Annotated in this window: 58 protein-coding genes, 1 pseudogene and 2 riboswitches (2 of these 61 only partly in view); of the genes and pseudogenes, 28 read left to right on the forward strand and 31 right to left on the reverse strand. The window is 73.0% G+C overall.

Annotation, left to right across the window (positions count from 1 at the left end; translation table 11 throughout):
- The 3 genes in view from cbiE to ACIHFD_RS09960 are tightly spaced (each overlapping or abutting the next) and all read left to right on the forward strand, a layout consistent with a single transcriptional unit that may run on beyond the window.
- Positions 1-1013: the 3' portion of a precorrin-6y C5,15-methyltransferase (decarboxylating) subunit CbiE gene (gene cbiE, locus ACIHFD_RS09950; RefSeq protein WP_397366430.1), read on the forward strand. It extends 202 nt beyond the left edge of the window; only the last 1013 of its 1215 coding nucleotides appear in the window; the start codon falls outside the window, past its left edge; the stop codon is at positions 1011-1013.
- Complete coding sequence (gene cobM / locus ACIHFD_RS09955) at positions 1010-1765, forward strand: precorrin-4 C(11)-methyltransferase (protein WP_364262136.1); 756 nt, start codon at positions 1010-1012, stop codon at positions 1763-1765. The genes cbiE and cobM overlap by 4 nt, the downstream gene beginning before the upstream one ends.
- Positions 1750-2550: a cobalt-precorrin-6A reductase gene (locus ACIHFD_RS09960; protein ID WP_397366431.1), complete on the forward strand. Its 801-nt coding sequence runs from the start codon at positions 1750-1752 to the stop codon at positions 2548-2550. The genes cobM and ACIHFD_RS09960 overlap by 16 nt, the downstream gene beginning before the upstream one ends.
- Here the strand turns inward: ACIHFD_RS09960 and cobJ are convergent.
- From cobJ to ACIHFD_RS09975, 3 genes are read right to left on the reverse strand one after another with little or no spacing between them, the layout of a single operon-like run.
- On the reverse strand, positions 2541-4019 hold the full coding sequence (gene cobJ, locus ACIHFD_RS09965; RefSeq protein ID WP_397366433.1) for a precorrin-3B C(17)-methyltransferase: 1479 nt from the start codon (positions 4017-4019) through the stop codon (positions 2541-2543). The genes ACIHFD_RS09960 and cobJ overlap by 10 nt on opposite strands.
- Positions 4020-4024: 5 nt before the next feature.
- Positions 4025-4645: a precorrin-8X methylmutase gene (locus tag ACIHFD_RS09970; RefSeq protein ID WP_192784805.1), complete on the reverse strand. Its 621-nt coding sequence runs from the start codon at positions 4643-4645 to the stop codon at positions 4025-4027.
- Positions 4642-5871, reverse strand: a complete 1230-nt coding sequence (locus ACIHFD_RS09975; protein ID WP_397366434.1) for a precorrin-3B synthase — start codon at positions 5869-5871, stop codon at positions 4642-4644. Before ACIHFD_RS09975 ends, ACIHFD_RS09970 begins: the two co-directional genes overlap by 4 nt.
- Positions 5872-5941: 70 nt before the next feature.
- A riboswitch (cobalamin riboswitch) is annotated at positions 5942-6067 on the forward strand.
- Between the two features lie 53 nt (positions 6068-6120).
- On the opposite strand from ACIHFD_RS09975, the gene cobN reads away from it, so the two are divergent.
- Positions 6121-9720: a cobaltochelatase subunit CobN gene (gene cobN / locus ACIHFD_RS09980; RefSeq protein ID WP_397366435.1), complete on the forward strand. Its 3600-nt coding sequence runs from the start codon at positions 6121-6123 to the stop codon at positions 9718-9720.
- Here the strand turns inward: cobN and ACIHFD_RS09985 are convergent.
- The 6 genes from ACIHFD_RS09985 to ACIHFD_RS10010 are packed head-to-tail and all read right to left on the reverse strand — an operon-like array spanning position 9675 to position 15258.
- The gene (locus ACIHFD_RS09985; protein WP_397366436.1) at positions 9675-11003 is read right to left on the reverse strand and encodes a cobyrinate a,c-diamide synthase; all 1329 of its coding nucleotides are present in this window, start codon (positions 11001-11003) and stop codon (positions 9675-9677) included. The two genes, cobN and ACIHFD_RS09985, sit on opposite strands and share 46 nt — an antisense overlap.
- Positions 10997-11599: a cob(I)yrinic acid a,c-diamide adenosyltransferase gene (gene cobO / locus ACIHFD_RS09990; protein ID WP_350727425.1), complete on the reverse strand. Its 603-nt coding sequence runs from the start codon at positions 11597-11599 to the stop codon at positions 10997-10999. The genes ACIHFD_RS09985 and cobO overlap by 7 nt, the downstream gene beginning before the upstream one ends.
- A gap of 2 nt (positions 11600-11601) precedes the next feature.
- Positions 11602-13680 carry a magnesium chelatase subunit D family protein gene (locus ACIHFD_RS09995; RefSeq protein WP_397366437.1) on the reverse strand — a complete coding sequence of 693 codons (2079 nt, stop codon included), beginning with the start codon at positions 13678-13680 and terminating at the stop codon, positions 11602-11604.
- Positions 13677-14384: a histidine phosphatase family protein gene (locus tag ACIHFD_RS10000; RefSeq protein ID WP_397366438.1), complete on the reverse strand. Its 708-nt coding sequence runs from the start codon at positions 14382-14384 to the stop codon at positions 13677-13679. The genes ACIHFD_RS09995 and ACIHFD_RS10000 overlap by 4 nt, the downstream gene beginning before the upstream one ends.
- Positions 14330-15061, reverse strand: a complete 732-nt coding sequence (locus ACIHFD_RS10005) for a CbtA family protein (protein WP_397366439.1) — start codon at positions 15059-15061, stop codon at positions 14330-14332. Before ACIHFD_RS10005 ends, ACIHFD_RS10000 begins: the two co-directional genes overlap by 55 nt.
- Positions 15062-15069: 8 nt before the next feature.
- Positions 15070-15258, reverse strand: coding sequence for a CbtB-domain containing protein (locus tag ACIHFD_RS10010; protein ID WP_192784851.1), 189 nt, complete (start codon positions 15256-15258; stop codon positions 15070-15072).
- Between the two features lie 34 nt (positions 15259-15292).
- Positions 15293-15422, reverse strand: a riboswitch (cobalamin riboswitch).
- Positions 15423-15464: 42 nt separating this feature from the next.
- On the opposite strand from ACIHFD_RS10010, the gene ACIHFD_RS10015 reads away from it, so the two are divergent.
- From ACIHFD_RS10015 to ACIHFD_RS10040, 6 genes are all read left to right on the forward strand, one after another.
- The gene (locus ACIHFD_RS10015) at positions 15465-16559 is read left to right on the forward strand and encodes a sensor histidine kinase (protein WP_397366440.1); all 1095 of its coding nucleotides are present in this window, start codon (positions 15465-15467) and stop codon (positions 16557-16559) included.
- Positions 16556-17215, forward strand: a complete 660-nt coding sequence (locus ACIHFD_RS10020) for a response regulator (protein ID WP_397366441.1) — start codon at positions 16556-16558, stop codon at positions 17213-17215. The genes ACIHFD_RS10015 and ACIHFD_RS10020 overlap by 4 nt, the downstream gene beginning before the upstream one ends.
- Before the next feature lie 76 nt (positions 17216-17291).
- Positions 17292-18005 carry an ABC transporter ATP-binding protein gene (locus ACIHFD_RS10025; protein ID WP_397366442.1) on the forward strand — a complete coding sequence of 238 codons (714 nt, stop codon included), beginning with the start codon at positions 17292-17294 and terminating at the stop codon, positions 18003-18005.
- On the forward strand, positions 18002-18790 hold the full coding sequence (locus ACIHFD_RS10030; protein ID WP_397366443.1) for an ABC transporter permease: 789 nt from the start codon (positions 18002-18004) through the stop codon (positions 18788-18790). The genes ACIHFD_RS10025 and ACIHFD_RS10030 overlap by 4 nt, the downstream gene beginning before the upstream one ends.
- On the forward strand, positions 18787-19491 hold the full coding sequence (locus ACIHFD_RS10035) for a hypothetical protein (RefSeq protein ID WP_397366444.1): 705 nt from the start codon (positions 18787-18789) through the stop codon (positions 19489-19491). The genes ACIHFD_RS10030 and ACIHFD_RS10035 overlap by 4 nt, the downstream gene beginning before the upstream one ends.
- Positions 19492-19537: 46 nt before the next feature.
- A complete protein-coding gene (locus tag ACIHFD_RS10040; RefSeq protein ID WP_397366445.1) occupies positions 19538-20272 on the forward strand; it encodes a dienelactone hydrolase family protein in 735 nt (244 codons plus the stop codon).
- Positions 20273-20314: 42 nt separating this feature from the next.
- Here the strand turns inward: ACIHFD_RS10040 and ACIHFD_RS10045 are convergent, their stop codons facing one another.
- Positions 20315-21508, reverse strand: a complete 1194-nt coding sequence (locus tag ACIHFD_RS10045) for a cytochrome P450 (RefSeq protein ID WP_397366446.1) — start codon at positions 21506-21508, stop codon at positions 20315-20317.
- 121 nt (positions 21509-21629) lie between these two features.
- Positions 21630-22112, reverse strand: a complete 483-nt coding sequence (locus ACIHFD_RS10050; protein ID WP_350727413.1) for a MarR family transcriptional regulator — start codon at positions 22110-22112, stop codon at positions 21630-21632.
- A gap of 140 nt (positions 22113-22252) precedes the next feature.
- Here ACIHFD_RS10050 and ACIHFD_RS10055 point away from each other — a divergent pair, with 140 nt between their 5' ends.
- Entirely contained in the window at positions 22253-23416 is a 1164-nt protein-coding gene (locus ACIHFD_RS10055; protein ID WP_397366447.1) for a cytochrome P450, read from the forward strand.
- Positions 23417-23425: 9 nt separating this feature from the next.
- Here the strand turns inward: ACIHFD_RS10055 and ACIHFD_RS10060 are convergent, their stop codons facing one another.
- A complete protein-coding gene (locus ACIHFD_RS10060; RefSeq protein WP_397366448.1) occupies positions 23426-24073 on the reverse strand; it encodes an NAD(P)-dependent oxidoreductase in 648 nt (215 codons plus the stop codon).
- A 1-nt stretch (position 24074) separates the two neighbouring features.
- Positions 24075-24992, reverse strand: coding sequence for an EamA family transporter (locus ACIHFD_RS10065; protein ID WP_397366449.1), 918 nt, complete (start codon positions 24990-24992; stop codon positions 24075-24077).
- 77 nt (positions 24993-25069) lie between these two features.
- Here ACIHFD_RS10065 and ACIHFD_RS10070 point away from each other — a divergent pair, with 77 nt between their 5' ends.
- Entirely contained in the window at positions 25070-25573 is a 504-nt protein-coding gene (locus ACIHFD_RS10070) for a MarR family winged helix-turn-helix transcriptional regulator (protein WP_185075997.1), read from the forward strand.
- Positions 25574-25679: 106 nt separating this feature from the next.
- The gene (locus ACIHFD_RS10075; protein WP_397366450.1) at positions 25680-26216 is read left to right on the forward strand and encodes a GNAT family N-acetyltransferase; all 537 of its coding nucleotides are present in this window, start codon (positions 25680-25682) and stop codon (positions 26214-26216) included.
- A 140-nt stretch (positions 26217-26356) separates the two neighbouring features.
- Here the strand turns inward: ACIHFD_RS10075 and ACIHFD_RS10080 are convergent, their stop codons facing one another.
- Positions 26357-27445: a hypothetical protein gene (locus ACIHFD_RS10080; protein WP_397366451.1), complete on the reverse strand. Its 1089-nt coding sequence runs from the start codon at positions 27443-27445 to the stop codon at positions 26357-26359.
- Positions 27446-27474: 29 nt separating this feature from the next.
- Positions 27475-28971 (reverse strand): cytochrome P450, encoded by a 1497-nt coding sequence (locus ACIHFD_RS10085; RefSeq protein ID WP_397366452.1) that lies wholly within the window; start codon positions 28969-28971, stop codon positions 27475-27477.
- Positions 28972-29405: 434 nt separating this feature from the next.
- Here ACIHFD_RS10085 and ACIHFD_RS10090 point away from each other — a divergent pair, with 434 nt between their 5' ends.
- Positions 29406-29543: a hypothetical protein gene (locus ACIHFD_RS10090; protein WP_397366453.1), complete on the forward strand. Its 138-nt coding sequence runs from the start codon at positions 29406-29408 to the stop codon at positions 29541-29543.
- A gap of 94 nt (positions 29544-29637) precedes the next feature.
- The gene (locus ACIHFD_RS10095) at positions 29638-30216 is read left to right on the forward strand and encodes a dihydrofolate reductase family protein (protein WP_397366454.1); all 579 of its coding nucleotides are present in this window, start codon (positions 29638-29640) and stop codon (positions 30214-30216) included.
- Positions 30217-30396: 180 nt separating this feature from the next.
- Here ACIHFD_RS10095 and ACIHFD_RS10100 read toward each other — a convergent pair whose 3' ends face one another.
- The 6 genes and pseudogenes from ACIHFD_RS10100 to ACIHFD_RS10125 form a co-directional block, all read right to left on the reverse strand.
- Positions 30397-31113 carry an isochorismatase family protein gene (locus ACIHFD_RS10100; RefSeq protein ID WP_397366455.1) on the reverse strand — a complete coding sequence of 239 codons (717 nt, stop codon included), beginning with the start codon at positions 31111-31113 and terminating at the stop codon, positions 30397-30399.
- Positions 31114-31146: 33 nt separating this feature from the next.
- Positions 31147-31269: pseudogene (locus tag ACIHFD_RS10105) on the reverse strand (hypothetical protein); the annotation flags it as partial.
- Positions 31270-31319: 50 nt separating this feature from the next.
- Positions 31320-32291, reverse strand: a complete 972-nt coding sequence (locus ACIHFD_RS10110; RefSeq protein ID WP_397366456.1) for a pentapeptide repeat-containing protein — start codon at positions 32289-32291, stop codon at positions 31320-31322.
- A gap of 45 nt (positions 32292-32336) precedes the next feature.
- On the reverse strand, positions 32337-33089 hold the full coding sequence (locus ACIHFD_RS10115) for a GNAT family N-acetyltransferase (protein WP_397366457.1): 753 nt from the start codon (positions 33087-33089) through the stop codon (positions 32337-32339).
- Between the two features lies 1 nt (position 33090).
- Complete coding sequence (gene uppS, locus ACIHFD_RS10120; RefSeq protein ID WP_350727398.1) at positions 33091-33867, reverse strand: polyprenyl diphosphate synthase; 777 nt, start codon at positions 33865-33867, stop codon at positions 33091-33093.
- Between the two features lie 40 nt (positions 33868-33907).
- Entirely contained in the window at positions 33908-34906 is a 999-nt protein-coding gene (locus ACIHFD_RS10125; protein WP_397366458.1) for a small ribosomal subunit Rsm22 family protein, read from the reverse strand.
- A 189-nt stretch (positions 34907-35095) separates the two neighbouring features.
- On the opposite strand from ACIHFD_RS10125, the gene ACIHFD_RS10130 reads away from it, so the two are divergent.
- On the forward strand, positions 35096-35959 hold the full coding sequence (locus ACIHFD_RS10130) for an alpha/beta fold hydrolase (RefSeq protein ID WP_397366460.1): 864 nt from the start codon (positions 35096-35098) through the stop codon (positions 35957-35959).
- 363 nt (positions 35960-36322) lie between these two features.
- Here ACIHFD_RS10130 and ACIHFD_RS10135 read toward each other — a convergent pair whose 3' ends face one another.
- Positions 36323-36787, reverse strand: a complete 465-nt coding sequence (locus ACIHFD_RS10135) for a MarR family transcriptional regulator (RefSeq protein WP_350727395.1) — start codon at positions 36785-36787, stop codon at positions 36323-36325.
- Between the two features lie 114 nt (positions 36788-36901).
- On the opposite strand from ACIHFD_RS10135, the gene ACIHFD_RS10140 reads away from it, so the two are divergent.
- On the forward strand, positions 36902-38395 hold the full coding sequence (locus tag ACIHFD_RS10140) for an LLM class flavin-dependent oxidoreductase (protein WP_397366461.1): 1494 nt from the start codon (positions 36902-36904) through the stop codon (positions 38393-38395).
- On the opposite strand, the gene ACIHFD_RS10145 is transcribed toward ACIHFD_RS10140, so the two are convergent.
- Positions 38392-39582: an MFS transporter gene (locus ACIHFD_RS10145; protein ID WP_397366462.1), complete on the reverse strand. Its 1191-nt coding sequence runs from the start codon at positions 39580-39582 to the stop codon at positions 38392-38394. The genes ACIHFD_RS10140 and ACIHFD_RS10145 overlap by 4 nt on opposite strands.
- Positions 39583-39637: 55 nt before the next feature.
- Between ACIHFD_RS10145 and ACIHFD_RS10150 the strand changes: the two genes are divergently transcribed.
- The 3 genes from ACIHFD_RS10150 (at position 39638) to ACIHFD_RS10160 (ending at position 41545) form a co-directional block, all read left to right on the forward strand.
- Positions 39638-40003 carry a MerR family transcriptional regulator gene (locus tag ACIHFD_RS10150; RefSeq protein WP_350727392.1) on the forward strand — a complete coding sequence of 122 codons (366 nt, stop codon included), beginning with the start codon at positions 39638-39640 and terminating at the stop codon, positions 40001-40003.
- Between the two features lie 153 nt (positions 40004-40156).
- Positions 40157-40486 carry a hypothetical protein gene (locus ACIHFD_RS10155; RefSeq protein ID WP_397366464.1) on the forward strand — a complete coding sequence of 110 codons (330 nt, stop codon included), beginning with the start codon at positions 40157-40159 and terminating at the stop codon, positions 40484-40486.
- A 225-nt stretch (positions 40487-40711) separates the two neighbouring features.
- On the forward strand, positions 40712-41545 hold the full coding sequence (locus tag ACIHFD_RS10160) for an aminoglycoside phosphotransferase family protein (RefSeq protein WP_397366465.1): 834 nt from the start codon (positions 40712-40714) through the stop codon (positions 41543-41545).
- Between the two features lie 200 nt (positions 41546-41745).
- Here the strand turns inward: ACIHFD_RS10160 and ACIHFD_RS10165 are convergent, their stop codons facing one another.
- The 4 genes from ACIHFD_RS10165 to ACIHFD_RS10180 are packed head-to-tail and all read right to left on the reverse strand — an operon-like array spanning position 41746 to position 45723.
- The gene (locus ACIHFD_RS10165) at positions 41746-42666 is read right to left on the reverse strand and encodes a hypothetical protein (RefSeq protein ID WP_397366466.1); all 921 of its coding nucleotides are present in this window, start codon (positions 42664-42666) and stop codon (positions 41746-41748) included.
- On the reverse strand, positions 42663-43739 hold the full coding sequence (locus ACIHFD_RS10170; RefSeq protein WP_355200344.1) for a hypothetical protein: 1077 nt from the start codon (positions 43737-43739) through the stop codon (positions 42663-42665). The genes ACIHFD_RS10165 and ACIHFD_RS10170 overlap by 4 nt, the downstream gene beginning before the upstream one ends.
- Positions 43736-44182, reverse strand: a complete 447-nt coding sequence (locus ACIHFD_RS10175; protein WP_397366467.1) for a DUF4188 domain-containing protein — start codon at positions 44180-44182, stop codon at positions 43736-43738. The genes ACIHFD_RS10170 and ACIHFD_RS10175 overlap by 4 nt, the downstream gene beginning before the upstream one ends.
- Positions 44179-45723: a phenylacetate--CoA ligase family protein gene (locus ACIHFD_RS10180; RefSeq protein ID WP_397366468.1), complete on the reverse strand. Its 1545-nt coding sequence runs from the start codon at positions 45721-45723 to the stop codon at positions 44179-44181. The genes ACIHFD_RS10175 and ACIHFD_RS10180 overlap by 4 nt, the downstream gene beginning before the upstream one ends.
- Positions 45724-45828: 105 nt before the next feature.
- Between ACIHFD_RS10180 and ACIHFD_RS10185 the strand changes: the two genes are divergently transcribed.
- From ACIHFD_RS10185 to ACIHFD_RS10195, 3 genes are read left to right on the forward strand one after another with little or no spacing between them, the layout of a single operon-like run.
- On the forward strand, positions 45829-46221 hold the full coding sequence (locus ACIHFD_RS10185) for a helix-turn-helix domain-containing protein (protein ID WP_397366469.1): 393 nt from the start codon (positions 45829-45831) through the stop codon (positions 46219-46221).
- A 5-nt stretch (positions 46222-46226) separates the two neighbouring features.
- The gene (locus tag ACIHFD_RS10190; protein ID WP_397366470.1) at positions 46227-47087 is read left to right on the forward strand and encodes an alpha/beta fold hydrolase; all 861 of its coding nucleotides are present in this window, start codon (positions 46227-46229) and stop codon (positions 47085-47087) included.
- Positions 47080-47448 (forward strand): DUF4180 domain-containing protein, encoded by a 369-nt coding sequence (locus tag ACIHFD_RS10195; RefSeq protein ID WP_397366472.1) that lies wholly within the window; start codon positions 47080-47082, stop codon positions 47446-47448. The genes ACIHFD_RS10190 and ACIHFD_RS10195 overlap by 8 nt, the downstream gene beginning before the upstream one ends.
- Positions 47449-47470: 22 nt before the next feature.
- Here the strand turns inward: ACIHFD_RS10195 and ACIHFD_RS10200 are convergent, their stop codons facing one another.
- Positions 47471-48289 carry an LLM class flavin-dependent oxidoreductase gene (locus ACIHFD_RS10200; RefSeq protein WP_397366474.1) on the reverse strand — a complete coding sequence of 273 codons (819 nt, stop codon included), beginning with the start codon at positions 48287-48289 and terminating at the stop codon, positions 47471-47473.
- A 41-nt stretch (positions 48290-48330) separates the two neighbouring features.
- Entirely contained in the window at positions 48331-49149 is an 819-nt protein-coding gene (locus ACIHFD_RS10205) for a nucleotidyltransferase domain-containing protein (protein WP_397366475.1), read from the reverse strand.
- Between the two features lie 57 nt (positions 49150-49206).
- Here ACIHFD_RS10205 and ACIHFD_RS10210 point away from each other — a divergent pair, with 57 nt between their 5' ends.
- Together ACIHFD_RS10210 and ACIHFD_RS10215 are read left to right on the forward strand one after the other, a co-directional pair.
- Positions 49207-49689: a metallophosphoesterase family protein gene (locus ACIHFD_RS10210; protein WP_397366476.1), complete on the forward strand. Its 483-nt coding sequence runs from the start codon at positions 49207-49209 to the stop codon at positions 49687-49689.
- Between the two features lie 236 nt (positions 49690-49925).
- Positions 49926-51215: an FAD-binding oxidoreductase gene (locus ACIHFD_RS10215; protein WP_397366478.1), complete on the forward strand. Its 1290-nt coding sequence runs from the start codon at positions 49926-49928 to the stop codon at positions 51213-51215.
- Positions 51216-51225: 10 nt separating this feature from the next.
- On the opposite strand, the gene ACIHFD_RS10220 is transcribed toward ACIHFD_RS10215, so the two are convergent.
- The gene (locus ACIHFD_RS10220; protein ID WP_397366479.1) at positions 51226-51825 is read right to left on the reverse strand and encodes a TetR/AcrR family transcriptional regulator; all 600 of its coding nucleotides are present in this window, start codon (positions 51823-51825) and stop codon (positions 51226-51228) included.
- 95 nt (positions 51826-51920) lie between these two features.
- On the opposite strand from ACIHFD_RS10220, the gene ACIHFD_RS10225 reads away from it, so the two are divergent.
- The gene (locus tag ACIHFD_RS10225; RefSeq protein WP_397366480.1) at positions 51921-52886 is read left to right on the forward strand and encodes an NADP-dependent oxidoreductase; all 966 of its coding nucleotides are present in this window, start codon (positions 51921-51923) and stop codon (positions 52884-52886) included.
- Between the two features lie 77 nt (positions 52887-52963).
- On the forward strand, positions 52964-53572 hold the full coding sequence (gene lexA, locus ACIHFD_RS10230) for a transcriptional repressor LexA (RefSeq protein ID WP_397366647.1): 609 nt from the start codon (positions 52964-52966) through the stop codon (positions 53570-53572).
- A gap of 9 nt (positions 53573-53581) precedes the next feature.
- Here lexA and ACIHFD_RS10235 read toward each other — a convergent pair whose 3' ends face one another.
- Positions 53582-54466 (reverse strand): NAD(P)H-binding protein, encoded by an 885-nt coding sequence (locus ACIHFD_RS10235; protein ID WP_397366481.1) that lies wholly within the window; start codon positions 54464-54466, stop codon positions 53582-53584.
- A 106-nt stretch (positions 54467-54572) separates the two neighbouring features.
- On the opposite strand from ACIHFD_RS10235, the gene ACIHFD_RS10240 reads away from it, so the two are divergent.
- Positions 54573-54944 carry the 5' portion of a LysR family transcriptional regulator gene (locus ACIHFD_RS10240; protein WP_397366483.1) on the forward strand. The gene runs 555 nt beyond the window's last position, so only the first 372 of its 927 coding nucleotides appear in the window; its start codon is at positions 54573-54575; the stop codon falls past the right edge of the window.

Raw genomic sequence — 54944 nt, forward strand, 5'->3', positions numbered from 1 at the left:
AGGTGTGCGTGCTGGCCAGCGGCGATCCCCTGTTCTACGGCATCGGCGCCACGCTGGTGCGCTTGCTGGGCTCGGCGAGCATCCGCGTGGTGCCGCACGTCTCGTCGCTGTCGCTGGCGTGCGCCCGGCTCGGCTGGCCGGTGGAGCAGGTGGACGTGGTCAGCCTCGTGGGCCGCCCCCCTGCCGCGCTGAACGCCGCGATCCTGCCCGGGCGGCAGCTCCTCGTGCTCGGCGCCGGCCGCGACTCCCCGTCCCTGGTGGCCGGGCTCGCGACCGGGCTCGGGTACGGCCCCAGCCCCATGACCGTCCTGTCGGACCTGGGCGCGGGCTCGGAGAGCGTACTGACGGGGACGGCGGAGACCTGGGAATCACGGGAAGCCGCCCCCTCCGCGCTGAACGTGATCGCCCTCGAGTGCGTCCCCGCCCCCGGCGCCGAACCCCTCCCCCGCGTGCCCGGCCTGCCCGATGCCGCGTTCGAGCACGACGGGCAGCTCACCAAGCGGGAGGTCCGCGCCGTCAGCCTGTCGCGGCTCGCCCCGCTGCCCGGGGAGACGCTGTGGGACGTGGGCGCGGGCGCGGGCAGCATCGCCGTCGAGTGGATGCGCAGCCATCCGGCGTGCGCGGCCGTGGCGATCGAGAGCAGGGCCGACCGCGCCGCCGCCATCGCGCGCAACGCCGACCGGCTCGGCGTGCCGGCGCTGCGGATCGTCGAAGGCCGGGCGCCGGCCGTGCTGAAGGGCCTGCCGGCGCCGGACGCGGTGTTCGTCGGCGGCGGCCTGACCGTGCCCGGGCTGCTGGAGACCTGCTGGGCGGCGCTGCGGCCCGGCGGCAGGCTGGTGGCGAACGCCGTCACCCTGGAGTCCGAGTCCGTCATGGCCCAGTGGTACGCCCGGCTCGGCGGCGATCTGGTCCGCCTGGCCGTACAGCGGGCCTCACCCGTCGGCTCCTTCACGGGCTGGCGGGCCGCGATGCCGGTGACCGTGTGGTCGGTCACCAGGAAGGACGTGCCGTGACCGTGTACTTCATCGGGGCGGGCCCCGGCGCCGCCGATCTGATCACGCTGCGCGGCCTGCGGCGGCTGCAGTCGTCGCCGGTCTGCCTGTACGCGGGTTCGCTCGTGCCCCGCGAGCTCCTGGACGCCTGCCTCGTGGGAACCAGGCTCGTCGACACCGCGAACCTCACCCTCGACGAGATCGTGGTGGAGCTGCTGGCCGCCCACCGCGCGGGTCTGGACGTGGCGCGGCTGCACTCCGGCGACCCGTCGGTGTTCAGCGCGGTGGCCGAGCAGATGCGCAGGCTGGACGAGCTCGGCGTGCCGTACGAGGTGGTCCCGGGGGTGCCGGCGTTCGCGGCGGCGGCGGCTGCGCTGGGCAGGGAGCTGACCGTGCCCGGCGTCGGGCAGACCGTCATCCTGACCCGCACCTCGGCGCGGGCCACGCCGATGCCCGAAGGGGAGGACCTGAAGACCCTGGGCGCGAGCGGCGCCACGATCGTGCTGCACCTGGCCGTGCAGCGGATCGAGGCGGTGGTGGAGGAGCTGCTGCCCTCGTACGGGCCGGACTGCCCGGTGGCGGTGGTGGCCCGGGCCAGCAGGCCCGACGAGGTGATCCTGCGCGGCACGCTGGCGGACATCGCCGGGCAGGTCCAGGCGGCCGGGATCCGGCGTACGGCGGTGATCGTCGTCGGCCGGGTGCTGTCGGCCACGCAGTTCCCCGACAGCCACCTCTACAGCGCGGAGCGGGAACGGCCGTGCGACGGGTCCTGATCCTGGGCGGCACGGCCGAGGCCCGGGCGCTGGCCGCCGAGCTGTCCGGCGAGTTGTCCGGCGGGCTGTCCGCCGAGTTGTCCGCCGAGTTGTCCGACTGCGGCGTTCACGTGGTGTCGTCGCTGGCCGGGCGGGTGAGCAACCCGCGCTTGCCGGTCGGGGAGGTGCGCGAGGGCGGGTTCGGCGGGCCGGACGGGCTGGCCGCCTGGCTGGCGGCCGAGCGGATCGACGCCCTGGTGGACGCCACGCACCCGTTCGCCGCGCGGATGACGGCCTCGGCGGCCGAGGCGTCGGCGCGGACGGGCGTGCCGCTGCTCGTCCTGCGCCGCCCGGGCTGGCGGGAGGGACCGGGCGACACCTGGCAGCGCGTGCCCTCCCTGCACGCGGCCGCCGCACGACTGTCCGAGGCCGCCGCACGGCCGGGCGGTGGTCCGGTGCGGGTGTTCCTGACCACCGGCCGCCGGAGCCTGCCGGTCTTCACCGGTCTGGCCGGGGTGTGGCTGCTGGCCAGGTCCGTCGATCCGCCCGAACCGCCGATCCCGGACCACGTGCACGTCCTGCTGGACCGCGGGCCGTACACGGTCGAGGGTGAACGCGCCCTCATCCGCGAGCACCGGCTGGACGTGCTGGTCACCAAGGACAGCGGCGGGCCGATGACCACCGCCAAGCTCGTCGCGGCCCGCGAGCTCGGACTGCCGGTGATCATGGTGGACCGGCCGCCACTGCCCGCCGGCGTCCGGCTGGTGGAGACCGCCGCGGAGGCGGCCGCCTGGGCTCAGGGATAGCGGCGCGGCGTGTAGACGACGCCGCGCTCGGTGACCCGGGTCGTCGAGGAGCCGACGATCAGCAGGCAGCGCATGTCCACCTGCGCGGGGTCGAGCGCGCCGAGCGTGGTGACGGTGACGCTCTCCCGCTCGCCGCCGACATTACGCCCGATCACCACCGGGGTGGCGGCGTCGCGGTGCTCCAGCAGCAGGTCACGGGCGGCGGAGACCTGCCACGTACGGCTGCGCGAGGCCGGGTTGTAGATCGCCAGCACCAGGTCCGCCTTCGCGGCGGCGCTCAGCCGGCCGGCCACCACCTCCCACGGCTTGAGCAGGTCCGACAGCGACAGCACGCAGTAGTCGTGGCCCAGCGGCGCGCCGACCCGGCTGGCCACGGCCTGGGCCGCGGTCAGCCCGGGGACGATCCGCACCGGCACGTCCGGGAAGCCGGCCGCGGCCTCCAGCACGGCGCTGGCCATCGCGAACACGCCCGGGTCGCCGGAGGACACCACGGCCACCCGCGCGCCGTCGCGGGCCAGCTCCAGCGCGTGCCGGGCGCGCTCGGCCTCGACCCGGTTGTCGGTGCGGTGGCGGCGCTGGCGCGGGTTCGGGGCGACGCGGTCCACGTACGGGCCGTACCCGACGAGGTCCGTCGCCGCCGCCAGAGCTTCCTGGGCCTCGGGCGTGAGCCACGGCCGCCCGGCGGGCCCGAGGCCCACCACGACCACCTCACCCCGGGTCTCGGTCGGGGGCGGTTCGGGGACGAAGGTCCGCTCGGCGGGGCTGGCGAGCAGGGCCAGCGAGAAGTACGGCACCCCGTCGGCGTCCACGTCCTTGAGCGGCGCGACCCGTTCGGCTCCCATGGTGGCGCGCTCGACGTACCAGGCGTCGTCCAGCCGCCCGGCCTCGGCCAGCGCGTCGCGGACCTTCTCGAACGTCCGGCCCAGCTTGAGCACCGCCGCCGAGTCGGTGCCGCGGAGCCTGTCCGCCAGCACCTCGGCGGGCAGCGTGCCGGGCAGCACGGTCAGCACCTCGTCCCGCTCCACCAGCGGCCGGCCCAGCACGGCCGAGGCGGCGCTGACGGAGGTGACGCCGGGCACCACCTCGGTCGGATAGCGGTGGGCGAGCCGCTTGTGCATGTGCATGTACGAGCCGTAGAACAGCGGGTCGCCCTCGGACAGCACGACCACGGTCCGGCCCGCGTCCAGGTGGGCGGCCAGCCGCTCGGCGCAGTCGGCGTAGAAGTCGTCGAGCGCGCCCTGGTAGCCGCCGGGGTGGTCGGTGGTCTCCGTGGTCAGCGGGTAGAGCAGCAGCTCCTCGATCTGGCCTTCCTTCATGTACGGCAGCGCGATCGAGCGGGCGATGCTGCGGCCGTGCCTGGCGGCGTGGTAGGCGATCACGTCGGCCTCGCCGATCAGCCGGGCCGTCTTGACCGTGACCAGCTCGGGATCCCCAGGACCGAGCCCGACCCCGTACAGCCGTCCCGTCATCGCCATCACTCCGTCTCGTTCGCGATGGCGTTGACCGCCGCCGCCGTCATCGCACTGCCGCCGCGGCGGCCGTGCACCACCAGATATTCCAGGTCGCTGTCCGCCAGCGCCCGCTTGGACTCGGCCGCGCCGATGAACCCCACCGGGATGCCGAGCACGGCGGCGGGCCTGCCCGCGCCCTCGGCGACCAGTTCGAGCAGCCGGAACAGCGCGGTCGGCGCGTTGCCGATGGCCACCACCGCGCCGTCGAGGCGGTCGCGCCACAGCTCCAGCGCGGCGGCGCTGCGCGTGGTGCCGAGCCGTTCGGCCAGCTCCGGGACGCCGGGGTCGCCCAGCGTGCACACCACGGCGTTGTCCGCGGGCAGCCGGCGCCTGGTCACGCCGGACGCGACCATCTGCGCGTCGCACAGCACGGGCGCGCCCCTTCGCAGCGCCGCGCGCGCCCGGACGACCACGGCAGGTGACCAGTCCAGGTCGGTCACGAGGTCGGTCATGCCGCAGGCGTGGATCATCCGCACCGCCACCTGCGCGACCTCGGGCGGCATCCCGGTGAGGTCGGTCTCGGCACGGATGGTCGCGAACGAGCGCCGGTAGATCTCGGCCCCGTCTCGGAGGTAGTCGCTCACTGATGCCTTTCCTGGTATCCGTCGCCGGTGGCGACCATCTGGACGACCCGGCCGCGCGGCAGCCCGCAGCGCCGCTCGCAACCGGCCCAATGCACGGGCATCGCCGGAGGGCCGTCCAGGGTCGCCACCCAGCGCCGCGCGTCCTCCTGGACGTCGGCCAGGGACTTGGCGCAGCCCGGACGGCCGGTGCAGGCGCTCACCCCGGCCCACGGCGACGCCGGGTCCGTCACCAGCCCGGCCGCCTCCAGCATTCGCGCCGCCCGGCCGGCGGCGGCGGGCGGGAGGTCGAGGAGTACGACGGTCCGCCACGGCGTCAGCCGGACCGGCACGCCGGTGGCGTCTCCCGGGTCGGACGCACCGGTGGCGTCTCCCGGACCAGGCGCGCCGGTGGTGCCGGCCGGGCCGTTCGCCTCGGCCGCTGCGGCGATGGCGCTTGCCTGAGCGGCGGACAGCCGTCCGAGCGGCACCACGACCTCCAGCGCCACCCGCCCGTCCCGCTGCTCGACCCGCCCGGCACGCGGCGCCGACACCGCCGGCACATCCCGGACGACCGGAGCGGTGGTGGTGCGGAGGCGGGTGGCGATGCGGGCGGGGCCGTTGTCCAGCTCCGCGATCCGCCACGCGCCCCGATCCCCTTCCGGCCGTTCGTCGAGGAACGCCTCGGCGACGGCGATCATGAGTTCGGCGGCCACGTCCGCCCCCACGGCGAGCCCGGCGTCCACGCCCGCCAGCAGCAGCCGCCCGTCGAAGAACGTGACGTCGGCCTCCAGCGCGAGCATGTCACCGCTGCCCTCGTCCACCGCGAACAGGAACCGCCCCGGCAGCCCGGCCAGCCGGGGCCGCGAGCACAGCGCCCGGTCCAGCGCCGCCACCAGGGGCTGCGGGTCCAGCAGGCCGGGGCCGGTGCGACCGCCGAGCGGCGAGGCCACGATGTTGCGTACGCGCTCGTGCGCCTGCGACGGCAGCAGTCCGGCGGCGGCGATCCGCTCGGCGAAGGCGGCGGGTGAGCGCAGGCCGCGCACCTGGACGTTCGCCCGGGAGGTCAGCTCGATCACGTCCGAGCCGAGGTCGGCCGCGCAGGCGGCCAGCTCGCGCAGCCGGGCGGGTGAGATCGCGCCGCCGGGCAGGCGGACGCGGGCCAGCGGGCCGTCGGCCGCCTCGTGCACCTGTAGCGCCCCCGGACAGGCGTCGGGGCGCATACGTCCGGAAAAGTCGGCTATGGACACGATCAGGATGGTAACGCCACTTCTGGCGGGGGCCGCTCTTGTCGTAGGCTCCCTGTAGGCGATGGCTAGGGAGGAAGCCGGTGCGAATCCGGCGCGGTCCCGCCACTGTGACCGGGGAGCGAACCCCACCGCAGGCCACTGCCCGGCGACGGGTGGGAAGGCCGGGGTGAGCGCTGATCCGGGAGCCAGGAGACTCCGGCCGCCGCGACACCCGCGACCGGGGCGAGGACCCCGAGGGAGGATTGCGCCGTGCCTGGCGACAGCCGTACCGTCCTGCTGCTCTCGACCTCCGACACCGACCTGCTCAGCGCTCGCGCGAGCGGTGCCGCCTACCGGTTGGGCAACCCGGCCCGGCTGGCGGCCGAGGAACTGCCCGCCCTGCTGGAAGGCGTCGACGTAGTCGTGGTACGCCTGCTCGGCGGGCGGCGCGCCTGGGAGGAGGGCCTGGACGCACTGCTGGCCGGCCCTCTGCCGGTGGTGGTGCTGGGCGGCGAGCAGGCGCCGGACGCCGAGCTGATGGAGCTGTCCACGGTCAGCGGCGGCGTCTGCGCCGAGGCCCACGCGTACCTGGCCCACGGCGGGCCGCCGAACCTGGCCGAGCTGCACGCGTTCCTGTCGGACACGGTGCTGCTGACCGGGCACGGGTTCGCGCCGCCGGAGGCCACACCCTCCTGGGGGCTGCTGGAACGCGACGCGCGGCCAGGGCAGGGGCCGGTGATCGGGGTGCTCTACTACCGGGCGCATCACCTGGCGGGCAACACCGCGTTCGTGGAGACGCTCTGCGCGGCCGTCGAGGAGGCGGGCGGGCAGGCGCTGCCGGTGTTCTGCTCCTCGCTGCGCACCGCCGAACCCGAGCTGCACGACACGCTGCGCGCCGCCGACGCGCTGGTGGTGACCGTGCTGGCGGCGGGCGGGTCGCGCCCCGCGACAGCGGGCGCGGGCGGCGACGACGAGGCGTGGGACGTGGGCGCGCTGGCCGCCCTCGACGTGCCGATCCTGCAGGGGCTCTGCCTGACCACCGGCAGGCAGGCGTGGGAGGAGAACGACGACGGGCTGTCGCCGCTGGACGCCGCCTCGCAGGTGGCTATCCCGGAGTTCGACGGGCGGATCATCACGGTGCCGTTCTCGTTCAAGGAGATCGACCCCGAAGGGCTGACCGTCTACGTCGCCGACCCCGAGCGGGCCGCCCGGGTGGCGGGCATCGCGGTACGGCACGGGCTGCTCCGGCACACCCCGCCCGCCGAGCGCCGCCTGGTCGTGATGTTGTCGGCGTACCCGACCAAGCACTCCCGGGTGGGCAACGCGGTCGGCCTGGACACCCCGGCCAGCACGGTCAGGCTGCTGGCCAGGCTCGCCGAGGCCGGCTACGACCTCGGCGAGGGCTTCCCGGGCGTGACCGAGCAGGACGGCGACGCGCTCATCCACGCGCTGATCGCCGCCGGCGGCCAGGACCAGGACTGGCTGACCGAGGAGCACCTGGCGGGCAATCCGGTACGCATCTCCGCCGCGTCCTACGAGCGCTGGTACCGCACCCTGCCCGAGGAGCTGCGGACGGAGATGGAGCGGCGCTGGGGGCCGCCGCCGGGCGAGCTGTTCGTGCACGAGGGTGACCACGGAAAAGACATCGTCCTCGCGGCGCTGCGGGCGGGGAACCTGGTGGTGATGGTGCAGCCGCCGCGCGGCTTCGGCGAGAACCCGATCGCCATCTACCACGACCCCGACCTGCCGCCCAGCCACCACTACCTGGCCGCCTACCGCTGGCTGTCAGCCGAGTTCGGCGCGCACGCGATGGTGCACGTGGGCAAGCACGGCAACCTGGAGTGGCTGCCCGGCAAGTCGGCCGGCATGTCCGCCGCGTGCGGCACCGACGCGGCCATCGGCGACCTGCCGCTGGTCTACCCGTTCCTGGTGAACGACCCCGGAGAGGGCACGCAGGCCAAGCGGCGGGCGCACGCCGTGCTGGTGGACCACCTGGTGCCGCCGATGGCGCGGGCGGAGACGTACGGCGACATCGCCCGGCTGGAGCAGCTCCTGGACGAACACGCCACGATCGCGGCCATGGACCCGGCCAAGCTGCCCGCCATCCGGGCGCAGATCTGGACGCTCATCCAGGCCGCCCGGCTCGACCACGACCTGGGGCTGGCGGACCGGCCGCACGACAGCGAGTTCGACGACTTCATCCTGCACGTGGACGGCTGGCTGTGCGAGGTCAAGGACGCGCAGATCCGCGACGGCCTGCACGTGCTCGGGCAGGCGCCGGCCGGGCAGGTGCGCGTGGACCTGGTCCTGGCGATGCTGCGCGCCCGGCAGATGTGGTCGGGCCGCGAGACGCTGCCCGGCCTGCGCGAGGCGCTGGGCCTGGCCGAGGACGGCACGGCGGGGCTCGGCAGCGTGGACCGGGCCGAGGCGGCCGCCCGGGCGCTGGTGGAGGCCATGGAGGAACGCGGCTGGGCGACGGAGGCTGCGGCGGAGGTCACGCGCGAGCTGCCCGGCGAGCGGCGCGACCTGGTGACGCGGGTCCTCGAGTTCGCCGCCACCGAGGTGGTGCCGCGCCTGGCCCGCACCACCGACGAGCTCGACCACGTCCTGCACGCTCTGGACGGCGGCTACGTTCCCGCCGGGCCGAGCGGCTCCCCGCTGCGCGGCCTGGTCAACGTGCTGCCGACCGGCCGCAACTTCTACTCCGTCGATCCCCGCGCGGTCCCGAGCCGGCTCGCCTGGGAGACCGGCCAGGCCATGGCCGAGTCGCTGCTGGAGCGCTACCGGTCGGACACCGGCGAGTGGCCGCGTTCGGTGGGGCTGTCGGTCTGGGGCACCAGCGCCATGCGCACGGCGGGCGACGACGTGGCCGAGGTGCTGGCCCTGCTCGGCATCCGCCCCGAATGGGACGAGGCCTCACGCCGGGTCACGTCCCTGGAGCCGATCCCGCTCGCCGAGCTGGGCCGTCCCAGGATCGACGTGACGGTGCGGATCAGCGGTTTCTTCCGTGACGCGTTCCCGCACGTGGTGGCCATGCTCGACGACGCCGTACGGCTGGCCGCCGGGCTGGACGAGCCGTACGAGGACAACTACGTGCGCGCCCACGTCGCCGAGACCGGGGGCGACGAGCGCCGGGCGACCATGCGTGTCTTCGGGTCGGCGCCGGGCGCGTACGGGGCCGGGCTGCTGCCCCTGATCGACAGCCGCAACTGGCGCGACGACGCCGACCTGGCCGAGGTGTACGCGGTGTGGGGCGGCTTCGCCTACGGCCGCGACCTCGACGGCGTGGCGGCCCGCCCGCAAATGGAGGACGCCTACCGCAGGATCGCGGTGGCCGCCAAGAACGTCGACACCCGCGAGCACGACATCGCCGACTCCGACGACTACTTCCAGTACCACGGCGGGATGGTCGCCACCGTCCGCGCGCTGACCGGCAGGGCCCCGGCCGCGTACGTCGGCGACAGCACCCGCCCCGACGCCGTCCGCACCCGCACCCTGTCGGAGGAGACCTCGCGTATCTTCCGGGCCAGGGTCGTCAACCCGCGCTGGCTGGCCGCGATGCGCCGCCACGGCTACAAGGGGGCCTTCGAGCTGGCGGCCACGGTCGACTACCTGTTCGGCTACGACGCCACGACCGGGGTGGTCGCCGACTGGATGTACGACAAGCTCACCGAGACGTACGTGCTCGACCCGGAGAACCAGGCGTTCATGGCGCAGTCCAACCCCTGGGCCCTGCACGGCATCGCCGAACGCCTGCTGGAGGCCGCCGAGCGGGGCATGTGGCAGCACCCCGACCCGGAGGTCCTGCGCGGCCTGCAGGAGGTCTACCTCAAGACCGAGGGCGACCTGGAGGACGACACCAGCCGCTGAGCCGTCATCGGTTGCCCGGCCCAGTGCAGGTGCAGGTAGGACGCGGTCACCTGGGCGTCGCCGAATCCGTCGGCGCCGCTCTCAAAGCGGAACAGCGGCTCGCCTGCGTACTCGACAGCGGTGCGGTGGAATTCGTGCCCGCGGAAGCGCTCGCCCGGCTCCGTCAGCGGGGAACGCCTGAGCGCGACCGCGTCCCGGTAGCCGAGCGTCAGCCTCGGCGTCATCCGTGCCCGGCCCGGCACCCGCCCGCACATCCGCTGCCCGTCCAGCTCCTCGCACAGGTAGAGCAGCCCGGCGCACTCGGCGGCGATCGGGCCGCGGAAGGCCGCCACCTGCGCGCGCAGCGGCTCGTTGGCGGCCAGCTCGGCGGCGTACACCTCGGGGAAGCCGCCGCCGATGACGAGCGCCGCGGTCCCGTCCGGCAGCCGCTCGTCACGCAGCGGGTCGAACACCGCGACGTCCGCCCCGGCCGCCCGCAGCAGCTCGACGTGCTCGGCGTAGCCGAACGTGAACGCAGCCCCGCCCGCCACCGCCACCACCGGCCGGTCCGTCCGCTCCCCCCGCGCGGGCTCCCAGGGGACGGCGTCCAGCGGCGGGGCCGACGCCGCCAGCCGGAGCAGCGCGTCGAGGTCGCACGAGCGGGTCACCAGCGCGGCCAGCCGGTCCACCGCGGCCAGCGCCTCGGCCTCCCGTTCGGCGGCGGGAACCAGCCCCAGATGCCGCGACGGCGTGGAGACGGCGTCGTCGCGGCGGATCGCACCCAGCACCGGCATCCCCGCCGCGGCCAGCGCGGAGCGGCACAGCTCCTCGTGCCGGTCCGAGCCCACCCGGTTCAGCACCACCCCGCCCACCCGCACCCGGGGGTCGAACGTGGCGAACCCGTGCACCACCGCCGCCACCGACCTGCTCTGCCGCGCCGCGTCCACCACCAGCACCACGGGAGCGTCCAGCAGCCGGGCCACGTGGGCGGTCGAGGCGAAGTCGGTGTCCCCCTTCCCGTCGAACAGCCCCATCACGCCCTCGACCACCGCCACGTCGCATCCCGCCGCCCCGTGCCGGAACAGCGGCCGTACGCGCTCCTCACCCACCAGCCACGGATCCAGGTTGCGGCCGGGACACCCGGTGGCCAGCGCGTGATAGCCCGGGTCGATGTAGTCGGGACCCACCTTGTGCGGCGAGACGCGCAGCCCGCGCGCCCGCAGCGCCGCCATCAGCCCCGTGGCCACCGTCGTCTTGCCGCTGCCCGACGACGGCGCGGCGATGACGAGCCGGGGAACTACCACTCGATGCCCTTCTGCCCCTTCTGCCCGGCATCCATGGGGTGGCGAACCTTGCCCATCTCCGTCACCAGATCCGCCACCTCGATCAGCCGCTCGGGCGCGTCCCTGCCGGTGATCACCACGTGCTGGTTGCCGGGCCGTCCGGCGAGCGCGGCCACCACGTCGTCCAGCTCCAGCCAGCCCCACTTCAGCGGGTACGTGAACTCGTCCAGCACGTAGAACCGGTACGTCTCGGCAGCCAGATCCCGCTTGATCTGCTCCCACCCTTCGCGGGCGTCGGCCGCGTGATCCTCCTCGGCGCCCGGCCGCTGGATCCACGACCAGCCCTCGCCCATCTTGTGCCAGGTCACCGAGCCGCCCTCGCCCGTCTCCCCGAGCACCTTCAGCGCCCGCTCCTCGCCGATGCGCCACTTGGCCGACTTCACGAACTGGAACACCCCGACCGGCCACCCCTGGTTCCAGGCCCGCAACGCCATCCCGAACGCCGCGGTCGACTTGCCCTTGCCGGGACCGGTGTGCACGATCAGCAGCGGCCGGTTGCGGCGCTGCCGGGTGGTGAGGCCGTCGTCGGGCACGACGGCGGGCTTTCCCTGCGGCACGCTCAGACCGCCTTCCTGTGATCGCGCACGACCGACCCGAGATCGGCCAGGGAGTCGAGGGAGACCAGACGGGCCCGCAACCGGGCCGCCAGCCGGACCGCCAGGCCCAGCCGTACGGGGCCGCTCTCGCAGTCCACGACCACCGCCGCCGTGCCCTCCAGCAGCGCCGCCGCCCGGTCCACGTCGCCGCCCGCCGTGGCGCGCCCGTCCGTCACCAGCACCAGCAGGGGCCGCCGCGCGGGGTCGCGCAGCCGTTCCACGCGCAGCACCTCGGCGGCCCGCGCCAGCCCGGTCGCCAGCGGGGTGCGCCCGCCGGTCGGCAGCGAACGCAACCGCGCCGCGCCCGCCTCCACCGACGAGGTCGGCGGCAGCGCGACCGCCGCGCCCCGGCCTCGGAAGGTGACCAGGCCGACCTTGTCGCGCCGCTGGTAGGCGTCCAGCAGCAGGCTGAGGACCGCCGTCTTGACCGCGGTCATCCGCTTGCGCGCCGCCATCGAGCCGCTCGCGTCCACCACGAACAGCACGAGGTTGCCCTCCCTACCCTCGCGCACCACCTCGCGCAGGTCGTCCTCGCGCAGCACCAGCCCGGGGCCGCGGCGCCCGCGCCGCAGCTGGTGGGGGGCGGCGGCCAGGACCGTCGCCGTCACGTGCAGGTCGCGCACGCGTCCGGCGGGGCGGCGCGAGCCGGTGGCCCGGCCGTGCGGGGTGCGCGAGCGCGACCGCCGCCCCGCCGCGCCCTCGCCGACCCCGGGCACCTCCAGCAACGGCACCCGGTACGGCGCCGCCACCCCGGCCACCCGCCCGGCCGCTTCCTTCCCCGGCCCTCCGCTGTGCTCCGGCACCGCACCATCGGGCGCCGTGCCCTCGACGCCCGGCGGCATTTCCCCGCTCCCGGCCGCCTGGGCGGCATCGTCGACCGCCGTCGGGTATTTCCCGTCAAACGCACGGTCCTGCCGGTGCCCGCCATCCATCCCGGGCCCGCCACCCTCGGGCCCACCTTGGGGACCGCCACCCTCGGGCCCGCCACCGTCAGGACCGCCTTCGGGATCGTCCGGATCCTCCTCATCCCCCGACGTCCTCGCCAGCAGCTCGTCCAGCAGGCCCTCGTCCAGCCCTGGCGCGTCGAACGGATCGCGCCGCCGCCGGTGCGGCAGCGACAGCCGGGCCGCGGCGCGCACGTCCTCGGTGGTCACCACGTCCCTGCCCTGCCAGGCGGCGTGGGCGATGGCGGTGCTCGCCGTCACCAGGTCGGCCCGCAGGCCGTCCACCTCGAACGCCGCGCACACGGTCGCGATCTGCCGCAGCCGCGCGTCGGGCAGCCGCACACCCGGCACCCGGGCGCGGGCCTGCGCGATCCGGCTCGCCAGCGCCGTTTCCTCGACCGCCCACCGGACCGCGAACGCGCCGGGGTCCGCGTCGAAGGCGAGCCGCCTGCGCACCACCTCGGCGCGCTCCTCCGGGTTCCTGGACGCCTTGACCTCGACGGTCAGCCCGAACCTGTCCAGCAACTGCGGCCGGAGCTCTCCCTCCTCCGGGTTCATGGTCCCGACCAGCAGGAACCTGGCGGCATGCCGTACCGACACCGACTCGCGCTCCACGTAGCACGTGCCCAGGGCCGCCGCGTCGAGCAGCAGGTCGACGAGGTGGTCGTGGAGGAGGTTCACCTCGTCCACGTAGAGGACGCCGCGGTGGGCGGCGGCCAGCAGGCCCGGCTCGAACGCCTTCACCCCTTCCGTCAGCGCCCGCTCCACGTCCAGGGAGCCGACCAGCCGGTCCTCCGAGGCGCCGACCGGCAGCTCCACCAGCGCGGCCGGGCGCTCCAGCCCCTGGCCGCCGGGTTCGTGCGGCCCGTCCGGGCATCCGGCGTCGGGCGCGGCCGGGTCGCAGGCGAACCGGCATCCGGGCACCACGTTCACGGCGGGCAGCTGGGCGGCCAGCGCGCGCACGATGGTCGACTTGGCGGTGCCCTTCTCCCCGCGTACGAGCACGCCGCCCGCCCGCGGCGAGACCGCGTTGAGCACCAGCGCCAGCTTCAGGTCGTCGAGCCCGACGACCGCGCTGAACGGATATGTGACGATCAAATCAGAACCTTCCGGTTGACATGGGCGACCCGCCAGCCGGCGCGCGTGACGGTCAGCTCGGTGACGGACAGCGGCGCGAGATCGAAACGGGCGGCGTTCAGCGGGTCCAGCCCGAGCGCGTGGCCGAGCGCGGCCCGGATGACGCCCGCGTCGCAGACGGCGACGACGCCGGGCTCCGCGCGTACGGACTCGAGCCAGGCGGCGACCCGCTCGGCGTGCGCGGCCAGGCTCTCACCGCCGTGCGGGGCCGCGTGCGGGTCGGTCAGCCAGCTCGCCAGCGCGTCCGGCTCCTCCCGGGCGACCCGCTCGTACGGCAGGCCCCGCCACCGGCCGCAATCCACCTCCGCCAGCGCCGGGACCGCCCGCGCCTCCAGCCCGAGCGCGGCGACGGTCTGGCAGGCGGCAACACTGGGAGCCGCCCACGCCACCACCCCGAGCGCAGCCACGACCGCCGGCTCGGCCACAGGCCCAGCCACGGCCGCCGACCCCGGCGCCGCCCCGGTCCCCGGCCCCACCGACCCGGCCACCACCGTCTGGGTCAACGCGGCGGCCCTGGCCAGGCTCGCCGTGTCGGCGTGGGCGTCGGACGCGGGGAAGCAGGCGGCCCGCATCCCCGGCGTGCTCGCGTGCCGTACGAACAGCACCCCGCTCAGCCCGGCGACGCGGCGGTCACCGGGCGGCGGGACGCCCGGTCGCAGGCCCACCCGAACAGCACGCCGAAGGCCGCCCAGAAGACGAGCTGCGTCCCCAGCGACGCGAGCCTGAACTGCCACAACAGCGTGGCGGGGAAACCGTCGGGCACCTCGTTCACGGGCGGCAGCAGGGTCCACGCCGCGATCACCGGCACCAGGAACGCCGCCACCGCCGCGCCCCACCGCGCCCACGGCCCGGCGGTGACCCGGCGCGCGGTGGCCACCGCGATCGCCGTCGCGGCCAGCCCGACGAGGATCGTGACCACGTAGAGCAGGGTGCGGCTGTTGATCGTCTCCGGGTCGCCCACAGCCGGTGGGTTGGCCGGATATTTCACGAACGGCACAAGGATCACCGCCACGAACGCCGTCCCGGCGGCGGCGAGGGCCAGCCCGCCGTCCGACCGGGGGCCGACCCGTCCGCGCAGGCCCGCGTACACGAGGGCGAAGATCCCTCCCACGGCCAGCCCGTACAGGCCCGTGGCCAGGAAGAGCCCGGCCTTCTGTCCCGGCCTGCCGACGAGTGCCTCCTCGCCGTGGTCATGGCCGGGCGCTTCCTGGGCGGCATGGGCCTCCTCCAGCGCGATGGCGCTGTCCACCCCCGGTTCCCCGAAGGCGAAGGCGAAGCCGCCCGCGATCAATCCGGCCAGCAGGCCCAGAAGCAGGCCCCTGACCAGCAGGGTGCGTACCATGCGCGTGCCTAGTGGCAGGGAACGCCGAGCAGGTGGCGTCCGTCGTGCATGAGTTCGTGCAGGTAGGCACCGGTTTGCGAGATGGCCCCGTTGTCCATCAGCACCAGGTAGGCGACCAGCAGCAGCACCGGAACGGCGAGCAGCCACAGCCGCAGACGGGGGAAGGGGATTGCCGAAGGAGTGGACAGACCACTCATACATGCCTCCTCAGGGATGACGCGTCCCAACCAACGAGGTCACGCAAGTCCAAGCGACCTGGCTCCCGGGATCTACGTCCCGGATACAGTGGCGCGTCCGCACCGGCATCTCACCGGATTTCCCTTGGACAACCGTGAAATCTACCGGAATGTATCTCTTACTCCCGTTCGAGTCAATGACGCGAGCTCCGCGTAAGGTACGGGGGATGAGGCGGTTCCTGGATGGGCCGGCCGCGGCGATCGTGGTCGGGATGTTCTGGTTGCCGCCGACGTTCGCCTCCGCGGACCGGTCACGGCTGGTGGCCGGGCTGGTGCTGGCCTGCGTCACAGGCGCGGTGATGGTCCTGCGGCGGCGACTGCCGACCGTGTCGCCGCTGCTCGCCGCGGGCGCGACCATCGCCGGGAGCGTCCTGGGGGTGTGCCAGGACCCGATGCTGGCCGCGGCGTGGTGCCTGTATCCGCTCGCGGTCGCGCGCGCCGGCCGCACCCGTACGATCGTCCTCGTCCTCGCCGGCCTCCTCACGGCGCTGGCGGCGGTGGCGGCGGTCCCGGGCGAGGACGCGAGCGGCGCCGGGCAGCGGCTGACGCTGGCCGTGGCCGCGTTGAGCGTGTCCTGGCTGCTCGGCACGGCGGTCGGCAGGCAGATCGCGGCCGCTCAGGAGGCGGAGCGGGCCCGGGTGCAACTGGCGGTGGCGCGTGACGTGCACGACGTCGTCGGCCATGCGCTCGGCGTGATCAGCGCGGAGGCGGGGGTGACGCGGAGCCTGGCCGACGCGAGCGAGCAGGAGTTACGCGACACGCTGGCCGGCGTCGAGTCGCACGCGAGGAGGGCACTGGAGGAGATGCAGGCACTCGTACGCGGGCTGCGGTCCGAGCCCGGCGCGCCGGAGGGTGTCGCGGGGATCGCGCGGCTGGACGGACTCGTGGCGGCGACCCGCGCGGCGGGCGTGGGCGTCGAGGCGCGGATCGAGGTGAACGGCCCGGTCGACGACGTGGCCGGGACGGTGGCGTACCGGATCGTCCAGGAGTCGCTGAGCAACGTGGTGCGGTACGCGGCGGGCGCGGCCTGCTCGGTGGACCTTCGGCAGGACGGCGGGGAGATCGTCGTGCGGGTGCGCGACCACGGCCCCGGGGCCCGGCCGGCGCGCGGCGAAAACGGGTCGGCGCGCGGCGGGGACGGGTCGGGGCTGCGGGGGATGCGTGAGCGGGCCCGGCTGGTGGGCGGCACGGTGACCTGGGGAAACCATCCGGAGGGCGGGTTCGAGGTGCGCGCCAGGCTGCCGGTCCGGAGCGCGCCTTGAGCGGGGCCGTCAGCGTCTTCCTGGCCGATGACGACGACCGTTTCCGGGCCGCGTACCGGAAGCTGTTCGACCGGACCGAGGGATTCCGGGTCGCCGGGGAGGCGGGCGACGGGGAGACGGCCGCGCGGCTCGTCGGCGCGCTCAAGCCCGCGGTGGCGCTGCTCGACGTTCAGATGCCGGGCGTGAGCGGCCTGGAGGCGGCGCGCCGCATCCTCACGGACACGGCCACTCGGGTGATCATGCTGACGACCTTCGACCTGGACGAGTACGTCTATGAGGCGCTGACCCTCGGCGCGTCGGGGTTCCTGCTGAAGAACGCGTCCCCGCAGGAGGTGCTTCAGGCCGTCCGCACGGTCCACGCCGGCCACGCCATGCTGGCGCCGGAGGTCACCGCGCGGCTGATCCGCCGCTTCGCGCCCGAGCGGCCCGCGCGGCGGCACGCGTTCGCCGGGCAGGTGCTGTCCGAGCGCGAGGTGCAGGTCGTGCGGCTCGTCGCACGCGGGCACTCCAACCAGCAGATCGCCGACGAGCTGTTCCTGAGCGTGGAGACGGTCCGCACGTACCTGCGGCGCATGTTCGCCAAGCTCGGCGTGAACGACCGCACGCACCTGGCCGTGCTCGCCCACGAGGCGGGACTGCTGTACGAACCCCGGTAGGTGTCTCCTTTCGGGGGACGCGAGCAGGTGCCCTCCCGCCCGAGGCTGGCGACGTCCATCCGAGGCGAGGCAGGCGATGATCGAGATCTCACGACTCAGCAAGCGTTACGGGGCCAAGACGGCCGTGGAAGATGTCAGCTTCACCGCGCGTCCCGGCCGGGTCACCGGCTTCCTGGGCCCGAACGGCGCCGGCAAGTCCAGCACGCTGCGCGTCCTGCTGGGCCTGGACGCGGCGAGCGCCGGCACCGCGTTGGTCAACGGGATGCGGTACCGCGACCTGAGGCATCCCCTGCGCACGGTGGGGGCGCTGCTGGACGGAGCCGGCCCGGTGCCCGAGCGCCGCGGCGTCGATCACCTCACCTGGATCGCGCAGTCCAACCGGATCCCGCGGCGCAGGGTCCGGGAGGTGCTCGAACTCGTGGGGCTGGGCGAGGCGGCGCGGCGGCGGGTGAGGACGTACTCGCTGGGGATGGGGCAGCGGCTCGGCCTGGCCGCGGCGCTGCTCGGCGAGCCCGAGATCCTGGTGCTCGACGAGCCGGTGAACGGGCTGGACCCGGAGGGCATCCGCTGGATCCGGCGCTTCCTGAGGGACTACGCGGCGGGCGGGCGTACCGTGCTGCTCTCCAGCCACCTGATGACGGAAATGTCCGGCACCGCGGATGACGTGGTCGTCATCAACCGCGGGCGCGTCGTCACCAACGGCTCGCTCGCCCAGGTCACCGCCGGGCACCGCTCGCTGGAGGAGGCGTTCTTCGCGCTGACCGGCGACCCCGCGAGGCCGGGGTGGTGAGCGCCGTGCGGGCCGAGCTGACCAAGATCCTCACCCTGCCGCGCGTGTGGATCGCCACCGGCGTCGTCCTCGGCCTCCACGCGCTGGTCCTGATCCAGTCGGTCCGGCTGAACGCCGAGGCGGTCGCGGACATCACCCCCGACGGCGTCATCGAGATCTTCATCGGGACGCCGCAACCGGCGACCGAGGCGATCCTCGGTCTCCTCGCCGCGTCCTCGCTGCAGATGGGCCTGCTCGTACCGGTCCTCGCCGCGATGATCGCCGGGCAGGAGTTCCGCTCGAACCAGCTCGGGGTGACGGTGCTCGCCATGCCGCGGCGAGGCCGGCTGATCGCGGCCAAGGCCCTGGCGACCGCCACGTACCTGCTCCTCGTGGCCGTCCTGATCGCGGGGATCAGCTCCGCCTTCATGTACGCCGCCGTCGAGGACTGGAACCCGGGCCTGCTCGTGACGGGCGCCGCGTTCCTCGGCCACGGGAAGTTCGTGGCCTTCGCGGTCCTGTCCGGGCTGACCGGCTTCGGGATCACCGTCATCGCGCGCAGCACGCTCGTCGGCGTCATCGTCACCATCGCCCAGATCGCCGTCACCATGACACAGGCACTGGCCGGGGCCGCTCCCGCCCTGGACGCGCTCCTCCCCGTCAGCGCCGCCCGGAACCTGCTGCTCGACCCCGGGATCAACCGACTCACCGCCGGCCCCGTGCACGCCCTCCTCGTGCTGATCGCGTGGGCGGGGATCACGACGGCGGCCGCCGGGATCACGCTCAGCAGGAGGGATGCGCGATGAGCGCCATCCGGCTCGCGGATCTGCTGCGCGCGGAGCTCACCAAGACCCGCACGCTCCCGGCGACCTGGGTCGCCCTGGGCGTCGCCTCCGCCGCGAACACCGTGCTCGGCCTCCTGGCGGCGACGGACTCCGTACGGCTCGCCGGGCCGGACGGGCCGGTCGCGATCGGGCAGCTGGGCACCCTCATGGTCGCGCCGGTCTACGTCTTCGTCGCGATCGCCGTCTTCGCGGCGGGCAGCGAGTACCGCGCCGGGCAGCTGCGCGTCACCCTGGCCGCCGTCCCCGGCCGGCACCGGCTGGCCGCCGCCAAGCTCGCCGCGGTCACGGCGGCCTGCCTGCTCGCGGCGGGCCCCGCGGTCCTGCCCGGCCACCTCGTCCGGCCGGTCGCCGATCCGGCCGCCCTCCTGACGGTGTATCTCCTGCTCAGCCTCATCGGATACGGCTTCGCCGTCGTCGCGAGGGGCGTCGTGGCGCCGCTCGCCGTGCTGTTCGTCACGCCGGTCCTCATCTCGCCGGCGCTGCGCGGCAGCATGCCGGACGCGGTGCGGCTCCTCCCCCACGAGGCGGCCCTCAGCCTCCTCGGCCTGCCCGCGGACCCGGCCACCGCCCTGGACCGCACGGGCGGGCTGCTGACGCTGATCGCCTGGGCCGGCCTGTCCGTCGGAGCCGGCTGGGCGGCCCTCGTCAGGCGGGACGCCTGAGGTGTTACGTTACGTTCCTTGCTCTTTGATCGGTTGAGGACTGCTGATGAGACAGGACGTGCGCGTACCGCTGCCGGACGGCGGTTCGCTGGAGGCGACGATGGCGCTGCCGCAGGGGACGGCGCCCGCCGCCGGGTGGCCGGGCGTGGTGGTCCTGCACGAGATCTACGGCATCGAACCGGACATGCTGGACGTGGTGGACCTGTTCGCCGAGCACGGGTACGGGGCCGTCTTACCGGACCTGTACAGCCACGGCACCAGGGTCGGGTGCCTGACGCGGGCCATGCACCAGTTCGTGACGGAGAAGCCGGGTCAGCCGGCCGCCGACATCGACGCCACCCGGCAGTGGCTGGCCGGCCGCGACGACGTCGACGGCGGCCGGCTCGGCGTGATCGGCTTCTGCATGGGCGGCGGGTTCGCCCTCGCGTACGCGGCGAGCGCGCCGCCCGGCATACGGGCCGCGTCGGTCAACTACGGCGCGGTCCCCCGCGACCAGGAGCGGCTGCGGTCGGTGTGCCCGGTCGTGGGCTCCTACGGCGGCCGCGACCAGGGCTTCGGGCGGCACGGCACGCGGCTGCGCGAGCACATGCGGGCGCTCGGCCTCGAGCACGACGTCGAGATCTATCCGGACGCCGGGCACTCCTTCATGACCGACGGCCATCACCCCGTCGCGAAGCTCGCGCTGTTCCCGCTGCGTCACGGCCTCGTCCGCGCGGCGGCGGACGACGCGTGGCGGCGCACGTTCGCCTTCTTCGACAGGTACGTGGCGGGCGGCGAGTAGCGCATGAAGGGCGGGAGGCCGCGCGGCCTCCCGCCTGTGGGGTCAGACCAGCGGCAGGCGCCGCACGCCGGTCATGGTCGGCATGGGCATGAACACCACGGGGTCCTCCGGATCGGTGCGCAGGTGGTCGAACCGGTCGAGCAGGATGTTGAGGGCGACCCGGCCCTCCAGCCGGGCCAGGGGGGCGCCCAGGCAGAAGTGGATGCCGCGGCCGAAGGCGAGATGCGGGTTGGGGTCGCGGTCGGGGTCGAAGACGTCGGGGTCGGCGAACTGCCGGGCGTCCCGGTTGGCCGCCCCGAGCCAGAGCAGGACCGTCTGATCGGCCGGTATCGTCACGCCGCCGAGCTCGGCCTCGCGGGTGGTGCCGCGGGCGATCAGGGCGAACGGGGTGAAGAAGCGCAGGGACTCCTCGATGATCGCCGGGATCGCCGCGCGGTCTGCCCGCGCCCTGTCCTGGTGCTCGGGGAAGGCGTCCAGGGCCAGGACCGTGTTGCCGAGCAGCATCGTCGTGGTGACGTGCCCGGCCAGCAGCAGGACGATCGCGAAGTTGACCACCTGCTCGTCGGGCAGGTGCTCGCCGTCCACCTCGGCCTCGACCAGCTTCGTGAGCAGGTCGGCGCGCGGCCGGCGCCGGCGTTCGGCGGCGTGGCCGGCGAGGTAGGCGGACATCTCCCACCACGACTTCATCGTGGTCTCCGTGTCCTGCTCCCGCCGTTCGAAGAGGTCGTCGAACGAGACCTTGGTGTCCTGCCGGAACAGCGTGTCGGCCCACTGCTTGAACAGCTCGCGATCGCTGCTGGGCACGCCCAGCAGCTCGGCGATGACGATGACCGGGAGCGGATAGGCCAGGTCGCGCACCAGCTCGAACCCGCCGCGCTCGCGCGCCGCGTCGAGCAGTTCGTTGGTGACGGCGGCGATCCTCGGCTCGAGGTCCGCGACGACCTTGCGGGTGAAGGCGCTGCTGACCAGCTTGCGCAGCTTGCCGTGCTCCGGCGGGTCGATCTGGGTGATGAAGCCCTCCAGTGACAGCCCTTCCGGCTTCTGGTCCTCGGGGGCCAGGCGAAGGGTGTCGGAGGAGTACGTCGCGGGGTCGCCGAAGATCTCGTGCGTCTCGGGGTAACCGTAGACGTTCCACATTCCGGCGGCGGCGTTGTGCTCGACCGGCCCGCCCGGCCGCGGGCCGTGCAGCCAGAAGTGCTGTTCGGGGATGTTGTACCGCTCGACGATGTCAGACATCGTCACTCCCTTGATCGTTGGATGATTGTTCGGTTGAGCGGATCGCACGACCCGGCAGGGGACGCGGTGGCGTCGTGCCGGGGTCCTGCGGTGAACGGCACGTGCTCCTCGACGATCATGTTCACCCGGAGCCCTGATCGTCGTCTTTCAGCCGTTTGCGATACTCCTCCCAGCGCTGGAGCGACTCGTCCGCGTCGCGCATGAGGAACTCGAAGAAGTCCCTGGTGTCCTGCAACAGCGCCCGCTGCTCGGCGCGGTCGTCACCGATGATCGACAGTCCGAGGCTCAGCGCCTCCGCGATCGGCTCGACGCCGGCCAGCCGGCCCCGCATGATCTGGGCCCATCCTCCGCGAACGACCTGGTAGCGGTGCTCACGAGCCGACGTGGGGACGCGCTCGACCATCCCGCCGGCCTCCAGCTGCCTGGCGACCGTGCTGACCATGGTCTTGCTGACGCCGAGCTCGGCGGCCAGATCGGTGAGCGACTGGTCCGGCGGGTCGCAGATCAGCAGCCACGCGTACAGGCGGCCCATCGTCCGGCCCCCGGCGATGCGCTCCATGACGAGCCCCATCCGGTCGACGAACTCGGTCTCCTTCTGATCCACCTTGCCAACTCCGTGAGCGTCGTAAAGCACGTACTTGATGAAGTCTACGTCGCTGACTCGTCCCTCGCGTTGCCGGGTGCTCGCAGATCGAGATACCGTGAACATCCGGATGATGTCATCATTCAGTTCAGGGAGTGGATATGACCGATGTGCCCGAGGTCGACCTGACCGATCCCGCCGTGCTGGCGGACCCGTTCACCGCGTACACGAGCGCCAGGGAGCGGTCGCCCGTGGCGCGGCTGGTGGCGCCCGGGTTCGGCCCGTTCTGGGCGGTGACCCGGCACGAGGAGGCCAGGGCCATGCTGAGCGACCCCAGGCTGACGACGAACGAGCACAGCTACCAGCGGCCCGACGTGCCGGAGCACTGCCTGCCGTACCTGCGGACCATGTCGGAGATGAACGGCGCCGAGCACGCCCGGCTGCGCCGGCTGGTCGCGCCCGCGTTCACGCGGCGCAGGGCGGCCGAGTTCGGGCCGCGCATCGAGGCGATCGTGGAGCGGCTGCTCGACGAGCTGCCCGCGGAGCCGGATCTGCTGGCCCACTTCGCCGGCCCGCTGCCGATCGAGGTGATCTGCGAACTGGTCGGCATCCCCGTCGCCGACCGTCCCCGGTGGCGCGAGTACGGCGCCGCCATCGTGGCCGGACACGGCGAGAGCTTCCGTGACGCCATCCCGCGGATCCTCGAGGGCGCCACCGCCGCGGTCGCCAGGGGCCGGGCGGAGCCGGGCGAGGACCTGATCTCCGACCTGGCCCGCGTCATGGAGGCGGACGGCGACCGGCTCTCCGAGACCGAGCTGATCACCATGGTCTGGACGCTCGTCATGGCCGGCCAGACGCCCACGAACCTCATCGCCAACTCCGTCGCCGCCCTGCTGTCCCACCCCGGCCAGCTCGCCGCGCTGCGCGCCGACCCCGCCCTCATGCCGCGGGCGGTGGAGGAGCTGATGCGCTGGTGCGGGCCGCAGCTGCTGACCATCCCCCGCTTCACCGCGGAGGACATCGAGATCGGCGGCGTGACCGTTCCCAAGGGCGTGCCGGTCACGGCCTCGATCGCCTCGGCGAACCGCGACCCGCGCGCCTTCGACGAGCCGGACCGGTTCGACCTGCGGCGCGAGGAGTCGGGGCATCTCGGGTTCGCGCACGGGGCGCACTTCTGCGTCGGGGCCTCGCTGGCCCGCGTACAGGCCGGGATCGCGATCGGGGCCCTGCTGCGCCGCTTCCCCGGCCTGGCGCTCGCCGGCGAGGTGCGGCACATGCCCGACCCCGGCACCTGGCGCCTGACGTCGCTGCCCGTGACCTTGTGAGACGGCGGTTCAGTAGCCGATCGTGAACCTGGCGCGGTGGTGCCGGGGGCGCTCGGCCTCGTCGAGCAGCGCGACGGCGAAGTCCTCCATGGAGATCGCCGACCTGCCCTCGGCGTCCACCAGCAGCTCGTCGCCCCCGAGCCGGTAGCGTCCGGTACGCTCCCCCGGCTCCAGCAGCGCGGGCGGGCTCACGTAAGCCCAGTCGACGCCCGGCTCGGCCCGGCAGACCTCCAGCTGGGCGTTGCAGGCCAGCGCGATGGGCCGCCACGAGGGCGGGAAGTCCGGGGTCTCGACGACGGTGAGGCCGCCGGTGCCCGGCACGGTCAGCCCGGCCGCGCCGCCGACGAGCAGCAGCCGCACGCCGGTCCTCGCCACCCCGGCCAGCAGCGCCTTGGCGGTCGTGACCAGGTCGGCCTCGTGGCCGGGCGCGGGCCGGGTGGCGCTGATGACAAGGTCCTGCCCGGCGCTGAGCGCGGCCACGTCCGCCACGTCCGCCACGTCCGAGGCGTCGCCGGTGCGGGCGTGCGCGGCGGGAGGCAGCAGGGGGAAGCGGGCGGGGTCGCGGACGACGGCGGTGACCTCGTGGCCGCGCGCCAGCGCTTCGGCCACGACCCTGCCGCCCACGGCTCCGGCGGCTCCGAAGACGGTGATGCGCATGTCAGGACTCCTTTCCGGCCCTTCCGGCCCTTCCGGCCAGGACGCGGGGCTTCTCGGTCAACGTGCGGGCAGGCTGGCGCTGGGCCACGACCAGGGCGGCCAGGACGACGAGCGCGCCGAACGCCTGGGCCGCGGTCAGCTCCTGGCCGAGGACGAGCCAGCCGAGCGCGGTGGCGACCACGGGGCTGAGCAGGCCCAGGAATGTGACCTTGGTCGCCGACAGCAGCCGCAGGCCCCGGAACCACAGGACGTAGGCGAGCGCGGATCCGATGATCGTGAGGTAGGCGTACCCGGCGAGGTTCGCGCTGGTCAGGGTGGCCGGCGGCGCGCCCTCGACGAGGAACGCCACCGGGAGCAGCAGCAGGCCACCGGCCACGAGCTGCCAGCCGGTGGTGGCCAGCAGCGGCGCGGGCGACTGCCACCGCTTGCTCAGCACCACGCCCAAGGCCATCACGACGGCGCCGCCGAGCGCCGCGGCCACGCCGAGCGCGTCCAGCCGGGCGTCGGCCCGCAGCACGAGCAGGCTCACCCCGGCCACGCCCGCCACGGCGGCCAGCGTCGTACGCATGGACAGGCGTTCGCCGAGGAGCCCGGCCGACAGCAACGCGACCAGCAGGGGCTGGATGGCGCCCACGGTGGCGGCCACCCCTCCGGGCAGCCGGTACGCCCCCACGAACAGCAGCGCGAAGAACACCCCGATGTTCAGCGCGCCGAGCACCAGGGCGCGCCACCACCAGATGCCCGCGGGCAGGCGGCGGGTGATGGCGACCAGGAGGAGACCGGCGGGCAGCGCGCGGATCACGGCGGCCAGCAGCGGGCGGCCGGGCGGCAGCAGTTCGGTCGTGACGAGGTACGTGGTCCCCCAGATGGCGGGGGTCAGCGCGGTCAGCAGGACGGTTCCCGATTGATTTCTTAGCACTAAGACAAAGTATCTCAGCGCTAAGTTACTTGGCGAGGTGATTTACCTCACCGCTAAGGCATCGTTAGGCTGGAGTGGTGGCTGATCACGTCGACCTGATACTCAAGCAATGGGACGCCCAGCGCCCTGACCTGGACGTCTCGCCGATGGCGGTGATCGGCCGGCTGTCGCGGCTGATCCGGCTGATCGACGCGGAGCTGGGCCGTACGTTCGCCGCGCACGGGCTCGACCGGGCCTCCTTCGACGTGCTGGCCACCTTGCGCCGCAGCGACCCGCCGCACCGGCTGACGCCGGCCGAGCTGATGCGGGCCTCCATGGTCACGTCGGGGGCGATCACGCAGCGGCTCGACCGCCTGGAGTCCAGGGGGCTGGTGACCCGCACGCCCAGCGAGGCCGACGGGCGGGTGGTCTACGTGACGCTCACCGACGAGGGGTACGCCCTGATCGACCGGGCCCTGCCGGACCATGTCGCGACGGAGGACCGCGTGCTCTCGGCCCTGCCGAAGGAGCGCCGGGACGAGCTCGCCCACACGCTGCGCGACCTGCTGGAGTCCCTCGGGGACACCACCACGCTCACCTGACCAGGGGCGCCATCAGATTCGGCCTGCGAGGCGCCTCGCCCACCTGTCCCGGGACTCGGCTGTTATCGCATTGCGCGCCTGCGGGCCGGCCGACGAAGATCGCGCCATGGAGCGAAATGGGATCAAAGCAGGCTGGCTTGCCCTGCGGCCGTTCAAACCGGCGGACATCCCGTGGGTCTATGAGGTGTCCCTGGATCCGGCCTTGCAGCACTTCGTGGAGTTGCCGGCGCCCTACCGCATGGAAGATGCGGCGTTCTTCGTGGAGCAGCTGGCCATCGCCGGCGCGCAGAGTGGCCAGCGTCTGGAGTTCCTCGCCGAGGAGGTGTCCACGAGAGAACGCCTTGGCCGCGTAGGTCTGTGGTTGGGCGCACCGGGTACGGCCGAGATCGGATACTGGGTTGATCCGAAAGCCCGCGGACGTGGCGTTGCGACCGATGCGGTGCGAGCTGTGTGTCGGTGGGCCTTCCGCACCCATGGTCTGGAACTGATCGAGTGGCGCGCCGAGGTAGGCAACTGGGCTTCCCGCCGGGTTGCGGAGAAGGCAGGCTTCACCGTGGAGGCCACGCTCCGGAAGCGACTTCTGCACCGAGGAATCCGGGTGGACGCATGGGTCGGCTCCCTGCTTAAGGGGGAGGCTCTGTGAACTCGCGCCGGCGGTTCCACCCGGTGCGCCTTGATGGCGTCTGGTTCCCGATCGGATCGTTCTCGTCCAGCACACGCGCCCTGAGGCACCCGGCCCTTCCTTCCCTTACGAAGATCATCAGCCTGTGCGGGCCGGGGTGCTCACTGCCACCACCAGTCGATCGCTGGAACGCTGGGAGCGCCCGTCGCGGCCGGGATGGCCGAGACGGTGGCCACGGTGCGGACGGCGCCAGGGTGGTCGCCGTCGGGATCGGTGTAGCGCTCGGCGATCAGGCCCCATTCGAAGTTGCCGCGCAACAGGCAGGTGAGGTTGTCCAGGTACCGGTACAGCGCGGGTGAGGCGGACGGCATGACCTGGTCTCGCACCTCGACGAAGCGGGCGACGATCCGGTCTCGGAGGACGGCGGCGGCATGCAGCGCCCGGTCGCGGGGCAGGGTGTGGTCGCGCATGTAGAGGTCGATGAGGTTGCTGATCACGGGCCGGCTGGAGAGGGTCCGCCGCTGGGCGAGCCACTGCTCCTTGCCGTGCGAGTAGAGGTCGTTGTCGAGGGCGGCGGCCATGCCGGCCATCTCGGTCAGCGCCCGTACGCGTGCGCTGGTGATCTCGCCTTCGCTGATCGTGTCCGGTTCGGCCAGTTGGAAGAACCGCAGGGTGGGTTCGGCGGCGGAGTACATCAGCCGTAGGGCGAGGTACTCGTTCGCGTTCAGCGGGGCGGCGCGGGCTGCGGCGCAGAGCTCGCAGGCGGCGCCGAGCAGCCATTTGAGGTGGCTGTCGGCGAGGCGGCGCACCTGTTCGGGGACGGCTGCCTGGTGGATGCGGCGGGCGAGGTCGGTGACGGGTGCCGTCATGGGGTGTCCGGGCGGCAGCAGGCCCGCGTCGGGGGTTTGCAGGGTGCGGATGTTGCGTACGGCCATGTCAAGGAAGCCAGAGTCGGCCCCGGCGGTGGCGTCCCAGGGGACGTCGTCGAAGACGAACATGAGATAGCCCCAGTCGACGGCTATCTGGAGGCGGTCGGGGTCGGCCTGGGGGCACAGGTAGCCGAAGAAGTGCGCGGTGCGGGTGCCGGTGATGCGGCGGGCCAGGGTCGGGTCGTCGCACAAGCCATGGCTTGCCATCCAGTCCAGGCCGCGCCGCTGCATCACCTCGATCTGCGGGTGCCGGCGCAGGGGAGCCGGGAAGTACATCGGGGGCAGGTGCACGGTGATGGCCGGATCGGCGGCGTTGGCCATTGCGGGTCCCTCGCGGTGGATGGTGGTCGTCAGGGGCGGGCGGGAAGTGGGTCGTCACGGCGGCTCAGCCGCAGGCTCAGGTGGTGGGGATGCAAAGCGGTGCGCGCCAGCGGCCTGACCTGCCGTCCCGGGACCGGGTGCAGGTGCCAGCGGCCGGTGATGGTGGCCAGGGCGAGGATGAGCTCGATGGTGGCGAACTGGTCGCCGATGCATCGGCGGGCGCCGTCGCCGAAGGCGAGGAAGTTCTTCGGCGATGGGGGCTTGGGGGCGCCGGAAGGGGTGAGAAAGCGTTCCGGGCGGAAGGTGTCGGGGTCGGGATAGTGGGCCGGCAGCCGGTGGATCAGGTAGGGGCTGTAGATGATCGTGGTGCCCGCGGCCAGGTGGTGGCCGCCGAGATGGGTGTCGGCGGTGGTGTGGCGGGTGAGCAACCAGGCCGGTGGATACAGCCGCAGGGTTTCGCTGACCACGGCACTGGCGTAGCGCAGCTGCGGCAGATCCTCGCCGGCGGCGGCGCGCCCGCCGAGGACGCGCCGGCTCTCGTCGGCCACCCGGTCCTGTACGTCGAGGTGCTCGGCCAGCAGGTGCAGAGCCCAGCTCAGAGCGGCGCTGGTGGTCTCGGCGCCGGCGAGGAACAGGCTGGCGACGAGTTCCCCCAGCTCCCTGTCGGTGCGTGGCCGGCCCGTGCCCGACGGGGTGGGCGAGTCGACGGTGGGGCTGTTGGCCAGCAGCACCGAGAGCATGTCGCCGCGGTTGAGGCCGGCGCTGCGGTAGTCACGTACGGCTTGGGTGGTGATGTCGTGCAGCCGCCGCTCAGTACGGTGGTAGGCGCGGTTGGCCGGGGTGGGCAGCCGATCCAGCGGGGGCGGGGTGATCATGCGGCGGAAGATGCCGCGCACCATCGCCGGAAGCGCCTGGCGGATCTCAGCCAGGGATCGACGGCTCGTGGAGGCGGGGAACAAGGTTCGCGTCATGGCCTCACAGCTGATCTGGAGGGCTGCCGTGGGGACGTCGAGGATCTGGCCGTCGCGCCAGGAGTCGGCGACGTGGGCCAGATACCGCCCGAAGATGGTGGCGTAGCCGGGCAGGCGGGTGCGTTGAAAGGCGGGCTGGGCCAATCGGCGCAGGGGGCGGTGTTCGGCACGGCGTGCGCACACGAGCCCACCGTCGCCTTCGACCTCTCGTACGCGCCGCCACAGGGCGCCGTCCTTGTCGAAGACGCGTTCGTCGCCGATCATCTGCCGGGCCAGATCCAGCCGGCAGACCACGACCGCATCGACGGGGCCGAGCGTGATCCGCACCAGGTCTCCGTGGGCGGGCAGCGAGCTGAGGAACTTCAGCGGATCACGAAGCAGGGCCGGGGCATGGCCCAGCAGTGGCCAGGCTCCCGGCGCGCGGGGAAGAGGAGCGACCTCGTCAACCGCCGCCGGGCCGCTCTGCCGGATCTCGCCGTGCGGTGGGTGGCCCGTGCCGGGGTCGGCGGGTACGGCGGACGAGTTGGGCGGTGGGTCGTCGATGGGTGCGGCCAAGGGATGCTCCCGCGTGCGCGATGACAGGTGAAGTGGTCAGTGCCGGCGGTGGACGGTGATCTGGGCCAGTCGGCGGCCGAGCGGTCCGGGCATGGACAGGGCCGCGATCACCGGTGCGGTCATCTTCCGTTCGAGAAGGTCCTGCTGGGCCGGTTTGCCGGTGCGGGCCGGATCCCCCCGAATTCCGACGGCGGCTCGTGTGGGGCAGCCGCAGCCGGTGCTGCCGCACCCGGCTGTGGGCCGCGAAGAACTCGGACCGGCGATGCTGGCGGGTGAGCATTCCCCCGGAGAAATCACATCTTTTCTCTACCAATCCCTACGTACTGTAATCTCCCCTGCGTGATAGGTAATCATCGCTGGCAGTGCTGCCGTTCTCGCCTCTTGCGGCGTAACGCCGATCCGCTCAGTGAGGGCGACCGGTCCGCCTCGCCCAGGTGTCGCTGACCGAGGCGGGGCAGGACAAGGGCGACGATCAGCTGGAGTTCGGCGGCTGGATGATGTCATCGACCACGATGACCATTGCCGGTCGAGAGCCACCCTGGTCGTCCGCGTTCACGTTCATTTCCCACTGATCTTTCCGTCGTGATGTCGCGACGGCCGGATCGGCTCCGACCTTCTCGTGACGGCACCGGGTGGCGGCGCCGCCGGATCGGAGGAAGGCGCGCGATGAGCAAGGTAGTGCTGGATGTGTCGATGTCCCTGGACGGGTTCACGGCGGGACCGAACGTCCGGAAGGAGGAGCCGATGGGGGACGGCGGCGAACGGCTGCACGAGTGGATGGCCGGGGAAGGGCCGGGCGGCGGGGTCGACCTCGGCATCCGCCGGCAGGTGGACGCGGCGGTGGGAGCCGTCGTCATCGGACGGCGTACCTTCGACCTCGGCGTGGTCCCGTGGGGCGGCACACCGTGGCCCGGCGTCCCGAGCTTCGTGGTCACCCACCGGACCAGGGAGGACCTCCTCGGCGACAACGGCGGGACGTTCGCCTTCGACGGACTGGAGGCCGCAGTCCGACGTGCCAAGGATGCCGCCGGGGACAAGGACGTCCTGGTGCTGGGTGCGGACGTCGCCCGGCAGTTGCTCACGGCGGGCCTGCTCGACGAGGTGTGGCTCCACCTCGTCCCCCTGCTGATGGGGGCGGGCACGCCGCTGTTCGCCGGGGAGCGGGCCGAGCTGATCCCGGAGGGGGAACCCGTCGCGGGAACCGGGTCCGTGACCCACCTGCGCTACCGCGTACTGAAGCCCTGACGCCCTTGACGCCCGCTGCCTCGCGGTGTGACGAGGGGGTGAGGTGTCCACGGCGGTTGAGCGCGGGCGAGGACGGACCTGGCCGGCGCATCGGTCTCCTGCGCGTCCGGATCGTCCGGAGCCGACGACGAGGACCTGGCAGGCGGCGGCCGGGCCAGGTCCGGGTGCCGCGTGACCGGTTCAGCCCAGGTCGAGTTTGGCCAGTTCCGCCCAGTACCAGGGCACGACCTCGCGCCCGGCGTCGGAGCGGGGGTCGGACCAGTCTCGGATCCATTCGCCGAGAATGCCGAGGAAGGAGTTGGGGATGCTGCCCGCCTGGATCACGCGCTGGATGCCGGCTTCGTGCGCGGCCCGGCTGGTGCCGCCGACCGCGCCGGTGACGACCATGGTCCGATAGCCGTCGCGCTGGGCGTGCACGACGGGGAAGGCGAGGCAGATCTCGGTCCATAACGCGGCGAAGACGACGTTGCGGCGCCCGGTCGCCTTGATGGCACGGCGTACGGGTTCGTCCTCCCAGGCGTTCATGGTCATGCGGTCGTACTCGATGAGGGTGGGCACCTCCTCGCGTAGGGAGGGGATGGTGGGGTGGTTGACCCCCGCTTTGACGCCCACGGTGGTGAGCACGGTGGGGATCTTGAGCAACCGGGCGATCCGGGCCAGGGCCTTGACGTTGAGCTGGAGCAGGTCCTTGTTCATCGAGGTGACGCCGTTGACCATCTCGGGCTGGTAGTCGATCAGCACCAGCATGGAGTTCTCCTGGCTGAACAGCGGGTTGGACTCGCTCGTGCCGCTCTCGGCGGACGCGGTGCCGGCCAGGGCGGGGGCGATCGCCGCGGCGGCCCCGACAGCACCGACAGCGCCTGCGGTGAGTGCTTGCCTGCGGGTTGGACTGCTCATGTCGAAATCCTTTACTTGGGGAAGATTGAATCTTTAAGTAGAAAGTAATGCGCAGGCATCCAGAAGCCGTAGACGACACGTATACGTGCTTTCAGCCGACTCGTCGGTGATCTCGTCCTCGTTGCCGACCCCGAGGTAGCGCAGATCGAAGGGCTCGGGGTGGCCGAGCGCGGGAGCGGCTCCTGGTGTTCAGCCGGGCGCGGTGTTCAGCCGCGGCGCCGGCGGCCGGAGCCGCGGCCCGAACGCCGCCCCGAGCCGGAAGTGCGGCTGGAATCGGAGCCGGTCCCTCGTGCGGAGGCCGTGCCGCGTGCGGAGCCGGGGTCGCGGCGGGGGCCCGTGCCGCGGGACGGCCGTTCGTAGCGGGTGGCGGGCCAGTGGGCGGGACGGGTGAGCGCGGCCGGCAGGCGGGTGGCAGCGTCGCCGGTGGCGGCGTTGAGCTGGGGCTGGGTGAGGAAGAGCGCCCCCGACAGGTCCGCGCCCGACAGGTCGGCCCCCCGCAGGTCAGCCCCGATCAGGTCGGACTCCCGGAGGTCCGCACCCCGCAGATCGGCGCCGATCAGGTACGCCCCGCGAAGGTTGGCACCCCGCAGGTCGGCGCCCGACAGCTTGGCCCCGATCAGATCCGCTCCCCTGCGCTCCTTGCCTTTGCGCCCGGCCCGGACCAGCTCACTCGTCCGCAGCAGCAGCACGTTGACCTCGGCCCGGTGCGCCGGCACGTCCAGCTCCTTCAGCGCGTCCGGACTTTCCCGGGTGAGCCGCTCCGTCGCGTCGAACGCGCCCTGCAGCTCGGCGTGGACGGGCCTGGCGGCCTCCAGCGTCAGCGCCTCCGCCAGATACCACAGCAGCTCGTGCAACTGCCGCACCACGGGGAAGATCGCGTACATCTCCCCGGCCGTGCCCGGCGCCTGCCGCCAGCTCGTGCCCTGGAAGGTGACCTGCGAGACCTTCTGGCCCGCCCCGAAGCAGTCGTACACGGTGCAGCCGGGAAAGCCGCGCTCCCTGAGCTCCGCGTGAATGGAGCAACGGAAGTCGTCACGCAGGTTGCGGCAGGGCTCCCCGGCCTTCTTGTCCACCGCGAAATCGGCCGACGCCGCGAACGGCAGCGCGACGCAGCAGAGCCCGAAGCAGCTCTCGCAGTCGGCCAGCAGGCCGAGCTCGCGCGGGTTCGTTCCAGGCAACGTGCGGGCCTCCTCCGGCGGATACGGTCAGGCCATCAAGGGTACTCACTCGTGGACGTACGGCGTCGTCGTGGTGATCGCCTCGAACCCCAGCCGCAGCAGGATCGGACGGCTCTGGCTGGAGGCGTCCACCTGCAGATGGTCGTAGCCGCGGGCGACCGCCTCGCGGGCCCGGTAGGCGACCAACGCCCGGTAGATGCCGCGCCCGCGCCACTCCGGCACGGTGCCGCCGCCCCACAGGCTCGCGAACCGGGTGCCCGGATGCAGGTCCATGCGGGCCGCGCTCACCGGCACGTCACCGGCCATCGCGAGGAGGGCGACGACCTCGCCCCCGGCGAGCTGGTCGAGCAGCCGTTCCCGGAAGTGCGCGTCAGGGGTGCCGAAGGCGCTCTCGTGAACGTCGGCCATCAGCTCCACACCGTCGGAACCGGTCACCGGCACCAGCCGCACCCCCTCGGGCGGCTCCCCTCCGAGGGGCAGGCGCGGGATCTCGGCGATCATCAGCGTCTCGGCGGGCTCCGGGGTGAATCCGGCGGCCAGGAGGCGCCGGTCGAGGTCGCCGGGCCGGTCGTAGCCGTACAGCTTCCACTCGAAGGGCCGCCCCAGCTCCCCGAAGTAGCGCACCTGCTCGGCGATCTCCGCGTCCGCGTTCCGCTCGTCGAGGCCGGACCAGAGCACGCCGTTCCAGCCGTGCTCGGGCGCGACCTGCCGCACCACGTTGCCGACCCGCTCCACTTTGGCGTCCGGCCCGTCGGCGCGGGCCTCCTGGCGCAGCTGCCGGTCGAAGAGTTCCAGCATCTCAGCCCCCGAACCGTCGCTGCCGGGCGGCGAAGCTGCGCAGCGCCCGCAGGAAGTCGATCTCGCGGAAGGCCGGCCAGTACGCCTCGCAGAAGTACAGCTCGGAGTAGGCGGACTGCCAGAGCAGGAAGTTCGACAGGCGCTGCTCGCCGCTGGTGCGGATCACCAGGTCGGGGTCGGGCTGACCGGCCGTGTAGAGGTGGGGCGCGATGTCGTCCACGCTCAACGTCGAGGCCAGCTCCACCATGGACTGCCCGGTCTCGGCCCGCTCGTACAGCAGCTCGCGCAGGGCGTCGATCACCTCCTGGCGACCGCCGTACCCGATGGCCAGCGTGAGGTGGAAGCCGGTGGCACACGTACGGGTGGCCTCGACGGCGCTCTTGAGCGCGCGGGCCGTGGTGTCGGGCAACATGTCGAGCAGGCCCGCCACATGGACGCGCCAGCGCGCGTCAGGCCGGTCCAGCCGCTCGGCGACCATCTCCTCGATCACCCGCAACAGGTAGGCGACCTCCTCGTCACCGCGGCGCTGAAGGTTCTCCGTCGAGCACAGGAACACTGTCACGTGCTCGATCCCCAGCCCCTCACACCACGACAGCACGTGGTCGATGTGCTCGGCGCCGTACTTGTGGCCGATGCTCGGGCTGGCCAGACCCTGCTGCCTGGCCCAGCGCCGGTTGCCGTCCATGATCAAACCGACGTGGCGGGGCAGCGGACCCGCCGTGGCCTGGCGGCGCAGCCGCCGGGCATAGAGGGAATGAAGAAGATCAGTCGTCCACATCCTCCAAGGATGGCCCACCCGCCGAACCGGAACCGCCCCCTTACCCATTTCCGTGACCGAGCCGCAAACCGTCGTCGCCCCAGCCGTCCCCCCAGTCGGCGTCCCTGGCCGCGCGGTAGAGGTCGCCCTGCCGCTTGGACACGATCACGTCGCGGATCCCCTCCTCCCCGGCGCACAGCCGCAGGGACACCACGCCCTTGCGTTTGACCGGGTGGCGCAGGATCCGGGTGTCGGCCCGCTCCCCCGGGACCGTCATGGCGGCCACGTAGGAGAACTTCTCGTCCTCGAAGCTGAGCGTGCCCGCCTTGATCCGGCGGTGCAGGGACGTCCTGGGCAGCCTGACGGAGAAGTGGCACCAGTCGCGTCCCTGCTCGATCGGGCAGCGGCCGTCGTGGGGGCAGGGGGCGGCGACGCTCAGCCCCTGGTCGACCAGGACCTCTCTGGCCTCGGCGACGGTGGCGTAACCCGCCGGGGTGCCGGGCTCGATGACGATCACCATGGCCGCGTCCGCGGCCAGCCAGCGGACGATCTCCCGGCGCTTGTCCTGGGGGAGCTCGCCCAGGGCGTACGACATGGTCACCAGGTCGGCCACGGGCCGGTCGAGGCCGGGTCGCACCGACGCCTGCCGCCAGGTGGCCCCGCGCAGGGCCTCGGACGTACGGGCGAGGCGTTTGCCCAGGTCGATGATCTGCGGGTCGTGCTCGATGACCGTGACCCGCTCGATGGACGACCAGGTCTCGCCCGCCGCCCAGATCGCCGCCCCCGTGCCACCGCCGACGTCGAGGTGGCTCCCCGGCCGGAAGCCCGGGGTCATGACGGCCGCCTGGCGCATGGCCGTGGCCGCGGCGGCGTAGGTGGCGGGCATCCGGTACGCGGCGTAGGCCGCCACGTCGGCCTGGGACCTGATGTGGGTGCCTCCACCGGTGGCGGCGTTCGTACGGTAACGCTCGGTGAGCCGCGCCACGGAGTCGGACAGCTCCTGCGGCGCGTAGCCGGACAGGGCCTTGTCCAGGGCGGCTCTGAGTTCTTCTGGAAGCATGGATGGGTTCACCTGTGGTCCGTACGTGGCTTGCCTGCGTCAATGATGCTCGCGATTCGACGGTGCTCGGAACTCATGCGGCCCGCGCGGCTGCGCCCCTGGCGAACAGGCCGATCCTCCGGCCCGCGCGGCTGCGCCTCTGGCGAACAGGCCGATCTCCCGGCCGCACGCGGCGGTAGCGTGCCGAGCATGCTGATCATCGACGACGTCAAGATCGCGTACGAGGAGGCCGGCCCCGCAACACCCGTGGGCACCGTCGTGCTCGTGCATGGCGGGACGACCGACATGCGCCTCTGGGAGCACCAGTTCCGCGCCCTCTCGGAGCGCTACCGCGTGATCCGCTACGACTGGCGGGGCCGCGGGCGATCCGGCGGCGCCGCAGGCGAGGTGTGCCATCACGAGGACCTGCTCGCCGTCATGGACGCGCTGGGAGTCGAGCGGGCGGCGCTGGTCGGCAACTCGATGGGCGGCGCGTACGCGACCGAGGTCGCCCTGACCGCCCCTTCCCGGGTGGCCGCGCTCGCCCTGATCAGCTCGGGTCTGGCCGGCCACCCATGGCCGCAGGAGATGCTGGACCAGGCGCGCGAGCGCGTCCACGGCTCGGTGCCCGCCGACCGCCTGGCCCGCTACCGCGCCGGCACCGCCGACCACGTGGATCCCGCCGACGTACGCGCGATGGCGGAGGCCCACACGCTCTGGCAGACCGCCGGGCCCGACCGTGGCCGCGACGCGCTCTCCGACGAGGTGTGGGAGTCGGCGGTGGAGATGTGCGGCCTGGTGTTCGAGCGCTCCTGGAGCGGCCCCCGATCCACGGAACGCCACCTGGTCCCGCCCGCCGTGACGCGCCTGCCCGAGATCACCGCCCCCACCCTGGTGGTCAACGGCCTGTCGGACGTGCCCGGCATCCAGCAGATGTCCGACCTGCTCAGCGCCGGCATTCCCGCCGCCCGCCGCATCGACCTCCCCGAGACGGGCCACCTGCCGCCGCTCGAACGCCCCACGGAGGTGACCGAGGCCCTGACGGCATTCCTCGCGACCGTCTTCACCTCCTGACCCACGCCCCCGCTTCCAGCTCGCCCCGGCCTTCCAAGGGCGCCACTTCCCCTGCCCCGATCGACGCCACCGCACCTCAACGGGCCCCTCTCGACCATCGCGGCATGGTGAGCGCGGGCGTCACCGGGTCGGCGACCGGCGGGGCACGTCAGGCGGGCGAAGCCGGGGCGTCAAGCCGGTGACGGTGGAGGCGGAGGTCCAGCCAGTCACGGCGGGGGCAGGGGCCAGGCCAGTGACGGCAAGGCGGGTCACGGTGACGGCGGGAGTCGGGCCGGGCATGGCGGGGCGGGGCCAGGCCAGTGACGGCGGGGCGGGTCAGGGCGGTGACGGCGGGGGTCAGGCCGGGGATGGCGGGGGTGGGGGTCAGGCCGGTGTAGCAGGGGTGCGGTCGGGCTGGGGGCGGGTGCGACCGGTCGTGGAGGCGTACTCGGCGAGGATCCCGTCGATGGCGGACGCCAGCAGCTCCCGATGCTCCACCGGCAGCTCCCCCGTCAACGCCTCCAGCCGCGCCTCGACCCCGTCGTGCGCCAGCGCCCCGACGCGCTCCCCTTCGGGGGTCAGCTCGACGAGCCAGGCCCGCCGATCCCGGGAATCACGCGTGCGGGCCACGAGCCCCCGCTTCTCCGCCCGGTCGACGAGCCCCGTCAGGCTCGACTTCTCCAGGTGCAGCGTACGCGTCAGCTCCGTCATCCCCACCGGCCCGCCGACGAGCAGGCACAGCAGCTGCGCCTGCTGCGGCGTAAGGTCCTGGTCCCTGCCGACGTCCCCGAACACCTGCTGCACCAGGTGCCCCAGACGTACGAGGGCGGTAGTGAACGTCGCGGCCACGGCATCGAGTCTAGTTGACAATGGTTCACAATACGAACTAATTTAGTTCTTATTACCAACTGTTCGCACTACCAACCAAAGTCCGGCGGCGAACGGCACATCCAAGGAGCCCCCATGCCCGACTACGGCCACGAGCTGCTCTTCAGCGTCAGCTTCGCGCCCTCCGCCCACCAGGCCGACACCGTCGTCGCCCTCTCCCAGCTCGCCGAGCGCGCCGGACTCGACCTCGTCACCTTCTCGGACCACCCGTACCAGCCCACCTTCCTCGACACCTGGACCCTGCTCGGCTACGTCGCGGCCGCCACCGAGAACATCCGGCTGGCCGGCAACGTGCATCCGCTGCCGCTCCGGCCGCCCGCCATGCTCGCGCAGGCCGCCGCCAGCCTCGACATCCTCAGCCACGGCCGCTTCGAGCTCGCCCTGGGCACCGGCGGATACCGGGACGCCATCGCCTCCATGGGCGCCCCGCGCCTGTCCCCCCGCCAGGCCGTGGACGCGCTCGAGGAGGCCATCCCGATCATCCGCGCCGCCTGGGACACCGACGCCCCCGGCGCCATCGGCCACCACGGCGAGCACTACCAGGTCACCGCCCCGCGAGGCCCGCGCCCGGCCCACGACATCGGCATCTGGCTCGGCGCGTACAAGCCGCGCATGCTCCGCGTGACCGGCCGCCTCGCGGACGGCTGGCTCCCCTCCCTCCCCTACCTCCAGGACGTCGGCAAGATCGGCGAGGGCAACGCCGTCATCGACGAGGCCGCCGCCGAGGCGGGCCGCTCGCCCCGCGACATCCGCCGCCTGCTCAATCTCGGCGAGGAACTGCCCGCCGCCCAGCTCGCCGAGATCGCCCTCACGTACGGAGTCAGCGTCTTCATCCTCGCGGCCAACGACCCCAGCCGTCTCCAGCGCTTCGCCCAGGAGACCGCCCCGGCCGTACGCGAACTCGTCGCCGCGGAACGCACCCAGGCCACCCCGCCGCCACCCACCGCCGCGGCAAAAACCGCAAGCCCGACCGCCGCCTTGGGCGCCACCCCGACCCCCGACGACGGTGTACGGCTCACCGACGTACGCGTCTGGGACGAGACCACCCGCCCCACCGGCCCCGCCCCCGACCCCACCAGGCGCTATACCCCCGCCGAACAGGCCAACGGCCGGCACCTCATCGACGTGCACGACCACCTGCGCGCCGAACTCGCCCAGCTCCGCGACCTCATCGACCAGGTAGCCTCCGGAGCGATCGACGCGGGCACCGCCCGCTCGCACATCAACACCATGACCATGCGCCAGAACAACTGGACCCTCGGCGCCTACTGCGAGTCCTACTGCCGCCTCGTCACCATGCACCACACCGCCGAGGACACCATGTTCTTCCCCCACCTCCGCCGCACGGAGCCCGCCCTGGCCCCCGTGCTCGACCGCCTCCAGGAAGAGCACCACGCCATCCACAAGATCATCGAACGCGTCGACCGCGCCCTCGTCTCGTTCGTCGGCGACCCTGACGGCCTCGGCCACCTGCGCGAGACCGTGGACCTGCTCACCGACAGCCTGCTGTCCCACCTGTCGTACGAGGAGCGCGAACTCGTCGAACCCCTGGCCAGGAACGGCCTCTAGGACCGGCGGGCGGGGAACGCGCGACGGCGCGCCGCGACCACGACCGCCAGGGCCACCGCCACCAGTGGCAACGAGGTCCACGGCAGCGCACCCGCCCCGGCGCCCTCCAGCACCAGCCCGCCGGCCAGCGACCCCGCGGCGATCCCCGCGTTGTACACGGTCGTCTGCATGGACGTGGCCGCATCCGCGTTCCCCGCCCCGGAGGCGTCCACCAGCGCCGACTGCAGCAACGTCGGCACTCCGCCGAAGGCCGCCCCCCACAGCGCGACCGCGCCCAGCGGTGCCCAGCCCGGCCCACCTGAGACGGCCAGCACGGCCATGGCCCCCGCCACCACGGCCAGCACCACCACGAGCGTCACCCGCGGGAACCGGTCGATCACCACCCCGGTCACCCAGATCCCCGCCACCGTCCCGACCCCGAACACGAGCAGCACGACACTCGTCCGCCCCAACCCGGCGAAGGCCACGAACGGCGCCAGGTACGTGTACATCGCCTGATGCCCGACCAGCACCAGCACCGTCACCCCCAGGATCGTCCGGACACCGGGCAGCACCGCCACTCGCCGCAACGGAACCCGCACCGTGGCCGCCTCACCGGGAAAGTCCGGCACCTTCCACAGCACCCACCCCACCAGCGCGACCGCCACGACCGCCAGCCCCAGAAAAGCGGTCCGCCACCCGAACGCCGAGGCCAGCGCCGCGCCCGCCGGAATCCCCGCGCACAGCGCCACCGTGATCCCCGCCGAGACGATCGCGATGGCCCGCCCCCGCCGCTCGACCGGCACCATCCGGGCCGCGTACCCGACCAGCATCGCCCACAGGATCCCGCCCATGACGCCGGCCAGGACCCGCGCCCCGAAGGTCACCGCATAGGACGACGAGAGCCCGGTCACCGTGTTGAACAGGGCGAATCCCACCAGCGTCCCCACCAGTACGGGCCGCCGCGGCAGCCCGCGCAGCAACGCCGTCAGCGGGATCGCCGACAGGGTCGAGGCCACCGCGTACGCCGTCACCAGGAACCCGGCCCGCCCCTCCGGCACCCCCAGGGCCGCGCCGAGCTGCGGCAGCAGCCCCGCCGGAAGCAGCTCCGTCATCACCGCCGTGAACGCCGCCGAGAACAGCGCCAGCAGTCCCGACCAGGGCATTCTCCCGACGCGTACGGCGTCGGCGATCGTCGCACCAGACATGTCGAATATGCTGAAACGTTCACATCAATGTGAAGGCAAGCCGGGAGGCCCCGCCGTGAGAATCGGTGAACTGTCGCGACTGACGGGCGTGCCGACCCGCATGCTCCGCTACTACGAGGAGCAGGACCTCCTCCACCCGGAGCGCGCCGACAACGGCTACCGCCATTATCCGGAGCCGGCCGTCTACCGGGTTCAGCAGATCCGCGGCCTGCTCGACTCCGGACTCACCACGGAGATCATCCGCCGTGTCCTGCCGTTCCTGAACAAGCCCGACGAGATCCACCTGCACCCGCAGTGCCTCACCCCGGAGCTGGCCGACCTCCTGGAGGCCGAGGCCGACCGCATCCAGCAGCGCATCGAGTGCCTCTCCCGCAACCGCGACGCGATCCACGCCTACCTGGCGGCCGTGCGATCTTCCTGAGCCGACGCCTTTACAATGTAGATCACTTGTACATCCGGGTTACTGATCAACGGTGGCCTGTTGATCGAAAACGGGGTGTGGCGCTGCACCTGCCCCCCAAGATCGCTACGTATAGTGATCTCCGATGTCACTTCGTGATTACAGGGGGAGATCATGAGGAATAGCCTCATCGCCGTCGGCGGTGCGCTACTCGCCGCGACCGCACTGTACGGAAGCGCCACGCCCGCCACGGCCGACGACCACGGGAAGCACCACAACTCGAAGCACTGCGGCCTCGGGGTGGGCGACGACATTACGTATCACCACGTCACCGACCACGGCGTGTTCGCCGGGACCCGCAAGACCAAGGCCTGCAAGGACGACGGCGGCGCCGGCTGGGACTGGTCGTGGGACCCCCACTGGCATCACCGCAACTGGCCCACCAGCGGCAACGGCAACTGGGTCGGCTCCTGGCCCGACCACGGCTTCCACCACGACGACTGATCAAGCCCCGCATCACGCGCTCGTCCCGGTGCCCGCCACGCAGGCACCGGGACGAGCGCGTTCAGGGCCCGCCTCCGTTCAGACCCCTGCCGCCGGGACGGGCGCGTTCAGGCGCTCGCCTCCGTTCAGACCCCTGCCGCCGGGACGGGCGCGTTCAGGCGCTCGCCGCCGTGCCTTCCCCCGACCGGTTCGGTGTTCCGGGGACGTTGCCGCCATGCTGGGACGATGGATGATCCACTGAGCTGGTTGGCCCAGGACGCCGAATCAGGACCTCTCCCCGTCCGCGAGGGGCAGTTCCATCGGGTCGTAATGGGCTCGGACCGGGTCGTGTGCCTGCCCCGCACCAAGGCGGCGGCTGCCCGGCTGCCGCACCGGGCGGCCATGCTGCGCGTGCTCGCCGGGCTCGGACTCGGCTTCCGCATCCCCCGGCCGCTGTCCGAAGGCGCGGGCAAGGCGCCGTACCTGGTGCTCAGCCGCGTCCCCGGCGCGCCGCTGGAGGACGGCGCGCTCGACGACCCGGCGGTGGCCGGGGCGGCGGCGGAGCAGTACGCCGAGCTGCTGGCCGCGCTGGCCCGGGCGGGGGCCGACGAGCGGGCGCGGGCGGCACTGCCGTGGACGCCGGAGGATCGGTGGCGGCGGTTCGAGGCGGATGTCCACGCCGAGTTGTTCGGGCTCATGTCGGACGGCGGACGCCGGCGGGCCGAGCGGGAGCTCGCCGCGGCCGCGGGTCTCCCCCACGTCGCCACAGCGGTGGCGCACGGCGACCTCGGCGCCGAGAACGTGCTGTGGGAGATCGACGGCGGGCGGCCCCGGCTCAGCGGCGTGATCGACTGGGACGAGGCCACCATCGGCGACCCCGCCGAGGACCTCGCCGCCGTCGGCGCCGGCCACGGCGACACGTTCCTGGGCCGGGTGCTCGCGCTGGGCGGCTGGGCCGACGACGAGACGGCGGCCCGCATCGCCGCCATCCGCGGCACGTTCGCCCTGCAACAGGCCCTCGACGCCCACCGGGACGGCGACACGGAACAACTGGCGGACGGCCTGACCGCCTACCGCTGAGCGCCACCGCACGGTCCATCCGAGGGGCCGCTACCCGACCCACCGCTCGCCACGCCCGCGGGCTGGCCGCCGCTCTCGCGCACCACAGCCGGGCAGGCGGCAAACCGCAGACGGCTGAGGCAGCCGAGGAGGCAGCTGAGGGCCGGGAGACCGGAGGGGCGGGGAAGGCAGAGGCTCGGAAGGCCGGAGGGGTGGGATGGTCAGGGTCTGAGGCGGGAGGAGGGGGTGGCGGGGGAGGTCGGGCGGCCGACTCGGGCCACGTGGAGGAGGGTCCGGGGGTCCGTGACGCCCAGCCGGTCCGCGAGGGCCTGCCTGGTCGGCTCGCAGTCGATGATCTGGCTCAGCGGGTGCGTGGCATAGCCGCGCGCGGACAGGGTGAGCCAGTGCCGCATCAGCACGCGCCCCAGCTCCAGCTCGTCCTCGACCGCCCCCACCAGCACCAGGACGTCCCCGTCGTAGTCCAGCAGATCACGCGAGGCCCCGGCCAGCACCCTCGGGAGGCCCAGGGGACGCAGGGCCGGGTAGAGGGCCAGCGAGGCGCGCAGGCCGATGGCCTCCGCCCTGCTGAGGGACAGGGCCCGGTCGGTGAGGCCGTCGAGCAGGTAGCGGCGGTGGCGGCGGGTGAGCCGCAGCCAGGCGCGCAGCTCCCGCGTCACCTCCTGGTCGCCGAACTGGTGCAGGTCGGCCGCGTGCAGCAGGTCCGCGAGGTCGCGGCAGGCCAGCCGCCGCATCCCGGTGAGCTCGACGACCAGCGGGTCCGGGAGGCGTCCCGGGTGGTACTCGCCGCGGTTGGCGCCGCGCGCCCGGACGTCCGCCGTCGTGAAGGGCGTCCGGTACGGCTGCGCGGCGGCGTACAGGACGCCCACCCGGTGCGGACCCGGATCGGGACGGAAGCCGACCGGCAGGCCGGCGTCGGCGCAGACGATCAGGCAGCACTCCACGAAGGCGCCCAGGCTCAGGCGCAGGTCGCGGCCCGTGGGGTCGCTGATGGGCAGGGCGCGTGACGGGTCCCAGCCGACCTCGGCCCCGGCGGCCGTGTAGGTGAGGGTCCAGGGCTGGGTGTTGTGGGCGCTGGGGGCACGCCAGAAGTCCGGCTCCAGCGGCCGCAGCCGGTCTTTCACGCCGTCAGGCCCTTCTCGTAGAACGTGTAGCCGTGCAGGGGCCGGCCGCCCATCGCGGTGTACTGGGCGGCGGAGCCGGGGTTCGTGCGCTCGACGTACGTGCTGCGCAGTGCCCGGTAGCCGCCCCGGCGCAGCCCCTCGTGCAGTTCCCGGGCCAGCAGTCGCATGTAGCCGTGGCCCTGCTCCCCGGGGACCGTGCCCTTGATGATGAGCACGGCCTCGCTGCGGTAGCGGGACCGGGTGGCCAGCAGGCGGAGCTGATTCAGGAGGTGGAGATTGCCACGAATTTTCGCGATAAATCGTGAAATGTCGGGCAAGCACAGCACGAACGCGATCGGCCGCTCCTCCTTCGTCAGGTACAGCAGCAACGACTCGTCCAGCAGGTACGCCAGCCCGTCCGTCTGCGCCGCGAGCTGCTCCGCCGAGATCTCCGTGTAGTAGCCGAGCTGCGCGAAACTGGCGTTCAGCATCTCCCGCAGGATCGGCAACTGCTCCGCCACCCGCCGCCGGTCGCCCCGGTGCACGCGCAGCCCCTCGGCCGCGATCCGCCCGTCGTCGAACGCGAACACCGGCTCCTCCGGCACCGGGCAGATCCAGGTGTCGGACTCGAAGCGGCGGGCGAAGCCGCACGCCTCGTACGCCACCGGATAGTACGGGTGGTTCCAGGCGCTGTCGATGAAGCCGCGCTCGTCGAAACCGGAGGTGATGACCCCGCCCGCCTGGTTGGGCAGCAGCGACACCGGCCCGAACACTGCCTCCTTCCCGGCGTCGCGCCCGGCCGCGAGGATGCCGTCGAACAGTTCCTCCGCCGCCTCCTCCGCGAACTCGGTCAGCCCGAACAGCTGCGTGGCCCGGCCCAGCTTGGCGTCCAGCGCGGCGTCGGTGTGCAGGGTGGTCCGCGCGACCACCCGCCCGCGCCGCCTGAGCAGGAACAGCCGTACCCCCTGCCGGTGCCACGTGCGTACCTGCGCGTGCAGCGGCGGGATGAAGCGCGGCTCGCCCGCGTAGACGCGGTCGGTCAGCGCGAGGAAGTCGCGCAGGTCGCGGCGGCTCTCGACGGGATGCAGCGTCACCCGCGCCTCACCCGGGGACCCTCGCCATCCTCGACGGACAGCGGGGTGAACGTCTCGATGTGCGCCATCGGCCCGCCCTCCGCGCGCCAGACCCCGTTGCTGTAGCCCTCCGGCTCGGCGTTGTAGAGCCGGATGTAGCCGCCGGTGGCGTTCCTGGTGCCGTCCGTCACCCACTGCATGAGCTTGCGGTGGTGGCGGCTGCGGGCGAAGCGCAGCAGCGCGTCGCGGTCCTCGAAGAACGCGAGCGTGCCCAGCGTGAACGGGAACTCCCAGTAGACCTTGTGCCAGCAGTAGCCGCGCATCCGCTTCATGTCCCGCACCATGCGGAACCAGGTCAGGGTGAGCGTGACTATCGACAGCGGCCCCCGGTAGCGGGTCGCGCCGACGAACATCGCCGTCGCCCGCCCCTGCGCCGGTGCCTTGCTGAAGTCCGTGGTCCTCATGCGTCCTTCACCAGGTAGACGTTCTTCATCTTCGTGAGGCCGGCGAACGGCCCCTCGCCCGGGTCGAAGACCTTGACGCGCAGGTCGGCGGCCGTCGGGTCCTCCTTGAGCGACTCGGCGAAGTCGCGCGAGACGGCGCTCAGGTGGGCGACCACGCCCTTGCGGCAGATCTCGGCGAGTTCGTCGCGGTCGGCGGCGTCAGGGCCGCGCAGCTCGATGTTGATCACCGGGCGGTACTCCAGGCCCGGGAGCTCCTCCAGCGACAGGCAGAACCGGTTGATCGCGGCCGCGTACGGATTGCCCTGGTAGAGGCCGTACTCGACGTCCTGCGGATACAGGTTGGCCCCCATGTAGGAGATCGTCGAGTCCTTGCGGCCGAACAGGAACAGCAGCGGCAGGTTCATCCGCTCGTCGGTCCACGCGCGCTCGTATTCGTCGGCGCCGAGCGCCCGCCTGACGTCGGCGAGGGTGTGCAGCCTGGCCTCGTCGCCGACGTTGTAACGCAGCTTGGGCTGCAGGCAGCTCTTGGTGTTGATGGTGCAGAGCAGCTCGCCCTCGCCGTTGACCTCCAGGAACGTCTCCAGCGGGTTGTAGTGGAAGATCATCGGCAGCCGCTGCTCCCCCGGTCCGAGTAACAGCTCGCGCAGCCGCTGGTCGGTGGCCAGGCGCTTGCGCAGCCACACGCTGAACCCGCTCTCCGCGCCCATCCCGATCGTCAGGTCGCTGGCGCCGTAACCGGAGCGGACCTCCTCGAAGCGCTCCTCCAGGTAGTCGCGCAGCGCCTCGGTCATGCCCTCGCCGCCGACCATGCCGCGGATGCGGTAGTCCCGCCACGGGAAACCGCTCTCGTCCAGGCGGTCGCGCAGGTGCTTGAGGAACGGCGGGTACGCGGCCACCACGTAGTCGTAGCCGGGCCCGAAGTGCTCCAGCGTGTCGGCGATCTTCTCCAGGTCGGGGCCGGTGTTCTTGACCATCGCGACGCGCGCCATGGCGGTGCCCGTGGTGGTGCCGGTGGCCCAGGCGCCCATCGAGTACGCGTTGATCACGAACAGCCGCTTGCCGGGGAAGACCAGCTCGATGTAGCCGGCCGCGTTGCGGTAGATGCCCTTGAGCTCGCGCGGCCCGCGTACCCAGTTGTACGGCTTGCCGCTGGACCCCGACGACTCGTCCACGATCACGCCGGGCCGGTGCAACCTGCCTTCCTGGCAGCGGCTCTCCTCGTCGTACACGGCGGCGTAGTTCTGCTTGCTGGTCTCGGGGAAGTCCGCCAGCCTCCTGGCGTGCCCGGCGCCGTTCGCCCCCAGGAAGTGCCGGTAGGCGGGCACGTCCACGGCGGCGAACTGGCAGGCCAGCCTGGCGTGCCGGGCCGCCAGCCAGTCAAAGGCCGGGTGGTAGCTCCGGGCGACGAGCCGCCAGATGGCGGGGTGCATCGCGCCCAGCCGGTACGCGCCGGTCAGGGACCAGGAGTAGGCCTGGAGGCGGACCCTCCGCCAGCGCTGGCGGGGGGTGAGCGGCCCGAGAGCCGGGCTGAGGCGGGTCATGAACGGTGAGACTAGTGGGCCGAATAGAAGATCGCTTTACGCCCGCTTTCACCCGCTTTATTCATTCCCTATCCTTCCCTATTGTGTGCCATCATAGGGAGCGATATGGAGTATTACACCGTCGAACAGGTGGCGGCCCTGCTGGGGTTGCACGTCAAGACCGTCCGCAACTACGTACGCGACGGGCGGCTGCCGGCCGTGCGCATCGGCAAGCAGTACCGGATCGCCAAGGAGGACCTGGCGGCCTTCACCGGCACGCCGCTCGTCACGCCCCGCCGCGCGGAGGCGTCGAGCATCGTGCAGGTCGACGGCATCGCCAGGCGCGACATGGACCGGGTCAGCACGATGGTCCTGGGGTCGCTGGCGAGCCGCCCCCATGGCCTGCGCGTGGAGTTCGTCTACGACGAGGAACGCGAGCACCTGAAGGTCATCGTGCTGGGCACGCTGGAGGAGAGCGCCCAGGTCCTGAGGATCATCGACGCGCTGGTGAGGGAGTGAGGCCCGTGGTCGCGATCTACGCCTCGCCGGAGGGCGCGGGGGCCGTCGAACGGCGCTACCGGGAGCTCCTCGAGCGCTGGCCGGTGCCGTACGAGCATGTGCGGGTGCCGACCGGGCACGGGGAGACGTTCGTGGTGGCGTGCGGGCCCGCCGGCGCGCCGCCGCTGCTGCTCCTGCACGGGTCGGGCACCAACAGCGCCATGTGGCTGGCGGACGTCGCCGCGTGGGCACGGCGGTTCCGGGTCCACGCGGTCGACCTCATCGGCGAGCCGGGGCTGAGCGCGCCGTCACGGCCGCCGCTGGAGCCCGGCGTCTACGCCGGCTGGCTGGCGGAGGTGCTGGCCGGGCTGGGCATCGAACGGGTCTCGATCGCCGCGGTGTCGCTGGGCGGGTGGATGGCGCTCGACTACGCCACCTGCCGGCCTGACCGGGTCGAACGGCTCGCGCTGATGTGCCCGAGCGGCATCGGCCGGCAGCGGTGGCTGCCGCTGCTCGGGGCGCTGCCGCTGCTGGCGTTCGGCGGGGAACGGGGCCGCCGCCGGGCGATGCGCCTCGTCCTCGGCCCCGCCACCGGTCCCGCGCCCCCGGACGACGACTTCACCGAGTTCGCGCTGCTGATCCACCGGAGCTTCCGGCCCCGCCGCGGCAAGCTGCCGATCTTCCCCGACGCGGCCCTGAGCCGCCTCACGATGCCGCTGCTGGTCATCGCCGGAGGCCGCGACCGGATGCTCGACTCGTACGGCACCCGCCGTCGCCTGCTGCGTGCCGCGCCGGACGCGGACGTACGGCTCCTGCCCGGCACCGGCCACCTGCTCCCCGCCCACACCCAAGAGATCATGGACTTCCTGGAGACCGCACATGCTTGACGACCGCGTATACGTCTGCGAGCCGCACGGCGAGCCGCTGCGCGAGACCCGCGACGCGCTCGACCTGCTCGGCGAGGCCTTCGGCAGGGGCGCGAGCTGGGTGGCCGTCCCCGCCGGGCGGCTGCACGACGACTTCTTCGCGCTGCGCACGGGCGTGGCGGGCGAGATCGCGCAGAAGTTCGTCAACTACCGCGTCGGCCTGGCCGTCGTGGGGGACATCTCCCGCTTCACCGCCGCCAGCTCGGCGCTGCGCGACTGGGTGTTCGAGTCGAACCGGGGCGGGCACATCTGGTTCGTCGGCGACCTGGAGGAGCTGGCGGCGCGGCTGCCGGCCCGCGAGGATCCCGCGGGCCGGCCCTGAGGCGAGCCTGCTCTGAGGCGCCTCAGGTGCGGCGGGCGGCCACGGCGGCGAGCATCTCCCAGGCCGCCTCGGGGTGCAGCGTCTCGTCCGGGTCCGAGTGGAACGGGTCGAGGACGACCGTCTCCGCGCCGAGCAGCCGCAGCTCCTCCAGGTCGGCCATGACCTGCTCGATCGTGCCCTCGCCCGCGCGCCGCTCCGCCGGCGGCGCGTCGGTGACGCGCAGCAGGATCCTGGGCGTCAGGGCGGGCACCGGCCGGCCCTCCTCGGCGGCGATCTCCTTCAGACGCGACCAGTTCTCGCGCAGCCAGGGCAGGGTGCTCCTGAGCGGGTGCCACCCATCGCCGTAACGCACCGCCCTGCGCAGCCCCGCCTCGCTGCCGCCGCCGACCCAGATCGGCACGCCGCCGGAACGGTAGTCGCCCTCGTCGGCCCAGGCGGTGCGGATGGCGGCGAGGTATTCGTCGGTCACCTTGCCGCGCCGCTCGTACACCGCTCCGAGCGCCTCGAACTCCTGCCGAGCCCACCCGATCCCCACGCCCAGCACCAGCCGCCCGCCGCTGAGGTCGTTGAGGTTGGCCGCCATGCGGGCGGTGAGCAGCGGGTGGCGGTACGGCACGATGAGCACCGTGGTGCCGAGCCCGATCCGGGTGGTGGAGCCGGCGAGCCAGGCCAGAGTCGTGAACGGCTCGTAGAACGGCGCGGGATACTGCTTGGCGACGTCTGAGGTGATGGCCACGTGGTCGGAGACCATGAGCAGGTCGTATCCGAGCCCCTCGACGGTCTGCGCCCAGCTGCGCAGCACGTCAGGGTTGGCGCCGGGGCCGAAATTGGGAACATTCACGCCTATTCGCACCGGGTCAGGTTATCCCAGCGATCATCGCGTCAGCCGCAGGCGGCACGCACGTCCGCCATGAGGCCCGCCGCGGCGTCGATCGTCCGGGCGATCTCCTCCGGGGTACGCCCCACCTCCGCCAGCAGCGCCTGGGCCCGCTCGCCGAAGCCGGGCGGGGCCGAGGGGAGCCGGGCGGCCGCGGCGACCATGCCCTTCTCGTTGATCAGCCAGGCGCCGTCGGCGGCGTGCAGGGCATGGCAGGCGACGCCGACGGCACGGAAGAGCGCACCGGCCGCGTACGCCGGGTCCTGGCCCTTGGCGCCGTAGCCGCCGATCATCAGGGCGAAGTCGGCCTCCCACAACCCGCTGATCAGCGCCTGGCGCAGCGCGGGCGGGTATCCGTCCGCGACGTCCCGCCGCAGGGCGGCGAGCTCGCCGGTGGGGTCGGCGAGGACCCGGCACAGGGCGACCTCGCCGGCGTAGGCGTGGGAGTAGAAGCCGAGAGGGTGTCCGGGCTGGAAGCCGATCTCGTAACGGCCCTGGCGGCAGTCGTCCCAGACGCGGTGGACGCGGTCGAGGTCGCGGTAGATCCAGTCGACCCGCAGGCCGTCCACGGTGAGCCAGCCGCCGCCGTCCACCCACGGCCCCCAGCCGCCCGGCTCGGTCACCTCGGTCGGCTCGCCCGTCACCTCCCGCGCCAGGGCGCGCAGGGCGGCCACGTCGAGCGGGCCCCGGTAGTAGAGGCCGAGGTCGATGTCGGAGTCCGGCCGGTGCGTGCCGCGCGCCCGGCTCCCACCCAGGACGACGGCCACCACCCCGCGCACCTCGACCAGTCGGGCGGCTATGGCGTGAATGTCCGGCTCCTGCACGGGTCGATCTTAGAGCGGGGCGAGGTACCGCGAGCGTGGAGCGGGCAGGGAAGGGTCGTGAGAGTCGTCGCGTTGTCGGACACGCACGCGCCCAGGCGCTGGCGTTCCTGCCCGCCCCGCGTCGCCGCGCACCTGCGCGCCGCGGACGTCATCCTGCACGCGGGCGACGTCTGCGTGGCCTCCGTGCTGGACGAACTGGCCGCGTACGCCCCCGTCCACGTCGTGAAGGGCAACAACGACGGCCCGGACGTGGTGGCGCCGGAGACGCTGGAGCTGACCCTGGACGGGCTGCGGATCGGCATGATCCACGACAGCGGCCCGGCCAAGGGGCGCCTCGACCGCCTGCGGCGCCGCTTCCCTCAGGCGGACCTGGTCGTCTTCGGCCACTCGCACATCCCGCTGGACGAGTCGGGCGACGGCCTGCGTATCTTCAACCCCGGCTCCCCCACCGACCGCCGCCGTCAGCCGCACGGCACGCTGGGCCTGCTCACCATCGAGGACGGCGTCCTGACCGCCGCCGAGATCGTACCCGTCACCTGACCGCGCCAAGGACGGCGGATCAGTCTGGCCGTACGACCGTCGGTGTAGTACGGGGGGCGGCGGCGCGCAGGCCCCTACGTCCCGCGGCGTACCGGAGACGGAGACGGCGGGCGGATTCTGTCACCGCCGCTTGCGAGGATCCTCGGGACTTAAGGGCCGCGGTAAGTCGACGGGAATGAAGCCGTAAGCGCCCTCCAGCACAGTGATCTCAGATCACAGGAGAGAAGGGCCGAGAGATGAGCCAGCCGTACACCATCCAGGACGAGATCACGCTCCCCGGGTTCGCCGGGGCCGTCCACCTGCCGGGCGAGGCCGGGTACGAGGAGCTGCGCCGCTCGCTCAACCCGCGCGTGGACGCCCACCCGGCCCTGGTGGCCGAGGCGTACGGCGTGGCCGACCTGCGCGGCGCGCTGCTGGCGGCGCGGCAGCACGGGGTGCCGTTCGCGGTGCAGGCGACCGGGCACGGCACGCACGAGGCGTGCGACGGCGGCGTCCTGGTCAGGACCTCCCCCATGGCCTCGGTCCTGGTGGACCCGGACCGGCGGATCGCCCGGGTGGGGCCGGGGGCGCTCTGGGGCGAGGTGGTCGCGGCCGTCGCGCCGTTCGGGCTGGCGCCGCTGTCGGGGTCGTCGCCGTCGGTCGGCGTCACCGGCTACACGCTCGGCGGCGGGCTCGGGTGGCTGGCGCGCAAGCACGGGTTCGCGGCCGACAGCGTGGTGCGCGCCGAGGTGCTGCTGGCCGACGGCCGGCACGTCGTGGCGAGCGCGGACAGCCACCCCGAGCTGTTCTGGACGCTGCGCGGCGGCGGTGGCGGGTTCGGCGTCGTCACCTCGCTGGAGTTCCGCCTCCACCCGGTCGAGCGGGTGTTCTCGGGGTTCGCGTACTTCCCGATCGAGGCGGCGGCCGAGACGCTGACCGCGTACCGGAGCTGGATCGAGGACGCCCCCGACGAGATCAGCACGGCGGTGGTGCTCAGGCGGATGCCCGAGGACGCGCCGGAGGCGGTGCGCGGCAGGCACGTCGTCATGGTCAAGGTGGTGCACGCCGGCGAGGCCGAGGAGGCCAGGCGGCTGCTCGCGCCGCTGTGGCGGGCGGCCGGCCCGGCACTGCTGGACGAGACGCGCTCCAGCACGTACGCGGCCACCTCCATGGGCGGCACGCCCAACCGGCACATGGACATGTTCGAGTCGGTGCCCGACGAGGTGATCGGCACGCTGGTGCGGGCCGCGGAGCACGCGCAGACAGTGGAGATCCGCCACTGGGGCGGCGCGATGGCCCGCCCGGGTCAGGACGCCGGCCCGGTCAGCCACCGCGGCACGAAGCTGTCGGTCATCGTGGACACCGTCGTGCCGGGGCTGGCGGAGGAGCTGCGCCCGTACGCCAACGGCGGCACGTTCCTCAACTTCCTGGCCGACCCGGCAAGGACGGCGGCGGCGTACACGACCGGCGACTTCCGGCGGCTGCGCGAGGTCAAGCGGGCCTACGACCCGGACGGCTTCTTCCGCGTCGGTCACGTCACCCGTTGATCGAGCGGGTTCATGACCGCGCGGTGAGGCCGGACATGACGAGCGCGAAGAGGTGGTCGCGGCGCGAGGCGAGGGACGGCGCCTGGTCGGTGATCCAGCTGAGCGCGTTGGCCAGCGCGAACACGTCCGTCCCGTCGACGTCGGCCCGGATGCGCCCGGCCCCCTGGGCGCGTTCCAGGAGGTGGCCGGCCGCCGAGCGCATCGCCGCGCACGAGGCGTGCAGCGGGGACTCCTCGTCGTTGATCGTGGCCATCATGGACGCGGCCAGCCCCCGGTAGGCCGCCGCGCCCCCGATGAGGTCCTCCAGGAACGCCACCAGCGCCTCGTACGGCGCCTCGCTCTCGCCCAGGGCCTGCGCCCGCGCGGCGAGCCGGTCGAAGCTCTGCCGCAGCAGCGCCTCCAGCAGCGCCTCCCGGGTGGGGAAGTGCCGGTAGAGCGTCCCGAGCCCGACCTGCGCGCGCCGGGCGATGTCGCGCAGGGACGCCTCGGTCCCCTGCTCCTCGACGACGACCCGCGCCACGGCGAGGATGCGCTCCCGGTTGCGCCGCGCGTCGGCGCGCAGCTCGGGGGAGGTTTTCGGCGCGGCGGTATCCGGTGATTCGCCCGGCATGCACGGTCCTTCCATTGACAAGTGGAGCAGTGCTCCAGTTATGATCCGGAGCACTGCTCCACATCATAGTGGGGCCGATTCCGTTGGGAGAAGCCATGCCCGCGACCATGCATGCCGTGCGCCTCCACGCCCCGGGTGGCCCGGAGGTGCTCGTGTACGAGGAGATCGCCCGGCCCGAGCCGGGGCCCGGCGAGGTCCTGGTCCGCGTCCACGCCGCCGGGATGAACCCGCCGGACTGGTACGCCCGGAAGGGCTTCACCCTCATCCCCGAGGACCGGCGGCCGGAGCTGCCCCTGCCGTACACGCCGGGGACCGACGTGTCGGGCGTCGTGGCCGCGCTCGGGCCCGGCGTCACCGAGTGGCAGGTGGGGGACGAGGTGTTCGGGCTGCTCCGCTTCCCGAGCCTGGGCGCCCGGGCGTACGCCGAGTACACCACCTCGCCCGCCGGGGACCTCGCCAGGAAGCCCGAGTCGGTCGATCACCTGCGGGCGGCGGGCGTGCCGATGGCGGGGCTCACGGCGTACCAGTTCCTGTTCGACTACATCAAGCTCGAGCCGGGCAGCCGGGTGCTCGTGAACGGCGCGGCCGGCGGCGTGGGGCACTTCGCCGCGCAGCTCGCCGTCGACGCCGGCTGCCACGTGATCGGCGTCGCCTCCGGGCGCCATGAGGCGTTCCTGAAGGATCTGGGGGTGGCCGAGTTCGTCGACTACACGCGGGCCGCCGTCGGGGAGGTGGTCCGGGACGTGGACTACGTGCTCGACACCGTCGGCGGGCCCCAGGCGTACCGGCTGCTGCCCGCGATCAGGGACGGCGGCGTCTACAGCCCCGTCTTCCTCGGGGAGTACGGCGAGGAGGAGATGGCCCGGCGGGGCATCGAGAAGCGCGGGGGCCAGGTGCGCTCGGACGGGGCGCAGATGGGGGAGCTGGCCCGGCTGATGGACGAGGGCCGCCTCCGGGTCGGCGTCGACTCCGTCTTCCCGCTCCGGGACGCGGCCAAGGCGCACGAACGGGCCGAACAGGGTCACATCCAGGGCAAGATCGTGTTGCAGGTGACCGCCTAGCCGGGCCTGCCTCTAGCATTTCGCAGGTGACCACCTTCGACGATCCTGACGCGTTCGAGTATCTGGACTTCTCGGCCCTGCCGCCGCGCCAGCAGCGGATCCTGGCCATGATCCGCGACTGGGTGGTCAGGTACGGCTATCCCCCGGGCACGCGCGAGATCGGCCACGCGGTCGGGCTGCGGTCGTCCTCCTCGGTGTCGAAGCACCTGAAGAGCCTGGAGGAGAAGGGGTTCCTGCGCCGGGGCGCGACCATGACCCGGCCGATCGACGTACGCCTGTTCCTGCGGGGCTCGGCGCCGGAGCCCGCCGGCGACGTGGTGAGCGTGCCCGTGGTCGGCGACATCGCCGCGGGCACTCCCATCCTGGCCGACGAGCACGTGGACGACACGCTGACCCTGCCCCGCGACCTCACCGGGCGCGGCACCGTGTTCGCCCTGCGCGTGCGGGGCGATTCGATGATCGACGCCGCGATCTGCGACGGCGACATGGTCGTGGTGCGGCAGCAGCCCGAGGCCCACTCGGGCCAGATCGTCGCCGCGATGATCGACGGCGAGGCCACGGTCAAGGTGTTCCGCCGGCGCGGCGGGCACGTCTTCCTCGAACCGCGCAACCCCGCCTACGACGTCATCGACGGCGACGGCGCCGCGGTGCTGGGCATCGTGGTCTCGGTCCTGCGCAGCGTGTGAGCGCCCCCGTCAGGCGAGGACGACCGGCTTGAGCACCTCCTCGCACCACTGACGGAAGGTGGTGGGGGTGCTCGTCCGAGGGGTGCGGACGGCGCCGTTGTCGAGTCCGGCGTCCTTGGCCAGCGCCATGTCCAGCATCCCCTGGGCCATGACTTCGGACATCCCCGACCCCACCAGCCCGGCCTTGAACGCTTCGCCCGACAACTGCTCGAAGCGGATCGGGCGGCTCAGCACCTCGGACATGATCCGCGCCATGTCCTCGAAGGAGAGGTCCTCGGGGCCGAGCACCGGGACCTCCTCGACACCGCTCCAGGTGTCGTCGAGCAGCAGGCCGGCGGCGACCGCGGCGATGTCGCGGGTGGCGCAGCTCGGAGCCTTGTGGTCGCCGGAGATCGGCGAGGTGAACATGGACCGGTTCCTGATCAGCTCGGCCTGGCGCAGCAGGTTGTCCATGAACGAGGGCATCGCCAGCGCCCGGTAGCTCACGCCCGTGCTCGCGATCAGGTCGTCCATGGCGAGGGACGCCGTCACGTACCCGGCGTTCCCGGCCACCGCCGTCCCGCGGCCCAGGGCCGAGACTCCGACCACCCGCTCGACCCCCTGGGTCGCGATGGCCTCGCACGCGGGCCGGCTGAAGCCGGGGTAGGCGGCATCGACGCTCGCGGAGCGAGGGTCGGACGGCACCAGCCAGAAGACGGTGCGGGCGCCGGCGAACGCCTTGGTGACCACGTCGAGCTCGCGGTGCGAGCCCTCGACGACCTCGGCGTACGCGCGCACCGCGGCGGGCAGCCGGTCGGGCTCGCGCGCGATCACCCGGGTGGGTGCGCCGGCGGCCATGAGGCGGTCGAGGACCTGGCGGCCGATCTTACCGGTGGGCGTAGTGACGACGATCATGAAAACCCCTGGAGGGAAGTATGGACGGGAAGAACGAGAGCCCAGTCAACCCGGCGCCGCGGCAGACCTGAAGGACCGATTCGATCACCATTGATACTGTCGAGGTATGAATGACCTGGAGGTCCGGCAACTCCGCTACTTCGTGGCCGTCGCCGAGGAGCTGCATTTCGGGCGCGCGGCCGAGCGGCTCGGCATGGCGCAGCCGCCGCTGTCCCGCGCGATCCGGGCCCTGGAGCGGCAGCTGGGCGTGCCGCTGCTGGAGCGCACCACGCGCCACGTCGCGCTCACCCCCGCCGGCGAGACCCTGCTGCGCGACGCCCGGATCGCGCTCGACGCGGTGGCCGCGGCCGCCCGGCGGGCCCGGCACGCCGGCCGGTCCGACCCCGGGCTGCGCCTGGCGCTGAAGGCCGACTACGACGGCGGGCTGCTGCCGCGGATCCTCGCCGCGTACCGGAGCGAGCCGGCCGCCCTCCCGGTG

The organism is Nonomuraea sp. NPDC051941 (genome assembly GCF_044593615.1).

Excerpts from the sequence above, each read along its gene's own strand:
- cobJ (WP_397366433.1), bottom strand. The coding sequence starts at position 4,019 with ATGACGGGACGGCTGTACGGGGTCGGGCTCGGTCCTGGGGATCCCGAG.
- ACIHFD_RS10005 (WP_397366439.1), bottom strand. The coding sequence starts at position 15,061 with ATGGTACGCACCCTGCTGGTCAGGGGCCTGCTTCTGGGCCTGCTGGCC.
- ACIHFD_RS10010 (WP_192784851.1), bottom strand. The coding sequence starts at position 15,258 with ATGAGTGGTCTGTCCACTCCTTCGGCAATCCCCTTCCCCCGTCTGCGG.
- ACIHFD_RS10015 (WP_397366440.1), top strand. The coding sequence starts at position 15,465 with ATGAGGCGGTTCCTGGATGGGCCGGCCGCGGCGATCGTGGTCGGGATG.
- ACIHFD_RS10025 (WP_397366442.1), top strand. The coding sequence starts at position 17,292 with ATGATCGAGATCTCACGACTCAGCAAGCGTTACGGGGCCAAGACGGCC.
- ACIHFD_RS10035 (WP_397366444.1), top strand. The coding sequence starts at position 18,787 with ATGAGCGCCATCCGGCTCGCGGATCTGCTGCGCGCGGAGCTCACCAAG.
- ACIHFD_RS10040 (WP_397366445.1), top strand. The coding sequence starts at position 19,538 with ATGAGACAGGACGTGCGCGTACCGCTGCCGGACGGCGGTTCGCTGGAG.
- ACIHFD_RS10045 (WP_397366446.1), bottom strand. The coding sequence starts at position 21,508 with ATGTCTGACATCGTCGAGCGGTACAACATCCCCGAACAGCACTTCTGG.
- ACIHFD_RS10055 (WP_397366447.1), top strand. The coding sequence starts at position 22,253 with ATGACCGATGTGCCCGAGGTCGACCTGACCGATCCCGCCGTGCTGGCG.
- ACIHFD_RS10060 (WP_397366448.1), bottom strand. The coding sequence starts at position 24,073 with ATGCGCATCACCGTCTTCGGAGCCGCCGGAGCCGTGGGCGGCAGGGTC.
- ACIHFD_RS10075 (WP_397366450.1), top strand. The coding sequence starts at position 25,680 with ATGGAGCGAAATGGGATCAAAGCAGGCTGGCTTGCCCTGCGGCCGTTC.
- ACIHFD_RS10080 (WP_397366451.1), bottom strand. The coding sequence starts at position 27,445 with ATGGCCAACGCCGCCGATCCGGCCATCACCGTGCACCTGCCCCCGATG.
- ACIHFD_RS10095 (WP_397366454.1), top strand. The coding sequence starts at position 29,638 with ATGAGCAAGGTAGTGCTGGATGTGTCGATGTCCCTGGACGGGTTCACG.
- ACIHFD_RS10100 (WP_397366455.1), bottom strand. The coding sequence starts at position 31,113 with ATGAGCAGTCCAACCCGCAGGCAAGCACTCACCGCAGGCGCTGTCGGT.
- ACIHFD_RS10115 (WP_397366457.1), bottom strand. The coding sequence starts at position 33,089 with ATGCTGGAACTCTTCGACCGGCAGCTGCGCCAGGAGGCCCGCGCCGAC.
- uppS (WP_350727398.1), bottom strand. The coding sequence starts at position 33,867 with ATGTGGACGACTGATCTTCTTCATTCCCTCTATGCCCGGCGGCTGCGC.
- ACIHFD_RS10125 (WP_397366458.1), bottom strand. The coding sequence starts at position 34,906 with ATGCTTCCAGAAGAACTCAGAGCCGCCCTGGACAAGGCCCTGTCCGGC.
- ACIHFD_RS10130 (WP_397366460.1), top strand. The coding sequence starts at position 35,096 with ATGCTGATCATCGACGACGTCAAGATCGCGTACGAGGAGGCCGGCCCC.
- ACIHFD_RS10140 (WP_397366461.1), top strand. The coding sequence starts at position 36,902 with ATGCCCGACTACGGCCACGAGCTGCTCTTCAGCGTCAGCTTCGCGCCC.
- ACIHFD_RS10145 (WP_397366462.1), bottom strand. The coding sequence starts at position 39,582 with ATGTCTGGTGCGACGATCGCCGACGCCGTACGCGTCGGGAGAATGCCC.
- ACIHFD_RS10155 (WP_397366464.1), top strand. The coding sequence starts at position 40,157 with ATGAGGAATAGCCTCATCGCCGTCGGCGGTGCGCTACTCGCCGCGACC.
- ACIHFD_RS10160 (WP_397366465.1), top strand. The coding sequence starts at position 40,712 with ATGGATGATCCACTGAGCTGGTTGGCCCAGGACGCCGAATCAGGACCT.
- ACIHFD_RS10175 (WP_397366467.1), bottom strand. The coding sequence starts at position 44,182 with ATGAGGACCACGGACTTCAGCAAGGCACCGGCGCAGGGGCGGGCGACG.
- ACIHFD_RS10180 (WP_397366468.1), bottom strand. The coding sequence starts at position 45,723 with ATGACCCGCCTCAGCCCGGCTCTCGGGCCGCTCACCCCCCGCCAGCGC.
- ACIHFD_RS10185 (WP_397366469.1), top strand. The coding sequence starts at position 45,829 with ATGGAGTATTACACCGTCGAACAGGTGGCGGCCCTGCTGGGGTTGCAC.
- ACIHFD_RS10195 (WP_397366472.1), top strand. The coding sequence starts at position 47,080 with ATGCTTGACGACCGCGTATACGTCTGCGAGCCGCACGGCGAGCCGCTG.
- ACIHFD_RS10215 (WP_397366478.1), top strand. The coding sequence starts at position 49,926 with ATGAGCCAGCCGTACACCATCCAGGACGAGATCACGCTCCCCGGGTTC.
- ACIHFD_RS10220 (WP_397366479.1), bottom strand. The coding sequence starts at position 51,825 with ATGCCGGGCGAATCACCGGATACCGCCGCGCCGAAAACCTCCCCCGAG.
- ACIHFD_RS10225 (WP_397366480.1), top strand. The coding sequence starts at position 51,921 with ATGCCCGCGACCATGCATGCCGTGCGCCTCCACGCCCCGGGTGGCCCG.
- ACIHFD_RS10235 (WP_397366481.1), bottom strand. The coding sequence starts at position 54,466 with ATGATCGTCGTCACTACGCCCACCGGTAAGATCGGCCGCCAGGTCCTC.